The organism is Paraburkholderia fungorum (assembly GCF_046026025.1).
Taxonomy (GTDB): Bacteria; Pseudomonadota; Gammaproteobacteria; order Burkholderiales; family Burkholderiaceae; genus Paraburkholderia; species Paraburkholderia fungorum_E.
The window spans coordinates 173015-230043 of the sequence record NZ_JAQQFL010000008.1 but is presented as its reverse complement, the minus strand read 5'-3'; the positions used below and the strand labels follow the sequence as shown (position 1 = coordinate 230043).

The 57029-nt window shown below is 61.4% G+C and carries 51 protein-coding genes and 2 pseudogenes (1 of these 53 cut by a window edge); 25 read left to right on the top strand and 28 right to left on the bottom strand.

The genetic code is table 11. The features are described from left to right. Nucleotides 1–31: 31 nt before the first annotated feature. A complete protein-coding gene (locus tag PQR67_RS12100; protein ID WP_408458768.1) occupies nucleotides 32–541 on the bottom strand; it encodes a DUF2867 domain-containing protein in 510 nt (169 codons plus the stop codon). A 39-nt stretch (nucleotides 542–580) separates the two neighbouring features. Further along, entirely contained in the window at nucleotides 581–1198 is a 618-nt protein-coding gene (locus tag PQR67_RS12095) for a DJ-1/PfpI family protein (protein WP_408458765.1), read from the bottom strand. Between the two features lie 116 nt (nucleotides 1199–1314). On the opposite strand from PQR67_RS12095, the gene PQR67_RS12090 reads away from it, so the two are divergent. Next, on the top strand, nucleotides 1315–1863 hold the full coding sequence (locus PQR67_RS12090) for a TetR/AcrR family transcriptional regulator (protein ID WP_408458762.1): 549 nt from the start codon (nucleotides 1315–1317) through the stop codon (nucleotides 1861–1863). 151 nt (nucleotides 1864–2014) lie between these two features. Here PQR67_RS12090 and PQR67_RS12085 read toward each other — a convergent pair whose 3' ends face one another. Together PQR67_RS12085 and PQR67_RS12080 are read right to left on the bottom strand one after the other, a co-directional pair. Beyond that, the gene (locus PQR67_RS12085) at nucleotides 2015–2452 is read right to left on the bottom strand and encodes a YciI family protein (RefSeq protein ID WP_408458760.1); all 438 of its coding nucleotides are present in this window, start codon (nucleotides 2450–2452) and stop codon (nucleotides 2015–2017) included. Between the two features lie 264 nt (nucleotides 2453–2716). Then, nucleotides 2717–4141 (bottom strand): phospholipase D-like domain-containing protein, encoded by a 1425-nt coding sequence (locus PQR67_RS12080; RefSeq protein WP_408458757.1) that lies wholly within the window; start codon nucleotides 4139–4141, stop codon nucleotides 2717–2719. A 784-nt stretch (nucleotides 4142–4925) separates the two neighbouring features. Here PQR67_RS12080 and PQR67_RS12075 point away from each other — a divergent pair. Then, nucleotides 4926–5088 (top strand): annotated as a pseudogene (locus PQR67_RS12075) (cysteine synthase B); the annotation flags it as partial. 29 nt (nucleotides 5089–5117) lie between these two features. Here PQR67_RS12075 and PQR67_RS12070 read toward each other — a convergent pair. After that, on the bottom strand, nucleotides 5118–6065 hold the full coding sequence (locus PQR67_RS12070) for a LysR family transcriptional regulator (protein WP_408458754.1): 948 nt from the start codon (nucleotides 6063–6065) through the stop codon (nucleotides 5118–5120). Between the two features lie 169 nt (nucleotides 6066–6234). Between PQR67_RS12070 and PQR67_RS12065 the strand changes: the two genes are divergently transcribed. Further along, on the top strand, nucleotides 6235–7452 hold the full coding sequence (locus tag PQR67_RS12065) for an FAD-dependent monooxygenase (RefSeq protein WP_408458752.1): 1218 nt from the start codon (nucleotides 6235–6237) through the stop codon (nucleotides 7450–7452). A gap of 273 nt (nucleotides 7453–7725) precedes the next feature. Here PQR67_RS12065 and PQR67_RS12060 read toward each other — a convergent pair whose 3' ends face one another. Further along, the gene (locus PQR67_RS12060; RefSeq protein ID WP_408458749.1) at nucleotides 7726–8508 is read right to left on the bottom strand and encodes a hypothetical protein; all 783 of its coding nucleotides are present in this window, start codon (nucleotides 8506–8508) and stop codon (nucleotides 7726–7728) included. A gap of 78 nt (nucleotides 8509–8586) precedes the next feature. Beyond that, entirely contained in the window at nucleotides 8587–8745 is a 159-nt protein-coding gene (locus PQR67_RS12055) for a hypothetical protein (RefSeq protein ID WP_408458746.1), read from the bottom strand. Between PQR67_RS12055 and PQR67_RS12050 the strand changes: the two genes are divergently transcribed. Beyond that, on the top strand, nucleotides 8744–9457 hold the full coding sequence (locus tag PQR67_RS12050) for an ABC transporter substrate-binding protein (RefSeq protein WP_408458743.1): 714 nt from the start codon (nucleotides 8744–8746) through the stop codon (nucleotides 9455–9457). The genes PQR67_RS12055 and PQR67_RS12050 overlap by 2 nt on opposite strands. Before the next feature lie 176 nt (nucleotides 9458–9633). Here PQR67_RS12050 and PQR67_RS12045 read toward each other — a convergent pair whose 3' ends face one another. Beyond that, a complete protein-coding gene (locus PQR67_RS12045; protein WP_408458740.1) occupies nucleotides 9634–10485 on the bottom strand; it encodes an acetoacetate decarboxylase family protein in 852 nt (283 codons plus the stop codon). A gap of 356 nt (nucleotides 10486–10841) precedes the next feature. On the opposite strand from PQR67_RS12045, the gene PQR67_RS12040 reads away from it, so the two are divergent. The 4 genes from PQR67_RS12040 (at nucleotide 10842) to PQR67_RS12025 (ending at nucleotide 13797) form a co-directional block, all read left to right on the top strand. Further along, nucleotides 10842–11927, top strand: coding sequence for a glycosyltransferase family 9 protein (locus PQR67_RS12040; protein ID WP_408458737.1), 1086 nt, complete (start codon nucleotides 10842–10844; stop codon nucleotides 11925–11927). Nucleotides 11928–12166: 239 nt separating this feature from the next. After that, the gene (locus tag PQR67_RS12035; protein WP_408458734.1) at nucleotides 12167–12604 is read left to right on the top strand and encodes a carboxymuconolactone decarboxylase family protein; all 438 of its coding nucleotides are present in this window, start codon (nucleotides 12167–12169) and stop codon (nucleotides 12602–12604) included. Nucleotides 12605–12665: 61 nt separating this feature from the next. Further along, complete coding sequence (locus PQR67_RS12030; RefSeq protein ID WP_408458731.1) at nucleotides 12666–13349, top strand: FMN-dependent NADH-azoreductase; 684 nt, start codon at nucleotides 12666–12668, stop codon at nucleotides 13347–13349. Nucleotides 13350–13365: 16 nt separating this feature from the next. Then, nucleotides 13366–13797: a cupin domain-containing protein gene (locus PQR67_RS12025; protein ID WP_408458729.1), complete on the top strand. Its 432-nt coding sequence runs from the start codon at nucleotides 13366–13368 to the stop codon at nucleotides 13795–13797. A 70-nt stretch (nucleotides 13798–13867) separates the two neighbouring features. Here PQR67_RS12025 and PQR67_RS12020 read toward each other — a convergent pair whose 3' ends face one another. Further along, on the bottom strand, nucleotides 13868–14245 hold the full coding sequence (locus tag PQR67_RS12020) for a hypothetical protein (protein ID WP_408458726.1): 378 nt from the start codon (nucleotides 14243–14245) through the stop codon (nucleotides 13868–13870). Between the two features lie 404 nt (nucleotides 14246–14649). On the opposite strand from PQR67_RS12020, the gene PQR67_RS12015 reads away from it, so the two are divergent. After that, complete coding sequence (locus tag PQR67_RS12015; RefSeq protein ID WP_408458723.1) at nucleotides 14650–15768, top strand: porin; 1119 nt, start codon at nucleotides 14650–14652, stop codon at nucleotides 15766–15768. 165 nt (nucleotides 15769–15933) lie between these two features. On the opposite strand, the gene PQR67_RS12010 is transcribed toward PQR67_RS12015, so the two are convergent. Further along, complete coding sequence (locus PQR67_RS12010; RefSeq protein WP_408458720.1) at nucleotides 15934–18459, bottom strand: penicillin-binding protein 1A; 2526 nt, start codon at nucleotides 18457–18459, stop codon at nucleotides 15934–15936. Nucleotides 18460–18552: 93 nt separating this feature from the next. On the opposite strand from PQR67_RS12010, the gene PQR67_RS12005 reads away from it, so the two are divergent. The 4 genes from PQR67_RS12005 to PQR67_RS11990 all read left to right on the top strand — a co-directional run bounded on the left by PQR67_RS12005 (nucleotide 18553) and on the right by PQR67_RS11990 (nucleotide 21662). Beyond that, a complete protein-coding gene (locus tag PQR67_RS12005; RefSeq protein ID WP_408458717.1) occupies nucleotides 18553–18699 on the top strand; it encodes a hypothetical protein in 147 nt (48 codons plus the stop codon). A gap of 793 nt (nucleotides 18700–19492) precedes the next feature. Next, on the top strand, nucleotides 19493–19771 hold the full coding sequence (locus PQR67_RS12000) for a hypothetical protein (protein WP_408458714.1): 279 nt from the start codon (nucleotides 19493–19495) through the stop codon (nucleotides 19769–19771). Next, entirely contained in the window at nucleotides 19768–20964 is a 1197-nt protein-coding gene (gene fabV / locus PQR67_RS11995; protein ID WP_408458711.1) for an enoyl-ACP reductase FabV, read from the top strand. Before PQR67_RS12000 ends, fabV begins: the two co-directional genes overlap by 4 nt. Before the next feature lie 134 nt (nucleotides 20965–21098). Beyond that, nucleotides 21099–21662, top strand: a complete 564-nt coding sequence (locus tag PQR67_RS11990; RefSeq protein WP_408458708.1) for a hypothetical protein — start codon at nucleotides 21099–21101, stop codon at nucleotides 21660–21662. 12 nt (nucleotides 21663–21674) lie between these two features. Here the strand turns inward: PQR67_RS11990 and PQR67_RS11985 are convergent, their stop codons facing one another. Beyond that, nucleotides 21675–22019: a hypothetical protein gene (locus tag PQR67_RS11985; protein WP_408458705.1), complete on the bottom strand. Its 345-nt coding sequence runs from the start codon at nucleotides 22017–22019 to the stop codon at nucleotides 21675–21677. Between the two features lie 347 nt (nucleotides 22020–22366). Here PQR67_RS11985 and PQR67_RS11980 point away from each other — a divergent pair, with 347 nt between their 5' ends. Beyond that, nucleotides 22367–24178: a methyl-accepting chemotaxis protein gene (locus PQR67_RS11980; protein ID WP_459251981.1), complete on the top strand. Its 1812-nt coding sequence runs from the start codon at nucleotides 22367–22369 to the stop codon at nucleotides 24176–24178. Nucleotides 24179–24295: 117 nt separating this feature from the next. Here PQR67_RS11980 and PQR67_RS11975 read toward each other — a convergent pair whose 3' ends face one another. The 5 genes and pseudogenes from PQR67_RS11975 to PQR67_RS11955 all read right to left on the bottom strand — a co-directional run. After that, complete coding sequence (locus PQR67_RS11975) at nucleotides 24296–24919, bottom strand: glutathione S-transferase family protein (RefSeq protein WP_408458702.1); 624 nt, start codon at nucleotides 24917–24919, stop codon at nucleotides 24296–24298. Between the two features lie 83 nt (nucleotides 24920–25002). Next, nucleotides 25003–26034, bottom strand: a complete 1032-nt coding sequence (locus tag PQR67_RS11970; protein ID WP_408458699.1) for a histone deacetylase family protein — start codon at nucleotides 26032–26034, stop codon at nucleotides 25003–25005. 70 nt (nucleotides 26035–26104) lie between these two features. Continuing rightward, nucleotides 26105–26998 carry an N-carbamoylputrescine amidase gene (aguB, locus tag PQR67_RS11965; RefSeq protein ID WP_408458696.1) on the bottom strand — a complete coding sequence of 298 codons (894 nt, stop codon included), beginning with the start codon at nucleotides 26996–26998 and terminating at the stop codon, nucleotides 26105–26107. Nucleotides 26999–27198: 200 nt separating this feature from the next. Continuing rightward, nucleotides 27199–27525 carry a helix-turn-helix transcriptional regulator gene (locus PQR67_RS11960; protein WP_408458693.1) on the bottom strand — a complete coding sequence of 109 codons (327 nt, stop codon included), beginning with the start codon at nucleotides 27523–27525 and terminating at the stop codon, nucleotides 27199–27201. Between the two features lie 122 nt (nucleotides 27526–27647). Then, nucleotides 27648–28235 (bottom strand): annotated as a pseudogene (locus PQR67_RS11955) (AraC family transcriptional regulator); the annotation flags it as partial. Nucleotides 28236–28421: 186 nt separating this feature from the next. Here PQR67_RS11955 and PQR67_RS11950 point away from each other — a divergent pair. The 3 genes from PQR67_RS11950 (at nucleotide 28422) to PQR67_RS11940 (ending at nucleotide 31950) form a co-directional block, all read left to right on the top strand. Then, the gene (locus tag PQR67_RS11950; protein ID WP_408458690.1) at nucleotides 28422–29771 is read left to right on the top strand and encodes a glutamine synthetase family protein; all 1350 of its coding nucleotides are present in this window, start codon (nucleotides 28422–28424) and stop codon (nucleotides 29769–29771) included. A 51-nt stretch (nucleotides 29772–29822) separates the two neighbouring features. Beyond that, nucleotides 29823–31181 (top strand): aspartate aminotransferase family protein, encoded by a 1359-nt coding sequence (locus PQR67_RS11945; protein WP_408458687.1) that lies wholly within the window; start codon nucleotides 29823–29825, stop codon nucleotides 31179–31181. Nucleotides 31182–31302: 121 nt separating this feature from the next. Then, nucleotides 31303–31950: a GntR family transcriptional regulator gene (locus PQR67_RS11940; RefSeq protein WP_408458684.1), complete on the top strand. Its 648-nt coding sequence runs from the start codon at nucleotides 31303–31305 to the stop codon at nucleotides 31948–31950. A 14-nt stretch (nucleotides 31951–31964) separates the two neighbouring features. Here PQR67_RS11940 and PQR67_RS11935 read toward each other — a convergent pair whose 3' ends face one another. Next, nucleotides 31965–32861 (bottom strand): LysR family transcriptional regulator, encoded by an 897-nt coding sequence (locus PQR67_RS11935; RefSeq protein ID WP_408458681.1) that lies wholly within the window; start codon nucleotides 32859–32861, stop codon nucleotides 31965–31967. Nucleotides 32862–33016: 155 nt separating this feature from the next. Between PQR67_RS11935 and tam the strand changes: the two genes are divergently transcribed. Continuing rightward, nucleotides 33017–33793 carry a trans-aconitate 2-methyltransferase gene (tam, locus tag PQR67_RS11930; protein WP_408458678.1) on the top strand — a complete coding sequence of 259 codons (777 nt, stop codon included), beginning with the start codon at nucleotides 33017–33019 and terminating at the stop codon, nucleotides 33791–33793. A gap of 176 nt (nucleotides 33794–33969) precedes the next feature. Beyond that, the gene (locus PQR67_RS11925) at nucleotides 33970–34335 is read left to right on the top strand and encodes a hypothetical protein (RefSeq protein WP_408458675.1); all 366 of its coding nucleotides are present in this window, start codon (nucleotides 33970–33972) and stop codon (nucleotides 34333–34335) included. Between the two features lie 18 nt (nucleotides 34336–34353). Here PQR67_RS11925 and PQR67_RS11920 read toward each other — a convergent pair whose 3' ends face one another. The 3 genes from PQR67_RS11920 to PQR67_RS11910 form a co-directional block, all read right to left on the bottom strand. After that, entirely contained in the window at nucleotides 34354–35568 is a 1215-nt protein-coding gene (locus PQR67_RS11920) for a porin (RefSeq protein ID WP_408458672.1), read from the bottom strand. Between the two features lie 149 nt (nucleotides 35569–35717). Next, nucleotides 35718–37169, bottom strand: a complete 1452-nt coding sequence (locus tag PQR67_RS11915) for an APC family permease (RefSeq protein WP_408458669.1) — start codon at nucleotides 37167–37169, stop codon at nucleotides 35718–35720. A 291-nt stretch (nucleotides 37170–37460) separates the two neighbouring features. Further along, nucleotides 37461–38459 carry an AraC family transcriptional regulator gene (locus PQR67_RS11910; RefSeq protein WP_408458666.1) on the bottom strand — a complete coding sequence of 333 codons (999 nt, stop codon included), beginning with the start codon at nucleotides 38457–38459 and terminating at the stop codon, nucleotides 37461–37463. A 200-nt stretch (nucleotides 38460–38659) separates the two neighbouring features. On the opposite strand from PQR67_RS11910, the gene PQR67_RS11905 reads away from it, so the two are divergent. From PQR67_RS11905 to PQR67_RS11890, 4 genes are all read left to right on the top strand, one after another. Continuing rightward, nucleotides 38660–40645 carry a primary-amine oxidase gene (locus tag PQR67_RS11905; protein ID WP_408458663.1) on the top strand — a complete coding sequence of 662 codons (1986 nt, stop codon included), beginning with the start codon at nucleotides 38660–38662 and terminating at the stop codon, nucleotides 40643–40645. Beyond that, nucleotides 40587–41864 (top strand): hypothetical protein, encoded by a 1278-nt coding sequence (locus PQR67_RS11900; RefSeq protein WP_408458661.1) that lies wholly within the window; start codon nucleotides 40587–40589, stop codon nucleotides 41862–41864. Before PQR67_RS11905 ends, PQR67_RS11900 begins: the two co-directional genes overlap by 59 nt. Nucleotides 41865–42051: 187 nt before the next feature. Then, on the top strand, nucleotides 42052–43533 hold the full coding sequence (gene styD / locus PQR67_RS11895) for a phenylacetaldehyde dehydrogenase StyD (RefSeq protein WP_408458658.1): 1482 nt from the start codon (nucleotides 42052–42054) through the stop codon (nucleotides 43531–43533). An 867-nt stretch (nucleotides 43534–44400) separates the two neighbouring features. Continuing rightward, nucleotides 44401–45327 (top strand): LysR substrate-binding domain-containing protein, encoded by a 927-nt coding sequence (locus tag PQR67_RS11890; RefSeq protein WP_408458655.1) that lies wholly within the window; start codon nucleotides 44401–44403, stop codon nucleotides 45325–45327. Here the strand turns inward: PQR67_RS11890 and PQR67_RS11885 are convergent. From PQR67_RS11885 to aldA, 4 genes are all read right to left on the bottom strand, one after another. Next, nucleotides 45319–46989, bottom strand: a complete 1671-nt coding sequence (locus PQR67_RS11885; protein WP_408458652.1) for a GMC family oxidoreductase — start codon at nucleotides 46987–46989, stop codon at nucleotides 45319–45321. The two genes, PQR67_RS11890 and PQR67_RS11885, sit on opposite strands and share 9 nt — an antisense overlap. 62 nt (nucleotides 46990–47051) lie before the next feature. Beyond that, nucleotides 47052–48269 (bottom strand): mandelate racemase/muconate lactonizing enzyme family protein, encoded by a 1218-nt coding sequence (locus tag PQR67_RS11880; RefSeq protein ID WP_408458649.1) that lies wholly within the window; start codon nucleotides 48267–48269, stop codon nucleotides 47052–47054. Next, the gene (locus PQR67_RS11875; RefSeq protein WP_408458647.1) at nucleotides 48270–49589 is read right to left on the bottom strand and encodes an MFS transporter; all 1320 of its coding nucleotides are present in this window, start codon (nucleotides 49587–49589) and stop codon (nucleotides 48270–48272) included. A 163-nt stretch (nucleotides 49590–49752) separates the two neighbouring features. Beyond that, entirely contained in the window at nucleotides 49753–51177 is a 1425-nt protein-coding gene (gene aldA, locus PQR67_RS11870; protein ID WP_408458645.1) for an aldehyde dehydrogenase, read from the bottom strand. A 326-nt stretch (nucleotides 51178–51503) separates the two neighbouring features. Here aldA and PQR67_RS11865 point away from each other — a divergent pair, with 326 nt between their 5' ends. After that, nucleotides 51504–52661, top strand: coding sequence for a porin (locus tag PQR67_RS11865; RefSeq protein ID WP_408458642.1), 1158 nt, complete (start codon nucleotides 51504–51506; stop codon nucleotides 52659–52661). Here the strand turns inward: PQR67_RS11865 and PQR67_RS11860 are convergent. The 3 genes from PQR67_RS11860 to PQR67_RS11850 form a co-directional block, all read right to left on the bottom strand. After that, the gene (locus PQR67_RS11860; protein ID WP_408458639.1) at nucleotides 52658–52975 is read right to left on the bottom strand and encodes an ArsR/SmtB family transcription factor; all 318 of its coding nucleotides are present in this window, start codon (nucleotides 52973–52975) and stop codon (nucleotides 52658–52660) included. The two genes, PQR67_RS11865 and PQR67_RS11860, sit on opposite strands and share 4 nt — an antisense overlap. Before the next feature lie 61 nt (nucleotides 52976–53036). Continuing rightward, nucleotides 53037–53534, bottom strand: a complete 498-nt coding sequence (locus PQR67_RS11855; protein WP_408458636.1) for an SRPBCC family protein — start codon at nucleotides 53532–53534, stop codon at nucleotides 53037–53039. Nucleotides 53535–53625: 91 nt separating this feature from the next. Next, a complete protein-coding gene (locus tag PQR67_RS11850) occupies nucleotides 53626–54642 on the bottom strand; it encodes a zinc-dependent alcohol dehydrogenase family protein (protein WP_408458634.1) in 1017 nt (338 codons plus the stop codon). A 135-nt stretch (nucleotides 54643–54777) separates the two neighbouring features. On the opposite strand from PQR67_RS11850, the gene PQR67_RS11845 reads away from it, so the two are divergent. Next, the gene (locus PQR67_RS11845; protein ID WP_408458631.1) at nucleotides 54778–55710 is read left to right on the top strand and encodes a LysR family transcriptional regulator; all 933 of its coding nucleotides are present in this window, start codon (nucleotides 54778–54780) and stop codon (nucleotides 55708–55710) included. Nucleotides 55711–55777: 67 nt separating this feature from the next. Here PQR67_RS11845 and PQR67_RS11840 read toward each other — a convergent pair whose 3' ends face one another. Beyond that, a protein-coding gene (locus PQR67_RS11840; RefSeq protein ID WP_408458629.1) for an MFS transporter crosses the window boundary here: on the bottom strand, nucleotides 55778–57029 show its 3' portion. 116 nt of this gene lie beyond the right edge of the window; only the last 1252 of its 1368 coding nucleotides appear in the window; its start codon lies off the right edge, out of view; it ends in the stop codon at nucleotides 55778–55780.

Here is a 57029-nt window from a genome sequence, read left to right as displayed (position 1 = left end):
ATGAGTCCACCCGTCGTGCCGCTACGCATGCTTAAGTCCTCATTTCTCTGACCGCCCGTTCCAGATTCGCCCGCATGATCACGCGATGAAACGGCGCAATCGTCGCAAGATAGATACGTCCCAGTCTGTTATGGCAATGCACCACCGTCCCCGCGAGCAGCTCGCGCCCATTTGCCGCATCGGCGCGAAGTTGGATGGTGACGCGGAAGTCGAGATGCCGGTCATCCGCGCCCACGACCAACTCCGTCGCACTCTTTGACAGCAGCGGAAAGAAGCCGATAACCGGCCCACGCGCTGCTCCAGCAACACCGACGGCGTGAGACGATTTGACGCTGACTGTCACCATCACTACATCGCGGACACGCAAGAGTGCACGAATCCACCACGCCTGCCGCTCGAACACGATGCGTGCCAGCGCCTCCAGATCATCGCTGGCCTCTGCCGGCAGTCGAATTGCAAAGGCGTCTGAAAGGTCTGCGCCCGCGTAGAGCGGCGCAAGCACGCTGTCGCCAGGCATGGGCACGGCGCGCGCTTTGGTCATGGGTGCCTCACCTCAGTCCTTGTCCAACTCCGCAAAGAATCAACGACCACGATATTGCGTGCCCCCTTGCTCGATGCTGGATACAACCAGCCCTTCGTAGATGCCATACTGCCCCACAGGCAATACCGGCCGTAACGTCTCCTGCATTTTCTGTGTATCGAACAGGCGTTCGACAACCCACCCGACCAGATAGAGTGCGGCAAGACATCCGCCAGCCGTCGCGACATTGCCACTGCTCGTGAACGGCCTGTCGTCCAATTCCACGCCTTCTGCGTGCAGGGCCGCTCGCGCATCAGGATGTGTTGTCGCTCGGCGTTCCGGAAGCAAGCCCAGCCGCGCAAGAATGAACGCGCCCGCACAGATCGAACCGATCAACTGACGGCTTGGATCCAGCTGGAACGCCCCCATGAAGCTTGCGTCCGAGATGGCAGCCGGCACACCCTCTTTACCGCTGGCGAATAACACAACATCGGCATGGTTGGCCTCTTCGAGTCGGCCGTGTGTGTGGATCAGCAGACCATTGGAAGATCGGAGTTCCGATTGCTTGCCCAATATGCGAACTTGCCAATCGTCTCGATTGCGCCCCAGAATATCCCACATCAAGAACAGGTCGATGTCGGTGAATTGCTCAAAGGTGATCAGCGCGAGTTGCTTCATTGGTGGCTCCGCTCACTGCTCCTGATTGCCTGCGATCAGGAACAAACACAATGGAAACCGCAGTCTAGCGACGCCGGCACGACCATACACAGTCTGTACGTTATCGGTATCACCACATGTTGACACGAGATCAATGGATTGCTGCTGGGTTCGATGCCCTCGATCAGGAAGGATATCTGGGTGTTTCCGCCGAGCGCCTGGCTCGGCGATTGAATGTGACGCGCGGCTCGTTCTATCATCATTTCCGTAGCAAAGAGGACTTCGTCCGTACCCTGCTCGTGCAATGGGAGTCGGACTACACCGATCGGATGCTCGCGTATGCGGCAGAGGGGCGCACCCTGGATGACGTGCTGGCACGTTACCTGGTGGTGGCCGCCGACAAACGGCCGCAGAGAGAAATCGAAATTCGGGCATGGGCGCGCCAGGACCCACTGGTTGCCGAATACCAGGAGCGGGTGGATTGCACCCGATTGTCATTCGCCATCTCGGTTTGCAGTGCGAGGATAGACAACCCTGTCGATGCGGAACTCATCGCGCGCTTCGCACACCTGTGTCTGATCGGCGGACAGCAATCAGGCCACAGAAATCAACCCTCCGATTTTTCTCGACTCGCGCGAACCGCGCTTGCGCTGTTGGGGAGTTCGCTGCGCCCGAGTCAGCTTTAACCTTGGCGCGCATCGATGCGTTTGAAAAGACGGCTCCGAGCCGGACCGGCAGCAGTCAACGACTGACATGGAAGGCGTCGCCCGGCCTGCCGGGGTACTTCCATCTCGAGCGCCCGGCTGGATGGCAGCTCGGCGGCTCCGTATGTGGCCTTCACTTGCGCGCCTGCCAAACCGACTCGCTCCAGGTCGGTGCCGCTGCCCGGATGATGTCGAGAACATCTGGCGGGACGTCGCCCGCTCCGGTGAGTTGGCGCACCTCCAGTACATCGTCCGCGCCGAGACCGGATGGCGCGCGCAATGCCCAGGAAATCGCCTCCTCAAGCGATCCGACTTCGATGATGTAAAAGCCACCGACCAGTTCCTTGGACTCGGCAAACGGGCCATCAACGATGTAGCGTTTCCCCTTGCTAACCGCGATTCGCGCGCCGGGCGCTGCTGGGTTCAAGCCTTCGGAAGCCACCAGGACACCGGCCTTGTGCATCTCTTCGTTGAACCTCATGTACGCCGTGAGAAGGGCCTCGTCCAAACCACCGCCGGCATCCGGCTCCTCATTGTCTGCGCTTGCCTGGGCTGTGATGATGAATCGCATCTTCGTTCTCCTGAGTTGAATGGTGCTTCAGGACCACGACGAACGAAGGACTGTCGAATCGACACGTTGCGGCCGATTTCGATGATTCGTATCGCAGCCCACCAGGCCGATGACGAGCGCCTCTGTAAGACTTGAAATCATAGGGATCCCAGCATATCCGAAAGAAGACGTTCACGACGGACAGCTAGTGGCCGACTACTGCGCGACACAGTGCGGACGGCGACCCGAACTGGCCACGTAGTTTAGCGACAGGGCACGCCGCGCTCAGAGGAAGTTCCTGATCAGCGTCGTCACCCACCGCCAGGCGCCGCCGCAGCCGGCGGCCCGGCAACGCGCATCGGGATCCGTCAGAAGGCGGCCATTGACGTCGCTCACCGAACTTGAGTTGCGCAGGAAGTACGCCACGCTGTCTTGCAAGGGATCGAGCCCGTCCTCAGGGATATCTAGCCACAGGCCGTTTTCGGTATTCAAGCGGGCCGACAGCGAATCGAAATTGAAACTGCCGAGATAATATCGATGGCCGTCGATGAGGACCAGCTTGGCGTGCATCATGCGGTTCTCCCGGTCGGAATATTCGCGCACCTCGATCCCGGCATTCACCAAACCGGGCAGATCGTCGGCATAGGCGCGCCCGACTGCCGGGAACTCTTGCGTGATGCTCGCCAGCGAGGCGCTCACCAGGATCACGTGGACACCTTCGCGCCGCTTGCGCTCAAGCGCCTCGCGCAGTTCCGGCACCAGGATCAGGTAGGGGTTGATGATCAGGATCTCGTGCTGCGCCGTATCGAACGCTTGTAGCATGTCCCGCAACGTGCCTGGCGAGCGCTTGTCGGGCCAGTCGTGGACATAGCGCAGGCGCTCGCAGGCGATTGGCATCCAGGCGGGATCAAAATACGCCCCGTGAGCGGGCGGAGCGGCGGGATCATTGGGCGTATCGGAGGCAGTTGGTGTATCGGTAGCGGCCAGCTCCGTCGCCCGGGCTGCAGCGTCGAGCGGAGCCAGCAGCCATTCGCGCCAATAATGGATGCGCGCCGGGTCCAGCGTCGCATAACCCTGTGAGACGCGATAAGGACTTGCGACTTTGAGGAATTTTTCCGGCTCGGGGCGAACCACTTCCGGGCTATTCCAGAACAAGGCGAAATGCTGGTACATGGCGTGCAGGGAGGACGCATCCTGGGCGGCGTCGCCCGACACCATCAGATCGCGCTCGCTGAGCCAGTTGCGGAAGCTCGCATCCCAGATCGAGGTACTGCCGATCACGGCCGTGTCGCCAACCAGGAACAGCTTGTCGTGCATGCGATGCGAAATCTCGACGAGATCTGATCGTGGATGGAAGATTCGGAGTTCGATGCCGGGAGCCACCTCGTGCAGGGCGACGATGAACTCGTCCTCGAACGGGAAGTGCGGCTCGGGGCCGATGCCGTCGATCAGCAGCTTGACCGGCACGCCTCGGCGCGCGGCGTCGACCAGATGACGCAACAGCAGGCCGCCGGTCTGATCGATTTCGAAGATGTAGGCGAGGATGTGGATCTGCTCGGTAGGCGTGGCACGGTCGACCAGCGCAATCCGCGACTGCATCAACTGACCGTCGTCAAGACTGGCGACCAGGTCGACACATTGCGCGTGGCCGTGCTGAGCAAAGGCAAACACGCATGCCAGAATGAGCGCCAGGCTTCTCGTTGTTGTCATGATGTGGTGAACTGGTTCGATGTGTCTCGGGCCCTACGTCCGTGAAGGTCTGGAAGGTTTTGTCGCGTTAGCGCGGTCAAGTGGCTCGCTGTTACTTCGGGAAGGTGAACAGAACGGCGAGCCCGAGATAGTTACCGTGGACAAGAGCGGCGCGAATCTGGCTGCACTTTAAGCACTCAGTGGACAGGACATCAGCGCAGTTGAAAGAATGGCTTTCCAGAACGTCCGATTGTCGCCGATTTATGAGCACTGTTCCAACGACCGCTGATGGGCCGAGTGCCGTCTCATCGAGAAGTCCGAGCGTCCTTCAAGCCCCACCCAATCGTCGGCAATATACTTTAGCTGCACGGACATCGCATATGAATGGGGACGACCTGTTCGCCCTGATAACGGCCCTCGGCTGGGCGGTCGACCAACCCTCATTCGCGCCACGAGCGAATCATCTCGTTCACCTCATTACGAGCGCCATCCTGACAAGTCGACCTGGCAACGATGCCAGGAAGGCAACGCGGTGAATCAAATTGCCGACGGATACTTCCTGCAAGGGAAGCCTTGGGGGTTCGAACCAGATGGCGGAAAGCGGGCTGGAGCCGATACTCGAATGGCACGTTAGTGCACCTGAGCGATTGGCCGCTTCTGGCCGAACTGCGTCGCACGACCGAGGACGACGGTCACCCTCACTTTAAGCACGCCGCGCCATGCGCGCACCGGCGAAGGAAGCGACAAATATTGTGTGTAACGGCAAGTCTAGTAACCTGCAGCACGGCGATTGAGCGCGCAAGCCCGCCGTCTTGCCGTGATCGAGGGGATTTTTTTGCGGGATTTCGGCGGGTGGCGCATGCGCCGTCGCGATGCGTATCGCTCGGGAAGTCGAGAATGCAACGATCGTGTTCGTTGTTTGTGATCGGGGCGATCGGTACCTGTCGACAGGCGTGTTTCCAGCCTGATGGACGTCGACCGGATGTCTCGTTTCAATCTACGATTTTTTTTGTACGGACTTCGCTCTACGTGTTTGCGTCGCCGAGTCTGCGAACAAGTCGATCACGACCCCGCGCAACCAGCGATTGCCTTCGTCCTGCTGGACTCGCGCGTGCCAGAGCAAATGGATCGGCGCTGCGGGCAACGTCGAGGGCAATGCGCGCATGCTCAGTGAGAAAGGCGTTGCCAGTTGCAAGGCAAGTCGCTCTGGCACCGTGGCAATCAGATCGGTGCGTTGCAGGATGTAGCCGACGCTCATGAAGTGCGGAACCGTCAACCGTACCCGGCGCTGCACACCTCGCCGTTTCAGCCAATCGTCCACCTGACCGTGCCCGGTACCTGCGGACACCACCACCAGATGCTCGGCCTCACGCCAGGCGCCAAGCGTGAGCGGCGCATCTTCGAGCGCATGGCCGCGCCTGAACAGGCACACATACCGCTGATCGAACAGACGGCGCTGATAGAAACCGCCCTTGAGCTGCGGCAGCAGGCCGATGGCGAGATCGACCCGGCCCGCGGCCATCTCACTGCTCAGGTTGACGCTCGTGTCACGAACGGTATTAAGCGCGATGCCCGGCGCCTCGCGCGACAGCCGTTCGACCAGCGCGGGCAGAAACACGACCTCGCCGATATCGGTCATGCCGATCGTTATCGTGCGCGTGACACGCAGCGGATCAAAACCGGTCTCTGGATTGAGTGCGTCATGCAGGATCGCTAACGCCTGAGAAACTGGCTCTGCCAGTTGCAACGCGAACGGCGTGGGCACCACTCCGCCAGGTCCCCGCACAAAGAGCGGGTCCCCGAGCCGTCGACGCAGTTTAGCGAGAGCGTTGCTAACGCCGGGCTGACTCATGTTCATCTGCTCGGCCACGGTCGATACTCGCCGCTCCTGCATCAACCGTTGGAAAAGCAGCAACAGATTGAGATCGACTTCGCTCAGCTTCATGACGCGGGCATCCCAGGCTCATTGATTTCAGTGATGATGAAAATTCGCCCCATTTTATTGTGAAATGGACGCCTGGTGCCGAGTATTCAGATACGGCGCACGCATCCGGCTTCAACACAGTATGCGTACCGTGCCGACTCAAACACAGTCCGAATACTGGAGACAACCCATGGAACAACTGGATCTGAAGATCGCGATAATTGGTGCCGGCATCGGCGGCCTCACGCTCGCGCTCGCACTGCGAGAACATGGCATCGATGCGCAACTCTACGAGCAGACCGACGAGCTTCGCGAGGTCGGAGCCGCAGTCGCGCTGTCGGCGAATGCGACGCGGTTTTACGAGCGTATGGGATTACGGGCCGCTTTCGACGCGGTGTGCGCTGAAATACCCGAGCTGATCTATCGGGACGGGCGCAGCGGCGAAGTGATTGGACAGCATCGAGGCGAACCGAGCTATCGCCAGCAGTTCGGCGGCGCCTATTGGGGCGTACACCGCGCGGACCTGCAGACCGTATTGTCGAACGCAGTCGGCCTCGAGCGCATCAATCTCAGCCATCGGCTGACCGATCTCGTGCAGCATCCGGATCGTGTGAGTCTGAGTTTCGCCAACGGTCGTTGCATCGACGCCGATCTGGTAATCGGCGCGGACGGGGCACGTTCAATCACGCGACGCTGGATGCTCGGCTACGACGACGCCCTGTATTCTGGCTGCTCCGGTTTTCGTGGCGTGGTACCGGCTGAAAATATGGATCTGCTGCCCTCCCCTGAGGCCATTCAATTCTGGCTCGGCCCGCAAGGCCATCTGCTTCACTATCCGATCGGCGACAAGGGCGACCAGAACTTTCTGCTTGTCGAGCGTCATCCCTCGCCGTGGTCATCACGCGACTGGGTCATGCCGGCGAGCGAGGGTGAGCAGCTGCGCCTGTTCAGGGACTGGCATCCGGCGGTAGTGCAGATGATCACGGCAGTACCGATCAGCCAGCGCTGGGGCCTGTTCCATCGTCCCCCGCTCGGGCGCTGGAGCAAGGGCCGCGTGACGCTGATCGGCGATGCCGCGCACGCGCTCGTGCCGCACCATGGCCAGGGCGCCAATCAGTCGATCGAAGATGCCGTGGTGCTGGCCGCGCAGTTGGCCAAGGCGGGCCCGGGTCGTTGGCACACGGCGCAGGAAGCCTACGAGCGGTTGCGACGGGGCCGCACGCGCAAGGTGCAATTCGCCTCGATAGCGACGGCTGACGTGTTGCATCTGCCAGACGGCCCCGAAGCGCAGGCGCGCAACGCCCGCCTTCGCGCACGCGACAGCCTGCTGCATCACCTGGACTGGATTCACGATTTCGACGCCCTTGCACAAGAGCCGACCGAACGCCAGGGCGGCACCTGGCTTTGAAGAGCGCTCCTCTCATTGACGTCGGTCACGCCCCACGCCCCTGCATGTAATACGGATCGACCCGGCGTCGCTCCTTGCCGTCAGCTTTCGGTGTCCAACGTACGGCACAGGAGTGAGCCGCGGCTGGCCGGATAGAAAAAGCTTTGAAACAAAGTTTAAATAAACCGGCATCCTCGAACCGACTGGGATTGGCTTTGGGGCGACCGGCACCTGCTGGCCGCCTGCAATCCATAGTCCGGTGATTTATTTCCTGCTGATACCCTTGTCCCCCGTCTATACAGTCCAGGTACAGCAGAAATTCGACCACGTTCCCGTTCCACTTCCGGTATTTCCGTCATAGCGGAGTACCTTAAAAGCCCAGCCGCCTTGAACACGATACCCAAAAACCATTGCCCGGTTTCCGCCTTCATAGTGCTGGCTCGAATTGTCAGTTCCGGCTGTTGTTAATTCATTATCCAATGGTGCTGCTGACGAGGTAAAAGACAATTTTCTTCTGTATTTAGGCTTACCAAATGTATCGTAGCCTAGTTCTTTCCTTTCTGACGTATCACGCAAATCCTGGCTTCCAATGCCACTTGCCCGATGGCCTCCGGCACTCCATGCAACGTGAGCCACGCCATAATCGGTGACAACAAACCGGCATCCAGAAAATTCTGACGTCAGGAAATAATTGAAATCCTTTAATGTCTCGTAACTTACTTTTGTCACACCGTCAACCGACCATGACAGAAAGTAAACGGATTCCGTTTCTATTGGATTGAATTGATGGTCATCCGACAAATAATAATCTGATCCGAGCTTATATGTCGCCATGGTCAACCCGCCTCTCCAACCACCGTCACTCGCTGGCAGCGCTAGCTTTCCGTGCAGCTTTACGCCAAATGTGGTTTGCCCAATATAGCTTGAAATATCCGCCCAAAATGACATTTTCTCCTCCTGACAGAATTCAGTATGGGTTTTCAAAGTCATCATCGGCAGACTAGGAGACAAGCGTTTCCCAAACGTTTCCTCGCAGAACAGCGCAACCACTTTTTGCGGGCGTGACTGCGCCGACATAGCCCCCTTGCATCTTGTGGCCGCCGACCACGCGCGCCCCTCGACCAAGGCCAGGCTAATATCGCTCTGGCGCGCTAATCAAGGGCAACCCAACATGACCAAGCCTTCAATCGCAAAACCCCACAGCGGCGTGTTCAGAACATTGGCAGCCTTACTGACGTCAAGTGCAGTCTTGTCCGGGTCCGTTTCGACGCCCGCCGTCGCACAAACGGGCGACCCGAACACATCGATAGCCATGGCGTTCGCGCCGAGCGGCACGCTGCGGGCATCGATCAATCTCGGCAATCCGGTTCTGGCGAGTCTCGATCCGGTGACAGGCAAACCAGTCGGCGTGTCGGTCGATCTCGCCACCGAATTCGCCAAAAGACTTGGCGTGGCGCTGCAACTGGTCGTGGTCAAGTCGGCTGGGGCTTCGGTTGAAAACGTCAATCAGGACAAGGCAGACATCGGTTTCTTCGCCGTCGATCCGAAGCGCGGACAGGAAATCGCTTTCACCAAACCGTATGTACTGATCGAAGGGTTTTATCTCGTGCGCGACACCTCGCCGATCACCAGCAACGACGATGTCGATCAGCCCGGCGTGACGGTCGCGGTCGGCAAGGGCAGCGCCTACGATCTGTTTCTGACGCGCGAACTGCATCACGCGACAATCGTCCGGATTCCAACCTCACCGGCCGTTGTGCAGAGCTTTCTGGATCAGCATCTCGACGTGGCCGCAGGCGTTAAGCAACAGCTCGAAAAAGACGCCGCTAAAGCGGGCGGATTGCGGATACTGGACCAGCGCTTCATGGTGATTCGTCAGGCAATGGGCGTGCCAAAGGCCCGGGGCGATGAAGCGGCCGCGTATCTGTCGAGGTTCGTTGAGGACATGAAGGCGTCGGGTTTCGTCGCGGCGTCGCTGGCGCGGCATCACATCGCGGGCGCGGCAGTCGCAGGCAACGACGAGTAGCGCGCCACGCGCTTGTTTCCCTGATGTGCCCCAATCTGATGCAAGGGTCTCGCCCCGACCGGCGAGCAAGCGGACGAGCGGTCAACGCGGTCCTTTACTGATGTTCCTCGGACCCCGGCATTGGCGGCAGCCAGCATAACCTGGCCCCTTGCCAACTCATTTCGGCATCCAGACGATCATCCGGCGTAGTTCTTCAGGATGCGCAGATCGGTCACGGAGTACGCCATACCGAGCCGATAACCCCGTCCGACGCGCACGGGCGCAATCAGGTGCATGTCCTCGCCGTCGACCTCGGGAGTCTTCAGTTCCGCCGATCCGGTCCAGACATCCACGATCGCGAGATTGTCCGTGAGCGACATGGTGAGTTCATCGACCGGCGGTTTCTCCTGAAATCCCGCTGCGAGTTGAGGAAAGTAACGGCGCATCGTTGTTGGCCGGTTGAACACGGTCGCCGGGTCAGCAACAGGTTCTTCGAGCTGGATACGGGCGGTCGCCAGCCGCTCTCCGTGCGCGGACACGCTGGCGCCGAAGCGGCTTCCGTTGGCAAGCGGCGCAGCAGCCAGACTGGGCGCGGAGAAACTGCGAGTCTGGTAGACGCTGGCGAGTTTCTTCGGAAACCCTTGCGCCCATCCGCGGGCAATGGCGGCATCGTTATCGACAAAGATGTAGGGGCAGTAATTGACCGGAACACCTTCGAAGATCGCCTCGACCAGAACGAAGGCCTCGCGGTATTGATACCGGGCCGGGTCCGTCAATTCGTCATTGGAACCCGTGAACTGCCAATCCAGAAACCAGAAGAAGGCCCGGCCGCCGGATTTCTCATCCGCCGTGAGGCCTGGCGGAAGGAGCGCCGCGATCGCTTTCTGGTCGGCCCAGTATTCGACGGCGAGACAGTCGCTGGAATAGTGCCACGGTGGCAGCGTCGCCAGGGCGGACTTTCCTTGCGGAGTAACAGGAACCGAAAACGCTTTAGGCATCTCGCTTCTCCTTGACAGAGGCGACGGGACGTCGCTGTACGTGAAATCCATACGTTCCCAGGGAACGCCGTGCATCATCTGAGACGGACCGTTCGAGGACATAACGCGTGGCCAGAATGCGACTCGCGGTAACGCTCGATTCCGGCGTGCCGTGCGCAAGGCCATAGTGCCGCGCCGCGTCTGCCAACGCTTTCGAATTCGCACGACCGCGCATCGGACGCGGTTAGTGATCGTTATGCCGTTGCCGGGATCGTTCGCGAGAAACTGATTCGATACCCGTGGGCTCCACGGGAAATGGGGCGGTGTTTTCGGACGCCCGGACCGACGCCCTCACCTTTCAAAAATCTTTCTGAAAGTGCCCTGCTTTATACTAGAACGAAACTATCAGTATTCGTTCGAGGAAGTTAATGGCACTGGCCAAGCGCAAAGAATTCAAAAAGGGGTTGCCAGTCGGGCAAAGGCTAGGCCGCATTGTGGGGTTCAGACTCCGGAGTGGAAAAAAGACCCCACCCTCCTCTGCTTTGGCGGTGATCAAACGAACCGCCCTGATGTTGCTGAGCGGTCAGCAGCTTCTGATAGCGAATGACGCGCCCCAGGAAGTCCGGAAATTGCTGTGGTATTACGACTGGGCCACGATCGGCGATTCCATCATGGATCTGTCACAAAGATTTCTGATCGACCCGCGCATCTCCATCGATTTATGCATGCCCCACGGTCCGCTAGAACTGTTTGCCGGCGATGACCGGTTCCGCCGCGTAGCCCGTTCGCTGAACGATTGCGACGCCCGATATGACATGGTGATCGTGCAAAGCCTCACCACGAAGGCGATCCTCAAGAAGCTTCAATACCATCCGTTTACCCCGTGGTTTTCGATCATGGGGCACCGCAGGGATGAGCACTTTTCGAGGATTCATCTCGCGTACGAACAGATTGCACGCGTGTTCAAATCGCAGCACGAATCGGGGCCGATTGAACCCACGCTAAGGGCTCCGAATCAATGCATGGGACGGTCCGGTGAATTCACGATTTCGATCGCGGTGGGCGGCGGCGACACGCGCCGCCGGTTTGATGATTGGGCGGCGCTTATCCGGCTGATTTCCTCGAACTGGCCGAAACAGGCCCCGAGTCTGCGGTTTATCCTCCTGGGCGCAGGCAAAAGTGCGTTCGAGGCCGTAACAGCGATTCGTGATGACGTGGATTGCCGCACTATCGACGCGCACGTCGATCTGCCAAATATCACGGCTGCGGCCGAGCTGATAGAGCAAAGCTGTTTTTTTGTTGGAGCGGATGGAGGGCTTATGCATATTGCCGCAGCCCTGGGGAAACCTGGCGTGGCGATGTTCTGTGAAATCAGGCCTGAGTGGCGTCTCCATTCCCAATCAAAAATGCGGACCATTTTCGCTGAGCGGGATATCAACAGCATTCCGGCCGAAACAATCGCGAACGAGGTGACTGATTACTGTCGCAAACTGCTGCCGTTTCGCCTGGAGTGAGTCTGGAAGACGCGCTCAGCCGTAGCTGTCCCAGGGGGCGCGCACAAAGTAGGTCTATCCGCTTCGCCCATCCAGGCGGGCTGCCACGCCTGCAGCGTTTTAACGCGCCGAACCGATTCATTCCCTCCAAAAAGCGGTTACCTGAATTTAGATAAAACCGGCTATTTTATAATGCCAGTTGAACCTCTAATCTTCACTCACCGGCCACTAATCGGGTCCAACCAGCCAGGGAGTGAATCATGGAACAACGCCTCGACTTCTACAAAGCCAGCCCCGCCGCCATCAAGAGCCTGCTCGGCGTCGAAGATCGCATCAATAAATCGGCACTCGAAAAATCGCTGACTGAACTGGTCCGCCTGCGCGCTTCCCAGATCAACGGTTGCGCCTTCTGCGTCGACATGCACACCACCGACGCCCGCAAAGGCGGCGAATCAGAACGGCGCCTGGCCACCGTCGTGGTGTGGCGTGAAACGCCCTTCTTCACCGACCGTGAGCGCGCCGCGCTCGAATGGACCGAAGCGCTCACGCTGGTGTCGCAAGAACACGTACCCGACGCCGTGTGGCAAGCCGTACGCCCGCACTTCAGCGACGAGGAACTGGCCGACCTGACGCTGCTGGTCTGCGCCATCAACGCGTGGAACCGCTTTGCGATCGCGTTTCGCAAGCTGCCATCCTGAGCGCATGGCAGCCGTGCTGCCGCGCCCCCTATTTCCGTATCAACCCTGAAGGAAAGAAGCCATGAAGATCATGCATGTCGACGCGAGCGCCAAACGCGAACGATCTAACTCACGCGCGTTAAGCCGGTATTTTCTGGAGCGCCTGCGCGAGGACGGTATGGATATCGAGGTCGATTATCTCGACGTCACGGTCGATACGCCGCCGCATGTGAACGAAGCATTCGCGATCGCGACCTACACGCCGTCGCACGAGCGCACAGCCGCGATGAAAGCGACGCTGGCCGCATCGGATGCGCTGTGCAAGCGCCTGCTCGAGGCCGATGCGCTGGTCTTTGCCATGCCCATGTACAACTGGTCGATGCCTTCCGCATTCAAGGCATTCATCGACAGCATCACGCGTGGCGGCGTGACCTATGTGCATACGGAAGACGGCCGCATAGAAGGCCAGCTTGTGCGGCAGAAGGTGCTCTTCATCACGAGCCGCGGTGCCGATTTGCGCGCCGGCTCACCCTACGCGTCGATGGACGCCCTGACGCCGGCGCTCAAGGCTGCTTTCGGATTTCTCGGCGTGGCGGATCCGTCCTTCGTCGACGCCCAGCCGTTGCAGTTTGCAGACCCGGCGGCGCGGCTCGAAGCACTCGAACGCGCGCGCGTCGAACTCGCCGCCGTGGCGGCGAACTGGGTCAATCCAGTGGAGTTGGAGCCGGCCTCGACCGTGGAACTGAACAACGACGTCACGGCATAAAGCCAGGAGTAATCGCATGAAAATTCGTACGCTTATCGCGACGGCAGCGCTCGCCGGTTTGTCCATCGCGGCAGTCTCTCAACCCGTCTTCGCCGCCGATCCGGCCGCTGCACGGGAGACAATCACGCCCGCGTTCGCCGAAGCCATCGCCAACGTTCCGGGCAAAACGATGACGGCGCTGGTCGTCGACTATGCGCCCGGCGGCAAGTCGCTACCGCATCGCCATGGGCAAGCCTTTGTGGTCGGCTATGTTCTGTCGGGTGCGATCCGCAGCCGGGTCAATGAAGGCGAGGTACGCGTCTTTCACGCGGGCGAACACTGGATCGAAAAGCCCGGCGCGCATCATGGCGTCAGCGAGAACGCGAGCGATACGGAACCCGCCAGGCTGCTGGCCATTTTCGTGGCGGATACGAACGATAAAAACCTGGTCACGTTCGACAAACAGTGAGCGTGTCATGTGAGAGGCAGGCGTTTTATACCCCTCGCCTGCTTTCACCTTCCTGCAGCAACCCGCATCCCTAGAACTTCGGATGACATTCGAAATTCACTGACGATGCGTGCTCGGTCATCATCTGCACGCCGCTCACCGTTTCGGTTGTGACACTGCTCTGCATGCCACGGCGCTCGCAGAAATCGCGCGCCTCGCTGACCGCCTGTTCGTGCGCGCGGGCCCACGCCATCCGCCCGCCCGTCGCGCTCGCCGCCACCGTGTATGTGCCGGGCTTGTCGGTGGCGACAACGTCGGTCGCCGATGCACATCCGGCCAGACTGGCGCAAGCGGCGATCGCCGCGATGAGCGCGCGCGCCCGGCTGGACAATAAGTTTCGGCGCTGCACCGCTGCTGAGGTCCGTTCCTGAGCGGGCCGCTGATCTGAAATGGGGTCGAACCTGTTCATCTACGGTTTTTAACTATTTTTCCAATCTCGGAATTATGCGCAATCAGGCGCGCGAGATCAGCACCTTCAACCGAAAACACTGTTGCATACGCCTGAACAATGCCCCGCAAGCCTTGTCGGGGCGCGAATCAGGGAGACCACGGCGCAACGGGCGCAGCGCGCGATTCTGGCGGCTTGAGCCGGGTTTCTCCGATCTCCCGCTCCCATGCAACATCCGCATTCTTCTCATAAAAACAATGCACTGGCTTTATCCCGTCAGTTGACTTGAAATTAGCACGGTCATTCCATTTTTTGCCTCGACCGGTCGGGGTCGCCGGGGTCGATGAAGTCAGACCACGTTCGCCCCCGCATAAAGACTGTGCAATCAAGTCCGCAACAGGCGGATATAAAAAGAGGAGACATGCATGCGTTTTATCAATCATGGCGTTTGCGGAGCCACGCTGATTCTTGCTGCCGGTGGCGCCGCTGCCGCCGAGTCGAGCGTGACCTTGTACGGCGTTGTCGATGCGAACATTCAGTATCTGGACAACGGCGGCGTTCATTCGTATGCCGAGAAAAGCGGCGGCTCGACCGGCTCCCTGTTTGGCCTGAAGGGCACGGAAGACCTGGGCGGTGGCCTGAAGGCGCAGTTCAACGTCGAAACGGGCTTTAACGTGAACAATGGCGGCTTGTTCGCCGACACCTCGGCGCTCTTCTACCGCCAGGCATGGGTCGGCCTGAGCCACGACAAATACGGTTCGTTGACCATGGGTCGTCAGTACGACCCAAGCTTCCGGGTCATCTATCCGTCCGATCCGTTTCGCGCGAACGAAGTGCTCTCGCCGTTTTCAGCCGCTGTCCTCGCAGTCGACCGGAACACGCTCTCGACGCAATACGATTCCGGCCGCGCCAGCAATTCGGTCATGTATCAATCGCCGAATCTCAAGGGCCTGAAGTTCTACGGCATGTATGCGTTCGCCGCCACGGTGAGCCAGCCCGTGCCGGCGACGACTGGCAACATGCTGAACGTCGCGGCCACGTACTCCGGCTACGGTTTCTACGCGGGTCTTGCGTATGTGAACCAGCATCCGGGACAGGAAACCATTGCCGGCCTGCCTGCTTCGCTGAGCCTGCTGGGCACCGAGCATTTCATCGGCGCGCTCGCTTACCGGATCGGCATCGTCAATTTCCAGTTCAACTATTCCTATAACCGCGCGCAGGATCCGGCGCGCGGCTCGCTGGCCGCGCATCTGGGCACCGGCCATTCGGTGAGCATTGCGGAGTTGGGCGCGACGATCCAGGCCACGCCAGTCGACGTGATCGAGATTGCGGGTATTCAGCGCAACGTGCGCGGCGCGCATGACAACGCGCCGGGCATCGAGTTGGGTGTCGACCACTCGATATCCCAACGCACGAGCCTGTACATGCGGGCGGGCTACATGAAGAACAACGGCACCGCCACGGTGAGCTGGCCGGGCGTCACCGTGACGGCGCCAGGAACCAGGCAGATTCTGGCGACTGTGGGGATGACGCATCGGTTCTGAAGCGAATCGCCGCGACCGTATCGCGCGGGAGCTTCGCTGTCTGGCGGCGAAGCTCCTGACCGATCCCGCGCGATTCATGATCTGCCGCGTGCCCGTCGGGTGGCGGCAATCAGGGCGACGGTGGCGAGGTGGTGATGAGGTCCTGGCGGTGCGTTCGTGAACCGCTCAGGGCGAGGCGCTCGCGCTGGCCGGTGGGCTCGGGAGTAAGTTTGCAGCGCTGCCGCCTGCATCCGGCGGCGCGATGTCGTCCGGCGTGGGTGTCGGCGCGAGAGCCGGCGAACCGCTGCCATGCGTCTCACCGTCGACCGATCCATTCGCTGCGCCGCTTACCGCCCCGCTCGCCGGCACAGGCGCTTGAAGAAGGGGGGGCTGCGCCGCGAACGGCTTCGGTTCGACATCCGCAGCGGACGCAGGCGCAAACGCCGGTGCAGGTACAGGCGCGCTAACCACAGGGGCGTGGCGCGGCGTATTGCGCGCGACAACCGGCGCTTCAGTCTTCGTGGACGACGCCGCGAACAGATGCTGGAACCACTCGCGCAACCTGCCCGAGCGTTCCGCAAACCAGCCCGGCTGCTGATCGGTCGCGAATCTGACGCGGCTGTCGATCAGCTTCGAGCGCTGCGCGCGCTGGAAAAAATCGCCGACGATCGGCAACGCGCTGTGCGCCCCCTGGCCCCAATAGTCGCTGCGCAAGGTCACCCGGCTGTCGTTGAAGCCGACCCACGCGCCGGCCACGAGTTGCGGCTGGATCAGGATGAACCAGCCGTCGGCGTTGCCCTGCGTGGTGCCCGTCTTGCCCGCGACGTCGCCGCGCACGCCAAAGCGGCTGCGGATGCTCGAGCCCGTGCCCCGGCTCACCACGTCGCGCATCACATCGACGAGCGTGCGGGCGGTGTCGACCGGCAACTCCTGTTTGGGCGGCACCGGTGCGAACTCGGCCAGCACCTCGCCGTTGCGGTCTTCGATACGCGTGACCATCACCGGCTCCACGTAAGCGCCGAGGTTGGCGATCGTGCCATAGGCCGAAACCATCTCCTTGAGTGTCACCGGACTCGTGCCAAGCGCCAGCGACGGCACCGGGTCGAGTTCGCTGTCGCGCACGCCCATGGCGCGCGCCAGTCTCGCGACCTTGTTCGGACCGACCGTTTCCATCAACTGCGCCGTGATCCGGTTGCGGGAATACGCGAGACCGTCGCGCAGGCTGATGGCCCGCTCGCTCGGTTCATCCTCGTCGTTTGGACGCCAGACTTCGCCGCCGGCCAGCGGGATCTCGACGGGTTTGTCGATAAAAGTATCGGAAGGTTTGGCGCCGTCTTCGAAGGCCGCCGCGTAGACGAACGGCTTGAAGGTCGAACCGGGTTGCCGCCGTGCCTGCTGGACGTGGTCGAACGGATCCTGGCTAAAGTCCCGGCTACCGACCCATGCCTTGATCTGGCCGTTGCGCGGGTCCATCGCGAGAAAGTCCGCCTGCACCCGGGTCTTGGATTCGCACACCGACTGCACCAGGTTGCGATCGGACGAAACGCGCTTCAGCGCATCGTCGTCCGTCAGGCCAGCGTCTTTCGCGGCCCGATAGTCGGGCGTTTCGCGCAGGAAAGTCTGCAGCAGATCGCGGCCGGCCGCACAACCTGCGCGCGTGCCCCAGGCCGAATTGGCAATCCCTTGCAACTGGTTGCCCTGCAAGGTCACGGCCTGGGTGGCCATGGTCTGCAGGCGCGAATCGATGGTGGTGCGCACCACGAGCCCGTCGGAGTACATGTTGTAGTCGTTGCGATCGGCCCATGCCGCGAGCCACTTACGCAGTTGCTGTGCGAAGTGCGGCGCGGGTCCGGGCGGCTCGGTCTGCCGCTCGAAATCGATGCGCAGCGGACGGCGCGAGAGCGTCGCGTAGGCCGCGGGCGTGAGCTTGCCGTACTTGACCATTTGCGCCAGCACCGTATTGCGCCGCTGCAGGGCGCGTTCGGGGTTGAGCACCGGGTTGTAGTAGCTGTTGCCTTTGAGCATGCCGGTGAGCGTCGCGCTTTCCAGCACGTTCAGCTCGCCGGCCGATTTGTCGAAATAGGTTCGTGCCGCCATCTCGATGCCGTAGGCGTTGTAGAGGAACGGCACCGTATTGAGGTAGGTCTCGAGGATCTCGTCCTTGGTGTAGAGCGCCTCGATCTTGAGGGCGGTGATTGCTTCCTTGATCTTGCGGGTCAGCGTGGGGGCGCGGCCGATCTCGTCTGGATAGAGATTGCGGGCGAGTTGCTGGGTAATGGTCGAGCCGCCCTGACGGTCGCCGGAAAACGTGTGCAGCGCGGCCGATGCCGTACGGCGCCAATCCAGGCCGAAATGCTGGTAGAAGCGGTGATCTTCCGTGGCGACGAGCGCGTTCACTACGTTGGGCGAGATGTCCTGAAGTTTCACCCACTCACGGTTCGAGGGTTTGAATTCGGCGAGCAGTTTGCCGTCTGCCGAGAGAATCTGCGCCGGCTGCTCGATTTTCGCCTTGCGGATATCGCCGATGCTGGGCGTGAACGGGATCAGCGCCAGCACATACACCACGAAGAGCGCCGGGATCGCGGCGCAGGCCCATGCCAGGCCACGCAACGTGGGGTGGCGGAGGTGCCAGAAGGCCCGGGCGATGGGCTGATTCGCGAGGGTTAGCCCTTTTTCAAGGGTCTGTAGGAGTTTGGGGATGAGGCGCTTCACTCGGGGTTACCGTTTGGGTTCTGCTTGACGAAGGCAGCATCGTAGCAGGGGGTGGCGGGTGGTTTGTTTTTGTCTCTGGTTTTGGGGTGTTGGGTGTTGCTTGCTTTGTTTGCTTTGTTTGCTTTGCTTGCTTTGCTTGCTTTGCTTGCTTTGTTTGCTTTGTTTGCTTTGTTTGCTTTGTTTGCCTGGGCGGCGCTTTGGTTGTGGTTTTGTGGTGTTGGCCTTTCCTTGCTTTGTTAGTAGTCTGTTTTGGCTGTGCTTTTATGGTGTTGGCCTTTCCTTGTTTTCTTAGTGGTCTATTAGCGTTGCCCCTGTGCCCCTGTGCTCCTTGGCCTTTCCTTGAGTTGTTAGTGGTTTATTAGCGTCGCCCCTGTGCGGGGCAGGCACCTACTTTTCTTTGCCTGCCGCAAAGCAAAGTAGGCAAAAGAAAGCGGCTCAAACCGCTAATTCTTAAGCGGGTCCCCCGCACAGCCACGGTAGTGGTGCATCTGGAATCCGTGCCCTCGCACACTCCGCGTCAGTGACACAGCAGTCATTCTTCCGGCGGCGCTGCGCGCGCCGAAGCCCGTTTCACAAACCACCCGCTAAGCTTTCTCTCCCACGGTTTGCCCTGTTCCCTGACTCGTCGTTACATTGTCGCCGTGGGCACAACCGCGGCAGCGAATGCGGCTTGTCGTTGCATCGCTGCCACTAAGCTGCGGTTTCGCTCTCCCGTTTACCCTGTTCCCTGACGAGTCGTTGCATCGCTGCCGTGGGCACAAGTGCGGCCGTGCAGTGAATGCGGCGCATTGCCATTTCAATTGAAGTGGGGGTTCGCCAATTGGCGCGGGAGCGCCTCGCTGAGGCGAAGCCGATAGCCCCCACCGAGCCCAACCGAAGCCCCCAGGTTTCCCTGGCAGACCCGTCCGCGACGCACGTAGTGCGGAGTGGGAGCGAATGAGCGCCTTGTCACTGGCGCCGAATGTGCGAGGACACGGATTCCAGATGCACCACTACCGTGGCTGCGCGGGGGACCCGCTTAAGAGTTAGCGGTGTGAGCCGCTTTCTTTTGCCTACTTTGCTTTGCGGCAGGCAAAGAAAAGTAGGTGCCGCCCCGCACAGGGGCAACGCTAATAAACCACCAAGAAAACAAGGAAAGGCCAACACCATAGGCACACAGTCAAAACAGACCACTACCAAAGCAAAAAAAGACCAAAAAACCATACAGAGAAAAGACCAAAAAACCCAGACCAAGGCCAAACCAACCGCCGAACAGGCAAAACCCCAACCCCCCTCTATAATGTCGCCAATTCCGACAAGAGGTGCTTCATGATCATCAAACCGCGCGTGCGTGGCTTCATCTGTGTATCGACTCATCCGACCGGCTGCGAAGCCAACGTCAAGGAGCAGATCGAATACGTCAAGGCACGTGGCCCCATTGCCAATGGCCCGAAGAAAGTGCTCGTGATCGGCGCCTCCACCGGCTACGGCCTCGCCGCCCGCATCAGCGCCGCATTCGGCTCCGACGCCGCCACGCTCGGCGTCTTCTTCGAGCGCGCCGGCAGCGAAACCAAAGCCGGCACGGCAGGCTGGTACAACACCGCCGCCTTCGAGAAATTCGCCACGGAAAAAGGCCTGTACGCGACCAGCATCAACGGCGACGCCTTCTCCGACGAAGTCAAGCAACGCACCATCGAAGTCATCAAGCGCGATCTCGGTCAGGTCGACCTGGTCGTCTACAGCCTCGCCGCCCCCAAGCGCACGCATCCGAAAACCGGTGAAGTGTTCAGCTCCACCCTGAAGCCGGTCGGCAAAGCCGTCACCCTGCGCGGCATCGACACGGACAAGGAAGTCATCAAGGAAACCGTCCTCGAACCCGCTACGCAAGCCGAAATCGACAACACCGTCGCGGTGATGGGCGGCGAAGACTGGCAGATGTGGATCGACGCCCTGCTCGACGCCGGCGTGCTCGCCGACGGCGCGAAGACAACCGCGTTCACCTACCTCGGCGAAAAGATCACCCACGACATCTACTGGAACGGCTCGATCGGCGCGGCCAAAAAAGATCTCGACCAGAAGGTGCTCGGCATTCGCCAGAAACTCGCGGCCAAGGGCGGCGATGCACGCGTTTCAGTGCTCAAGGCGGTCGTCACGCAAGCCAGCTCCGCGATCCCGATGATGCCGCTGTACCTGTCGCTGCTCTTCAAGGTCATGAAGGAAAAAGGCACGCACGAAGGCTGCATCGAGCAGGTCTACGGCCTCTACAAAGACAGCATGTACGGCGCGACGCCGCACATCGACGAAGAAGGCCGTCTGCGCGCCGACTACAAGGAACTCGATCCCGACGTGCAAGCGCGCGTTCAGGCACTCTGGACCCAGGTGACCGACAACAATATCTACGAACTCACCGACTTCAGCGGCTACAAGACCGACTTCCTGCGTCTGTTCGGATTCGAGATCGCCGGCGTGGACTACGAAGCCGACGTCAATCCGGATGTGCAGATCCCAGGGCTCGTGCAGATCTGAGCCTTTGCGGGGCGCTTACCGCCCCGCCTGCCCGCTGGTTGTCTGTTGAGGTTTGTAGCGTTCGTACCGTTCGTACCGTTTGTAGAGCGATCGGCAGTCCATCCCGGACTGCCTACACGAGGACTTGTCGCGCGATGATCTTCGAGGCGGGCGAAGCGGCGATGTGGCGGCTCGTGCAGCGCTACACAGGCCGGGTGGGATACCGGCGCGGCGTCAAGTCCGAAGGGCTTTCGGCGAACCCGCCGGTCATCGATTGCTCCGGATGGACCGCCCTGCTTCTCACGCAGGCGCTGCGAGCGGAGAACGAGGCGGCCTCCCGCCAGGTGTTCGCCGCTGACGACATGGAAGCGCTGCACGTATGGTCCGATCGGATCATTCACGAGATCGGGCACCGCACAGGATTCATTCTCCAGGGGGCCGAAGTCACGGCCCACGCGCTCCCGCGCTGCGCGACCATTGGGCTGAAGATGGGCGATCCCGCCTGGGCGCTTAACCATCCCCGCTCACGCGGCATCACTCACATCGTTCAGATCGTCCGCCGCCCGGACGACGATGCGCCATTCGTTTCCGAAGCGTTCGGCGGTTCGGCGGCGCCTGGCATCAGCCTTACGCCGCTGACAGAGTGGCTTGCCCGCTCCCAGCCGTCTATTCTCGCAAACGAAGTGTGGGCGGTGGATGCGTTCCGCTTGGCGCCCTAGCCGATCGGTGTGTCAGCAGGGGAACGCCCCCTGAAGCGAGCGCAGAATGGCGAGCCCGATCGGAAAGTCGTCTGAAATACTCGGATGATTGGCGAAAAACTGATCAAGCAGCGGATAGACATTCTGGTTGCCAATAGCCAGGTTCTGCGGCGGACAGAACAGCGGCGGACGCTTCTTCGACACCAGATCCCCGTTCGCCCAGCCCAGCGCGTTGATCGTGCCCGTAATGTAGGCCGCGTAGACCGAGTTGTTGTCGGTATGCGCCCAGAGCTTGTATTGCGCAGCCGTCATCTCGGCGCTTGCGTTGAGCGTAAAACAGGCCGTCAGCACAGCCAGTGCAAATTTCAATACCCGCATGTTCAAACCTTCAATCTGTGTTGCGAAACCGGCCATTGTAGGCGAGTCAGGTCGAGCTACGCAGAAGCATCCCGCACTCTGGATTTCGTAAGTATTTCGCAGGTGTTGTTGTAAGCATTCGTCTGCGAATGAGCCCCATCGCCTCAATATCGCCGTCGTTCGGCCGTGCCGCTTATCCGCCGATGTGGCAGCGCGCGAGCGAGGCCGCCCGCCGCGCCTCAAGTTCTCCATTTTTCCGCCGTAGTCTGTGAAGGTAGTCCTAAAACCGTGGCCCGGCTCGAGTCGTGCCGAGGTGTCGCAAGCAGCGTTCCGATTCGTGCAGCACCCCTCCACCCTTCACGGAAACCATGATTTCGTCACTCCGCACCCGCATTCTGATCATTTCTTCCGCTACCGTCATCGGTGCGCTCGCACTCTCGGGCGCCACCGCCTATGTCACGATGCGTGCCAACACGATGGAGAGCATCGCGCAGAATCTGAACGCCATCGCCGGCGCCAATGCGCTGGCCATCGACAAGTGGGTGGCGGCCAAAGCACAGGCCGTGAAGGTGACCGCTGAAGAGGTCGAACACGGCGATCCGCAAGGCCTGGTCAAGCATATGAGCCGCGCGGACGGCTTCCCGATTACGACGGTCGGCTGGACCGACAAGACCTTTTTCTCGACCAGCGGCACGCCGCCGGACTACGACCCGACCGCACGCCCCTGGTACAAGGCGGCGCTCGCCGCGGGCGGACTGGTGGTCACGAAGCCTTACGGCGATGCATCGACAGGCGTGCCTTTCGTATCGTTCGCCGCGCCGATGATCCGTAACGGCCAGCCGGCCGGCGCGGTGAGCGGCGCCGTGCCGCTCGACGGGGTGCGCGAAGTGGTCGCCACCGTGCATCCCACGCCATCGAGCCTCGCCTTCGTGGTGGCGCGCGACGGTCAGGTTATCGCGCATCCGGACGCCAAATTGATTCTCAAGCAGGCATCCGATATCTCCGCGGCGCTCACGCCGGACGCGCTGACGTCGCTCGCGCAAGCGGGCGCGCCGATGGAAGTCGATCTGGGCGGCGTGGCGAAGCTGCTCGAGGCGCAGCCGGTGCACGGCACCGACTGGTATCTGGTGATCGCACTCGACAAGGCGGAGGCAACAGCAGGTCTCGCCAACGTCCTGCGGGCGCTCGGTGTGGCCATGGTGTTGCTGACGCTGGCGGCAGTGGGCATCGCCGCTTACTTCACCTCGCATTCGTTCCGCAGCCTCTCGCAGGTGCGCGATGCGATGGATACCATTGGCTCGGGCAGCGGCGATCTCACCCATCGTCTGCCGGTGGTCGGCAATGACGAAGTCGCGCAGATTTCCGCCTCGTTCAACGCGTTTGTCGACAAGATTGGCACGGTGCTGCTGGAAGTGCGGGCCGGCGTCGAAAACATGAAGATCGCGACCAGCGAAATCGAAATGGGCAACCGCGATCTGTCGCAGCGCACGGAAACATCCGCCAGCAATTTGCAGAACACTTCCGCTGCCCTCACGCAGTTGACCGCCAGCGTCAGGCAATCGGCCGAATCCGCCGTGGAGGCCACACGGCTCGCGACCTCGGCAAGCCAGGCGGCGGCCCGCGGCGGCGAAGTCGTGACGAGCGCGGTCAGCACGATGGACGACATCGCCAAATCCTCGGCGCGCATTACCGAAATCATCGGCGTGATCGACAGCATCGCGTTTCAGACCAACATCCTCGCGCTCAACGCGGCCGTCGAAGCGGCACGCGCCGGCGAGAATGGCCGCGGATTCGCCGTGGTTGCAGGCGAAGTGCGCACGCTGGCGCAGCGCTGCGCCACGGCCGCTCGCGAGATCAAGGACCTGATTCAGGCCTCGGAAGCCAGCGTCGGCACGGGCGCGCAGCGTGTCCAGGCGGCGGGCGCGGCGATGCAGGAAATCGTCGCGGGCATCGACCGCGTGAATCGTGTGATTGGCGAAATCGACGGCGCGATGAACGAACAGAGCGCCGGCATCAGCCAGATCGACCGCAGCGTCGCCGAGATGGACCAGGCGACACAGCAGAACGCTGCCCTCGTCGAGCAATCGACTGCCGCCTCGGCGACGCTGAACGAGCAGGCGCACGGCCTGTCGCGCATCGTGGGTCTGTTCAGGCTGCGTCACGCCGACGCTCGCGCGTAAAGCGCACCGAAGGCAGCACAGCAACCACGCGACGCCGCTACAAACCGCTATTGCCAACTGCGCCGAGCGAGCCACCTGAGCCGGATCGCCGGTCCGGCGTCAGCAGGGATGCGCGGCTTATGGCGTGCCGTTGCGGCAGTACGCGAGGTAGCCAGGGCGCGTGGCAAGGCGCGCCATGTAAGCCGACAGCGCGGGAAAATCGGCATGATGCAATGGCGTTTCGAGCCAGCGGTTAATCGAGAGCGCGATCGGAACATCCGCAAGCGAGAACGATGGCCCCGCGATGAAGGCGCCGGTTGTCTCCAGTTGCCTGTCGACGATGGCAATATGCCTGGCCCAGTTCGCGCACGACAGATCGATCTGCTGTGGATCCTGATGAGCCGGCGAGTGCCGGACCAGCGCGAGAAACGCGTAGCTCCATGCCCGGTTCAGCTCACTCGCCTGCCAGTCGATCCATTGATCGCACTTCGCCCGCTCGCAAGGATCGGTCGGGTAGAGAAACTCGCCGCCATAGCGGCCGGCCAGATAACGGATGATCGAGTTGGATTCCCACAGCACGAACTCGCCGTCCCGGATCACCGGCACCATGGCGTTGGGATTCAACGCGACGAATTCGGGCACGTTGGGGGACCTGAATCCGGCCCCCCAGTCCTCCCGCTCGAACGGCAGGCTGAGTTCGGCACATGTCCACAGTACTTTGCGCACGTTGATGGATGAGGCTTTGCCTAGTATCTGAAGCATGGGTCGTCGCCGCTGGTTCGGTCGCTATGGATGAATTTCACCGGAAATCCGCTTCGAATCGTAGCGTATCCGCTTAAAGCCCGTTACACCGACTCAAAACCCGTCAGCACATTCACCGCGTTCACCCCGATCGCCGCGACCGCATAACCGCCCTCCATGACGAACAAGGTCGGTTTCCCCAATCGTCCGATCGCCTCGCCGATGCGCAGATAGTCGGCGCTGCGCAGCTTGAACTGCGAAATCGGGTCTTCTTCGAAGGTATCGACACCGAGCGACACCACCAGCGCATCTGGCGCGTAATCGGCGACACGCGCGCACGCCGCGTCGAGCGCCACTGTGTAGTCCGCCCACGCCGTACCCGGTTGCAGCGGAAAATTCGCGTTGTAGCCGAGGCCCGCGCCCGCGCCGGTTTCGTCGGCGTGGCCGAGAAAGAACGGATATTCCGTGCGCGGATCGCCATGCAAGGACGCGAACAATACGTCCGGACGCTGATAGAAAATACTTTGCGTGCCGTTGCCATGGTGATAATCGACGTCGAGAATCGCCACGCGTTTCGCGCCCGCATCGAGGAATGACTGCGCCGCCACCGCCGCGTTGTTGATATAGCAGTAGCCGCCCATATAGTCCGCCGCGGCGTGGTGTCCAGGCGGCCGGCACAACGAAAACGCGCTGCGCGCCCCGCCTCTCACGTGGCGTGCGCCGGTGAGCGCGACGTCCACCGCGTCGCTGACGGCCGCCCAGGTGCCCGCGGTGATCGGCACGCCCGCATCCATTGCGTAGTAGCCGAGCTTGCCGTCGATATCTTCCGGCACGCGATCCTGGCGCATACCGCGCACCGGCCACACGAGCGGCAGCGCATCATGCTTGCGGCCGATCGCGCTCCATTCATTCCATGCGCTGCGCAGAAAAGCAATGAAACTCTTGTCGTGAATACGGTGCACCGGATCGAGCCCGAACGATGCAGGCGCAATCACGTCGCCGAGTTTCGTTTCGCGCACCCGTTCCAGGATGAAATCGGCGCGGCTCGGCATCTCGAAGCACGGCTTCATTTCGCCGTTGATCAATTCGGCATGGCCATGGTGCAGCCGGTGCCGGTCGCTATATACAGTCAACATGCAATGTCTCCTCAGGATGCTTGCTGCTCGAATCCGCTCAGCAGCCTGGTTACGTTCCTGGATACGCTGTTCAAGGTGCGCTCTCCTGGGTCCGGTGTTCGCCATCACTCGTCGCGAGGATGCCGTAGCAGGCCGGACGCCGGTCGCGAAACACGCCCCATGCATGACGCGTTGCGGCGAGCGCATCCAGATCGAAACGATGCAGCAGGATCGCGGGCTCGTCGCGGCCCGCTTTCTGCACCTGTTCGCCGACTTGATCGGCGATGAACGACAAACCGTAGTAGCGCTGCGGGAAGTCGCGGCCCTGCTCGCGGCCGGTACGGTTCGCGGCGATCAGCGGCACGAGGTTCGCGCCCGCGTGGCCCTGCATCACGCGCTGCCAGTGCGCGCTGCTGTCGAGCAAGGGGTCCTGCGGTTCGCTGCCGATCGCGGTCGGATAGAACAGCAGTTCGGCGCCGAGCAGCGCCATCGCGCGGGCCGTCTCCGGGAACCATTGGTCCCAGCAGATACCGACGCCGAGCGTGCCGTAACGCGTCGGCCAGACGCGAAAGCCCGTGTCGCCGGGCGTGAAGTAGTACTTCTCGCTATAGCCCGGGCCGTCGGGGATATGGGTTTTGCGGTAGCGGCCGAGCACGCGGCCATCGGCGTCGATCATCGCCACCGTGTTGAAGAAGACGTTGCCGGCCCGTTCGAAGAAGCTGATTGGCAGGACCACGTTCAACTCGGCCGCGACGCGGCTAAAGCGCGTGATGGCCGGATGGCCCTCGAACGGCAGTGCATGGCGGAAGTGCTTTGAATCCTGTTCGGTGCAGAAGTACGGCAACTCGAACAACTCGGGCAGCAAAATCACCTGGGCACCTTGTGCGGCTGCTTCACGCACGAGGCGCTCAGCCTCGGCGAGATTCGCCTCGCGATCCCATCCGGGTACGGCCAACTGGATTGCCGCCACGTTGACTGCGCGCATCTCGTGTCTCCCTTGTATTCGTCTGGGAAAATTCTGCCCGAGGTGCGCGAGTGAGCGATAACGGAGAAGCGGTCATCGAGGGGATAAATGTGGCCAAAGTGGCCGGGGCCTCAGTCCTTGAGGACGTGACTGCACGGCGCGCGGTTGCACCGGCGATGCTTCGGCTTCGGCTTCGAAGGGACTTTCGACAGAACCGCCGGCTACGCGCAGCGGTAATCGCTCGGGCAATGGCCGGTCCAACGGCGGAACGCATGCCGGAAGCCGGCTGTTTCGCTATAGCCGAGCCGCTCGGCGATATCCGACATCGACAGGCGCGTGCGCACCAGGTAGTCGAGCGCGAGATCGTGGCGCACGCGGTCGAGCAGCGCCTGGAAAGCTGCGCCGCTGCCCGCCAGACGCCGCCTGAGCGTGCGCTCCGACACGCACAGCGCATCGGCGAGCGCGCGCAGCGAACCGTAGCGGCATGGGTCGGAATACAGCAGGCGCAGACTCGCGCCGTGACGTCGTTGCCCGCCGCGGTGGCCCATTCGCGCTCGAATTGCGCGCATTGCTGGCGTGACATCAGATAGCTCACCGGCTCGGCAAGCGGCAACGGTTCGTCGAGCCAGCTGGCCGGAAAAATCAGGGCGTTTTCGGCGGCGTCGAAGGTGGCGTGACGGCCTATGCGCTCTTCGTAGGCATCCGCGTGGGCCGGCGCGCCGAACGTCACCTCGAGCGCGGAAGGCGCGCGGCGCGCCGACAGCACGTCACAGACGATCGCCCACATCGACGCGAGACACATGTCGGTATTGATCACGCTGAGATCCGGCCGGTAGTGATAATCGGCCGCGACGATCGCCGCTTCCTGCGCGTTGCGCCGCAGCGAAACCTTGAAGTAACTCCCGAGCAGTACGGGAAAGTCCTGGGCGCATTGCAGGGCGTCACCGAGCGTGGGACTCACCAGCATCGCGTAACCGAGGATGCCGTAGCTCGAAATATGCATGGCGCGGCCGATGTCGAGACCAATGCGCGTATCGCCGCAGGCGTGCAGCGCGTTGGCAAACACGATCAGTTCCTGAGCGTGCGTGACGAGCCCGGAGGGCTGCCGCAGATCGCCCACGCCAACGCCGCTTCCCGCCAGCAGCACGTCCGCGCCGATCCCCTGCCGTTCCAGCAAGGAGACAGCGGCGGCAATCGTATGCAGGGTCGCGACGCATTGGGCCGGCGACGGGCGTTGCGAAGACGGTGCATCGGTCATGGGCGGCGTTCAGGTTGGCTCGATCAGCCGATGATATTTGATCAAATTTCCCAAAAGGAAATTTCCATGTCATGATTTGATCAAATCCCATGATGCAAAACGTCCAGCTTTTCCGAACAGGCAGCGCGTCGCGCACGGTTTGCCGCCACGCTTCGCGCCGTCTTCATCAACCGACTGGAGTCAACCTTGCAAAGCGACCTACGCGACGATCTACGTGAATTCCTGGAACATCACCACATCCACGAGGTGGAATGCGTGATCCCGGACATGACGGGCGTTGCGCGCGGCAAGATCGTGCCGAAGAACCTGTTTCTCTCGGAAGGCAAGATGCACATGTCGAACGCGCTACTGATGATCACGGTCAACGGCGAATTCGCGGATTTCGAGCGCTTTGTCGGGCCTAGCGATCCCGACATGGTCTGCATTCCCGATCCGAATACCGTCCGGCTCGTTCCGTGGGCCATCGAACAGGTCGCGGTGGTGATCCACGATTGCGTCGGACTCGACGGCGCGCCGATCGGCATTTCGCCGCGCGCGGTGTTGCGGCGAGTGCTGAAGCTCTATGAGGAAAAAGGCTGGCGTCCGGTGGTCGCGCCGGAGATGGAGTTTTACCTGATCGCGCAGAACCAGAATCCCCATGAACCGCTGCGCCCGCCGCTCGGTCGCGCGGGGCGCAGCGAAGCCGGCCGCCAGTCGTTTTCGATCGACGCCGTCAACGAATTCGATCCGTTCTTCCAGGACCTCTCGCGCTTTTGCGAGACCACGCGTCTCGGCGTCGAAACGCTGGTGCACGAAGTCGGCGCCGGGCAAATGGAGATCAATTTTTCTCACGGCGACGCGCTCGATCTCGCCGACCGCGTGTTCCTGTTCAAGCGCGCGGTGCGAGAAACCGCCTTCCGCCACGGCATTTTCGCGACGTTCATGGCCAAGCCCATGGAGCACGAGCCCGGCAGTGCGATGCACATTCATCAGAGCATCGTCGATCGCGAAACCGGCGAGAACATCTTCTCGCTACCCGATGGCACGGCGAGCCCGCTGTTTTTCAACTATATCGGCGGCTTGCAGAAATACATGCCGCAAGCCATGCCGATGTTCGCGCCCTACGTGAACTCCTATCGGCGCCTGTCGCGTTTTACGGCGGCGCCGATCAACGTACGCTGGGGTTACGACAACCGCACCTGCGGCATCCGCGTGCCGAACTCCGGCCCGGACGGCCGGCGGCTCGAAAATCGCGTGCCGGGCGTCGACGTCAATCCGTATCTGGCGATGGCGGCCACCCTCGCCTGCGGTTATCTCGGCATGGTCGAAAAGCAGGAAGCGTCGGCGCCGATGGTCGAAAGCGCCTACGACCTCGAATACGAATTGCCGCGCGGTCTCGAAGATGCGCTCAAGGCGCTCCTGAAGTGCACCGAACTCGCGGACGTGCTCGGCGAGAACTTTGTGCAGGCCTATTGCTCGGTGAAGGAAAAGGAATTCGAGACCTTCTCGCAAGGGATTACCGCGTGGGAACGCGAGCATCTGCAACTGCTCGTCTGAGCGCGCACGGCCAATAGAAACATGCTGATAACGTCATTGGAGAAGCAGGATTTGACTACCCGCCACGGCATCAACTGGGCGCGCGCGCAAGCGCTCGTCGAACGCGAACGCCGCGTCTTTGCAGAAGCGATGCCGAGATCGCGTGAGTTATCCGGGCGCGCCGCGCGCCATCTGTTGTTCGGCGTGCCGCTGCACTGGATGAACGACTGGTCGACGCCCTTCTCGCTTTACGTCGATCAGGCGCGCGGCGCCTCGTTTACCGACGTGGACGGTCATCGCTACGCCGACTTCTGCCTCGGCGACACGGGCGCGATGTTCGGCCACTCGCCCGCCCCCGTAGCGCGAGCCCTGGCCACCCAGGCTGAGCGCGGGTTGACGACCATGCTGCCGGGCGAGGACGCGGCGTGGGTCGGCGAAGAACTCGCACGCCGTTTCGGGCTGCCCTACTGGCAGTTCGCGATGACGGCGAGCGACGCCAACCGCTTCGCACTGCGCTGGGCGCGCGCGGCGACCGGGCGCCGCCAGATCGTGATTTTCAACGGCTGCTATCACGGCACCGTGGACGACGTGTTCGTCGATCTCGTCGACGGCAAGCCGCAACAGCGCGACAGCCTGATCGGCCAGGTGCACGACCTGCTCGACGCCACGCGCGTGATCGAATTCAACGATCTCGCCGCGCTGGAGAACGCGCTGAAAGACGGCGACGTGGCCTGTGTGCTGGCCGAACCCGCAATGACCAACATCGGCATGGTGCTGCCCGACCCGGACTACTGGCGGCAGGCGCACGCGCTCATGCGCCGCTACGGCACGCTGCTCGCCATCGACGAAACTCACACCATCAGTTGCGGGCCGGGCGGTTACACGAAGGCGCACGGCCTCGAACCCGACCTGTTCATTCTCGGCAAACCGGTGGGCGGCGGCTTTCCGTGCGCGGTGTACGGTTTCAGCGCCGAGCTGGCGGCGCGCGCGCAGCACGCCAAGCGCAGCGCACCGCCCGGCCACTCCGGCATCGGCACCACGCTGACCGCCAATATGCTGGCCATGAGCGCGATCCGCGCAACGCTCGCCGAGGTGATGACCGATGCCGCCTACGATCACATGTTCGCGCTCGCGGAGCAGATCGAAGCCGGCCTGAAAAGTGCGATCGCGCGTCATGGTCTAGCGTGGTGCGTGACGCGCGTCGGCGCCCGCACCGAGTTCCAGTTCTCGCCGGCCCCGCCGCGCAACGGCACCGAAGCCGGCCGCCAGCTCGACCCGGAACTGGAACATGTCGTGCACCTGTATCTGCTCAATCGCGGCGTACTGATCACGCCGTTTCACAACATGATCCTGGTATGCCCCGACACATCCGCGGCCGACGTCGACAAACTGGTTTCCACCTTCGACGCGTGCCTCGCCGAACTGACCTGAGCCGTATTGGATCGAATTCGTTCGAAGTCGTTCGGGCGCGGCCGACGCCAAACTGTCGGCCTTTCTGCTGCCTGCCTGTTGCCTTTGCGCTGTCATTTTTTGGGCCCCTGCTTCGAGCTTTATGAAAACTTCGCGTCATCACACGCTGCAGGACCAGACCTACGACACGCTGCGCCAATGGCTGACGATCGGGCGCTTCGTGCCGGGCGAGCGCATCAAGATCCGTCACGTCGCCGCCGAACTTGGCGTGGGCGAGATGCCGGTGCGCTCCGCGTTGCAGCGCCTCGCGGCCGAATCGGCGCTGGTCAATGTGCCCAATTGCGGCGTGACGGTGCCCCGTCTGTCGAGAGAACAATTCGACGATGTGTTGCGCGTGCGCCTGATTCTCGAAGGCCAGGCCGCCGAACTGGGCACACCGAATCTCAGCGCGCACGATGTGGAAACACTGGAACAACTGAACGGTCGGATGGAACAGTCCCTGCGGACGGCCGACGCCAAGGGCTACCTCGACGCCAACGAAGCGTTCCATCTGATTCTGTACCGCGCGGCCGGCTCGCCGCTTCTGCTGGAGTTGATCGAGACGGTGTGGTTGCAGGTCGGGCCGATTTCGAATCTGCTGTTCGGCGATGCGCAGTTTGCCGGCACGTTAAACGATGCGCACGACGAATTGCTGACCGCTGTAAAGACGCGTGACGCAGCCGGCGTGCGGCGCGCGATCGAACACGATCTGAGTCATGCGGCGGGCTGCTTGCGGGCCCAGTGTTTGTAGACCCTGGGTTTGAATCAGGCCTTCAACGTCGCCTGTTCGAGAATCATGTCGTACAGCGCCTGCGCCGCCGGCGACAAATGAGCCGTCTTGCGCGCCACGAGCACCAGCGTGCGCGAGACCACCGGATTCGTGAGTTCGACGGTGCGCACTGTCGGATACGCGCCCTTCTGGATCGCGAGCGCCGGCACGACGGCCGCGCCCACCCCCTGAGCAACCAGGCCGACTGCGGTCGAACTGCGTTGCACTTCATAAAAGGAGCGCAGCGACAGTTCGCTTTTCTCCAGCGCGACGTCGAGCAAGGCGCGATTGCCGCTGACCTCGCCGGCAAAAATCAACGGGTACGGTTGCAGTTGCGTCCAGGCGATACGGCGCCGTTTTGCCAGCGGATGATCCTCATGGCAAATCAGCACGTAGCGGTCTTCCGTCAAGGGCACGCTGGCGAGATCCGGATGATGCTCGCCGGCGATATTGATGCCGAATTCCACCTCCCGGCGCAGCACGGCCGCCTCCACGGCCGACGACGCGTGATCGAGAATCTTGATGCGATTATGTGGATGACGCGCCGCATACGCCTGCAGAATGCGCGGCAGATACTGCACGCCGACGGTCGGCACGCAGGCGATCGAGACGTCGCCGCGACGGGCCACGCCCGTCTCGCGAATCTCCACCAGCGCATCGGCAAGCTCGCCTAACAAACGGCGCGCCTGCGGCAGAAAACTGCGCCCTATTTCCGTCAGCGCCATGGAACGGGTGGTCCGCTCGATCAGCGTGACGCCGAGAAACGCTTCGAGCTTGCGCAGGCGTTGCGTAATGGCCGTTTGCGTGACGTGTAGCGAATCGGCCGCGCCTTGAAAGCTGCCGCGATCCGCAATCGCGACGAACGCCTGGACGCCTAACGTGTCGATTTTCATTAGAAAAATGAAGGAATGGGAACGATAAATTCATTTTACTCCGCCTTCGTCACCGCCCAGAATGAGCGGATTGGATCGGGTCGGCATCGCAGGCGGTGAGCGGATGCCGGCGAATATGGCTTGGTGGCCAGGATGGCGGGATAAAGGAGCGAAACATGACTTCATCGACGGATTGGGCGGCAAAACAGTACGTGTTGTTCGAAAGCGAGCGCACGCGTCCGGTCAGGGATCTGCTGGCGGCGGTCCCGCCAACGGACGTGCGGATTGCCGTGGACATCGGTTGTGGCCCCGGTAACTCCACCGAGGCGTTGGCGGCCCGCCTGCCCGGCGCGGTGGTCAGTGGCATGGACAGTTCTGCCGACATGATCGAGGCGGCCCGCAAACGCCTGCCGCAATTCCAGTTCGACGTGAGCGACATTACGGCGTGGGATGCGCCGGGCCCTTACGACCTGATTCTCGCCAATGCCGTGCTGCAGTGGGTGCCCGATCACGAGCCGCTGTTTGCGTCGCTGGTGAAGAAGCTGGCGCCGGGCGGCAGCCTGGCCGTGCAAATGCCGGACAACCTCGATGAACCTGCGCACCGCCTGTTGCGCGAAATCGCGGCGGACGGCCCCTGGGCCCACAAACTCAAAGGTGTGGAACGCACCATGCGCTATGGCGCCGACTGGTATTACGGGCTGCTCAAGCCGTTGTGCGCGCGGGTCGATGTGTGGCGCACCGTCTACCATCACCCGCTCGCGGGTGGCGCGGACGCGGTGGTCGAATGGTTCAAGGGCAGCGCGCTGCGGCCGTTCCTGGCCGAACTCGACGACAGTGAGAAAAGCGTCTTCCTGGCACGCTACCGGGACGCGATCGCGCAGGCGTATCCGGCGCTCGCTGACGGCACCGTGCTGTTGCCGTTTCCGCGCCTTTTCATCGTCGCGACGCGCTAGCAGAACCAGGCCAGCCGCCCATTGCCGGCTGCGGCCGCGCGGGCGGGCGTGGTGCCGGCGTAGCCAGGGTCAGTCAGGCATTGCCGCTCGTGAATTCTGCGTGATATTGTGTAACGGAAAGCGGGGGACGGCCTGCCGTCCTCACCGGAGCGCAATTTACAGCAGCGAGCGTCGCCATGAGTGATGTACGCCATCATCTGAGTCCGCGGGACCGTTTGGAGCTGTTGTGCTGGCTCACCTGCGGTTGCCTTGGCGCTTATTACCTGAATGAGGACTGGCCTGACGCGGCGTTTCACGTGCAGGCCGCCCATAAGTGGCTCGACCATCGGTCCCGGGAAGCAGACTGGTTAAGCATCGCCAGATTGTCGGCCACCGCGCTGGAGATTGCGCAGCGGCACGCGAAATTTGTCGAGACCGATTGGGCGCGGGACGCCGTCGAGGAAATTCTCGATACGGACGAACTCGACCCTCAGGCGCGGCTCGTCAAACAGGTACTGGCGGATTGCCAGAACGCGCTTGCGGACAAGCGCCTGGCAGACTGAAGGCCGATTAAGCGCTGGTTAGAAATTGTGCCGTATGCCGACGATCACGGAGAGTTGTTTGTCCGTATCCGAGTTGGCGATATTCGGAATCTGCGCGAGGTTTTCCGTCTGCCCCGTCGCAGGATTAATTCCCAGCCCGGCGCCCGAAGATTTCTGCCCGATCGCCACGGCATAGAGCGCCGTCCGCTTCGACAAGCTGTACACCGCGCCCAGATTGATCTGATGCACGCGCGTCGAAGCGCCGCTGGCCGGCTTCGCATCGTTGAAGATATACGCGAGACCAAGCTGCAAATCCGGCGCGAGCATGTAGGTCGTATTCAACTCGGCTATGTCGAACGAAATATCCGCTCCGGCGGGGTTCGCCGCACTCGCGAAATACTGGCTCTGCGACAAACGCGTATGGGTATAGCTGAGCGCCACGTTCGCCTTGCCGAACGCGTACGAGCCCCCTGCTCCAAAAATCCTCACCTTGCTCGCCTGCTGCAGCAGACAATACGAAGCATCGGCATTCGAGCAACTGAAATCGCCGATATACCCGGCAGTCCCGCCTAAGGCCGCCTGCAACGGCTGATTCAACTCGAGATACCCCGCACTCAACGACAAAGGGCCCTGTGCGTAATTCGCCGCCAGCGCCCAGCCCTTGTTCTGCGAAAAATTCCCCGCCACGCCCCCGAGACTGAACAACCCGCCCACCGTCAACCCACCGAAGCTCGGGCTGATGTACTTGATCGAGTTGTTGAAGTTGAACGCCTCGTTGAGATTGTCGACGTCGCCGAAATGCGAACCGTACAGCGTCGCCCAGTTATTGCTCGAGGCATACGCGCCCATGTAGTCGGAGAACGGATCGTATTGACGGCCGACTGTCAGCGCGCCGTACGTCGCGTTGTTCAAACCGACCCACGCGTTGCGGTTGAATAGCGTATTCGCTTGCAACAGGGTGCCGCTGCCGATCAGGAAGCTGTTCTCCAACGTGAAATTCACCGTGGTGCCGCCGCCGATATCCTCCGCGCCCGTCAAGCCCCAACGCGACGGCACCAGGTTGCCCCCTGCCAGTTGATAATTCGCGTGGCCGTTGGTGCTGCCGTTGGCGAGCGTCGTCTGCTGGTTGGTTGTGTAGACGACGCCGGCGTCGACCGTGCCATAGAGCGTCACCGAGGATTGCGCATGTGCGCCCATCGCGAGGCCGCACGTGGCCAGCGCAAGCGCCGAGCGCTTGACGAATCTGTCTGCCATATTTTTGTCGAAAGTTAAGTGGTGAAATCAGCGGGAACAACGGGACGAACGACACCGCTCGTTCCAGCGCCGCGCCGGAACGAACAGCCACAGTCGATCGTTAGAACGTCACCGGGTGGCGCGCGCTGCGTGTCTTGCGCGCCGTTCGATTACTGCCCGAAGCGCGCGTAGATATCCGGCCGCTTCTGACGCAAGATGAGACCGATCACGACGCCGACCAGCGCCACCGTGAATACGATCCAGGGGAAAGACTTGACGATCGGGCTATCGGAGCCGCTGAGCGCATCGAGATTGCGCACCAGAATGACGCCGATATACAGCAGGCCAATGCCACCCAACAGCGGTGCGACAAACGAGTGCCACACGCGCGTGTCCTTACGCGTCTTGCGAAAGAACGCGATCACGGAAAAACTCGTCACCGCTTGCAGCATGACGATACCGATCGTGCCGAGCGCCGAACTCCAACTGAATACGATGTTGAACGCGTCGCTGCCTGCCGCGATGAAGATCCCGAGCAGCACGCACACGGAGAGCGTTTGCAGATAGCTCGCCACATACGGCGAACGGTATTTTTCGTGCACCCGATTGAGCGCCTGCGGCAGGATGCCCTCCAGGCTCAGCGCATGGATATAGCGCACCAGCGTGTTATGGAACGACAGCAGACTCGCGAAAATACTGCTGAGCAGCAGGAAGCTCATCACGGTCGTCACCGCACTGCCCAAATACTTGCCGGATTGAATGAACCAGAAGTCGCCTGGCTGTTTCGTCGCGACGTCGACCACATCCTTCAGTCCGTACGCGCAGACAATCGTCCACGTGACGAAAGCAAAGAACACGAGAATCAGCACCACCGATACATACGTCGCGCGCGGTACCGTCACCTTCGGATCACGGCACTCCTTGCCGTAAATCGCCGTCGCTTCAAAACCGATAAACGACGCGAAGGCGAACATTACCGCGATGCCGAGGTGGCCGCTGAACACATGCTCTGGTGTGAGCGGCGCGAGCGTGAGGCCATTCGGACCACCGCCATGCACGGCGATCGCAATCGCGAGCAGCAACAGGATGCCCAGTTCGAGACACATCAGCACGCCGAGCAGCCGGCTATTCAGATCAATACCGCGAATGCCGGTGAATTGCACGACTGCTACGCAGATCAGCGAATAGCCATACCAGGGCATCGCGGTGTGCAGCAGTGGAGCAAGAATCACCGTGCAGAAAAATCCAAACAGACCGTACAGCGCGATCTGGATGAAGGTGTACGACATCAAGGCAACGAGTGCGCCGGCCATGCCCAACGGCCGTCCGAGCCCGGCGGCGATGTACGCGTAAAACGCGCCGGCGCGCACCACGTGCCGGCTCATCGACGCAAAGCCCACGCTGAAAATCAGCAGCACGACACCGGCGATCACGAACGCGCCTGGAATGCCCGCGCCATTGCCCAGACTGATCGCGGGCGGCACCGCGCCGAGCATGCCGGTCAGCGGCGCGGCCGCGGAAATGACGAGGAATACGATCTGCCACAGGCCCAGCGTATTGCCCTTCAGTTCCACGGGATTCTCCGCGTCGATCAGACGGGTCGGAGAGTAGGGTTCATTCATCGCTGCCTCTACTTTTGTTGGCTAGTCTGGAACTCGCCTAAACCCGGGGAATGCTGGTCCAGACGCTCGGTTGACCGACGTTCGATGATTCGGTGTGAGCGCATGGTAGGTAGCTAAAAAATAAAGCGTCTTCGCGAACTGCGCCAATTTTTCGATAATTTGCGCCAATGCGCCTCGACGCTGTGAGGCTCTGCCGTTCACATAAAATACTTAGGATGCTGAAGTTTATTGTGTGACGATTAAGTCTTTCGAGTTCTTTCAGAATGAAAGAACTTGCCGCGCTGCCGCCACTTATTCTTTTTTCCAGTTGCGCGTGGCGCGCCACAAAACCGTTGCATCGGCATAACCCACGGCACGCGCAATCGCCGCATTGGTGAGCCCGTCACGTTCAAGCAACCCTTCCACGCTACGCTGCCGCTCTTCGCGCACAATTTGCCGCACGGACGTCCCCGCCTCCGTCAGATGCCGCTGTAACGAGCGATGCGAGAGACCGAGATCTTTCGCGATGTCCGCGACGATCAGCTTTTCGTGCGCTAGCCGTCGCGTCACCAGATCGCGCACCTGCTCGACGATGCTGTGGGGCATCGCATCACGCGCGATCAGATCGGTGGCATGGCGCTCCATCATGCGCGCCATCTGCGTGTCGGCGCTCTTGAGCGGCGCATCGAGATCCTTCGGGCGCAGGATCACCCCATTGAAAGGCTGCTGAAAGCGCACCGGTACACGGAAAATACGGGCGTACGGCTTGAGGTCGGCGGGCGCGGCATGTTCGAAATGCACCTCGACCGGATTCCACGCCGCGCCGCGGATGGCCCGGATCATATGGCACATCGTCGACAGGCTGTATTCCGCATCCTGCCGGCGCGGCCAGATTTGCGGATTGGCAATCTGATAGGTCCATACCGGCCATTCGCCATCGCGCAACAACTCGCAGGTCGTGGTGTTTTGCCACGACGCAAGCGCGAGCGAAAACTTGCGCACCGCCGCGTTCAAGGTCGGCGACGAGAGAAACACCAGCCCCGCGGGCCCGAGTTCCGTCACCTGCAATTCGCTGCCGAGACGCAAGCCGAGCAACGGTTCGTCGAGTACTTCTGCCGCGCGCTCGAATGCCGCCACATAACGTGTGAGCGGGAGGATTTCATAGGGGTTCGACAGGAGCTTCCGGCTCATGCCGAACGCTTCGAGCAGCGCATCGCAATTGGCGCCTGATGCATCGAGTGCGCGCACAACCGGCCCCATCACCGCCGCGCGGATCATCGGGAAACTGCCGTTGAGCGTGACTTTTTTCATACTGAGCGTCTCCTCTCAAGTCTTCGCTGGTGTGCTGCCGTGCTAGTGCACCTGGCGCACTTTATCGTTCATTTGGCGCGATAAGCAAGCGCGAAAATAATATTGGGTTCCTACGATTTGCCATCGACTCAGCGTTCACCGCGTTTTGCTCTTCTACGCGGGACCGCGGTCCGGTCCAGCACACTCCTTACGGGAACCTTATGAACACGAATGCCACGAAAGCCGCTCACGCCCCCGTTCATCCGCTTGATCCGCTGAGTCCGGACGAAATGCAGCTTGCCTGCGATCTCGTGAAAGCCGCCGAAAAACTCGACGCGCAGGTGCGCTTCCCGATGGTCGAATTGCGCGAGCCGCCAAAGGCCGAGGTGGTCGCATTCAAGAGCGGCGAGTACTTTTCGCGCGTGGCATTCGTACTGGCAATCGACCGCACGAACGGCACGACCATCGAGTACAACGTAGACCTGAGAGAAAAAAGAATCGCCTCGCGCAACGCGCTACCGTGTGATCGGGCGCCTTACGGCCAGCCGCCGATCATGATCGAAGACTTCATGAACGCCGAGCAGATCGTCAAGAACGACGCCGCGTGGCGTGTTGCGGTATTGAAGCGCGGCCTGACCGAGCACGATCTGGAGCGCGTCCAGGTCGATCCGTTCTCCGCCGGCTGCTTCGACCGCGAGAACGAGAATGGCCGGCGCCTGGTGCGTTGCGTGAGTTACTACCGCGAGAGCGTGACCGATAACGGCTACGCGCATCCGATTGAAGGCGTGGTGGCGGTGGTCGATCTGCTCGAGAAGCGAGTGATCGAACTCGTGGACGACGGCCGCATCATTCCAATTCCGCGCGCGAAGCACAACTACGACACGCCGAGCCTCGGTGAGGCGCGCAGCACACTCAAGCCGTTGTCGATCAGCCAACCCGAGGGTCCGAGCTTCAGGATCGACGGCTGGCATGTGAGCTGGCAGAACTGGAACTTCCGGGTCGGCTTCACGCCGCGCGAGGGGCTGGTGCTGCATCAACTGTCATGGGACGACGGCAAGAACGCGCGGCCGATTATCTACCGGGCGAGCGTGACCGAGATGTGCGTGCCCTACTCCGACCCGAGCACGAACCACTACTGGAAAAGCGCATTCGATGCCGGCGAATACGGCCTGGGAAAACTGGCGAACCAGCTCGAACTCGGTTGCGATTGCCTCGGCACGATCCGCTATTTCGACATCCCGTCTGCTGACGATTTCGGCAATGCGTTCCTGATGAAGAACGCCGTGTGCATGCACGAAGAAGATTACGGCACCTTGTGGAAACACTATGAGTTTCGCACTGGCGTCTTCGAAATGCGCCGTTCGCGTCGCCTCGTGATCTCGTTTTTCGCGACGGTCGGCAACTATGACTACGGTTTCTACTGGTACCTGTATCAGGACGGCACGATCCAGCTCGAATGCAAGTTGACCGGCATCGTCCAGACGTCCGCGGTGGCCGACGGCGACACGTATCCGTGGGGCGGCATGATTACCGAAAACCTTGGCGGCCCGACCCATCAGCACTTCTTCAACGCGCGGATGCACATGATGGTGGACGGTGAGCGCAATACCGTGACCGAACACGAATTCGTGCCGCGCCCGATGGGCGAAACGAATCCGTACGGCAACGTCTTCGACACCACGAAGCGCGTGTTCAGAACCGAGAGCGAAGCCGCGCGCGTCGCGAACGGCAGCACCGGACGTTACTGGAAGGTGACCAACCCGAACGTGAAGAACGCTGTCGGCGCGAATCCCGGCTACAAGCTGATCGTGAACGACTCCCCGTTGATGCTGGCCGACCCGCGCTCCAAGGTTCGCCAACGCGGCGGTTTTGCCACCCGTCACGTGTGGGTCACACCGTTCGATCCGGCCGAGCGCTACGCGAGCGGCGACTATCCGAACCAGCACGCCGGTGGTGACGGCTTGCCCCGCTACATCGAGGCGAACCGCAACATCGAGAATGAGGACATTGTCTTGTGGCACAGCTTCGGTCACACCCATGTATGCAAACCCGAGGACTTCCCTGTGATGCCGGTGGAATACGCCGGCTTCATGCTCAAGCCGAACAACTTCTTCTCCGTCAATCCGACGATGGACTTACCGTCGGAGCGTGACCAAAACAGCGTTGAAGACGGCAAGTCTGCGGATCATGGCTGCTGCAAGCGCTGACCCGACGACGCGCGGCGCACGGCCTGCTGCGCGCGTGGGTGGCGCGATATCTATGCGCCCCGCGATTGCACGCAGCGTGGCACAGCGACTGATTGCACGCGATGCCAGCCTGGCACGCTGGCTGACAACTACGGTGCGAGGCGTTGCCTGTGTGTTGCTGGTGAGCGGCGCCTCCGCGCTGGTGGCGCAGACCGGTCTCAGTACGCGGGCCAGCGGGTTGTGGATGAGCGCGCTGGCGTTGGCGACGATGACGATCGTGCCGTTGTTGGTATCACGTGTAGCCAGACCACGCAGCACGCTTGCAACGACGGTGACACTGATGGCTGCGATGACCGCAATGGGCGCCGTGCCGGCATATGTGGATGGTTTGGAGCATTCCACGGCGATAGCCGGGTTGTTTGTAACGGTGGGTGCCATATTGCTGTTTTACCGATGGCATCTTGTCGGCGCGCTGACTTCGTCACCTGAAGATTTCGCTCGAAATCGGTACACGAATCAAAGCATAGACCGGTCGACCGGGGCCATCCATGCGACAGGAGCGACTGCGTTGCTCGCATTGTTTGCGGGCTTATCGAGCGGCATTCTTGCGCGTTTCCAGTTGTCTGCGATTTGCGGTGTGGGTGCCGCGCAACCGATCTGGCAGATTGCGCTTTCGCTGGGTGTTGTTTGCGCGTTGGCGTTCATTGCCGACTGTTCCGGCAACAACAACCGAATGTTGGTTGTCCTTTACGTGTTACGTGCGACGTCAATTATGGGTCTCGCAGCCTCAGACAGCCCGACAGCGGCCCTGCTCGCGACAAAGATATTTGTGGTTCTCGACTGCCTGACGATCCCGGCGCTGATGAAGCTGCGAGACGGATCGCACGGCGCAATAGGTGCGAGCTGCCCAGGCGGAGCACACCATATCGGAATGATATTGGGCGCAACGTTATCGACGACCCCCTATTTTTTCGGCACCGGATTCACGGTGCTGTATGTGCTAGGCGCAATGGCAAACGTGATATGTGCATACACGTTAGCAACGAAATGGCGCGCAAGAAAACCATTGCACAAGAACTCAAACCATCACAACCGCCGAGCAGACCCTTCCGACAAGCACGAAGTGCGAGTCGGGAGACATGACTGCCTTGTCACTACCGCGGAGTGCGCGGGAACACAGATTCCAGATGCACCACTACCGCGGCTGTGCGGGGGACCCGCTTATGAGCTGGCGGGGTGAGCCGCTTTCTTTGCTTATCTTTCTTTGCGGCGGCAAAGAAAGTAAGTGCCGCCCCGCACAGGGGCAACACTAATAGACCACGAACAAAGCAAGGAAAGGCCAAAAAACCAGAACAACGAAAACCCAACCGCCCAGACAAGCAGCAAGAAAAACCGCAAACCCAACACCACCACCGGAGACACCCAAAATGCCCGACCAAAAAACCAGAACACATCAGCTCCCGACCACGATGTTCATCAATGGCGAAAAAACCACAAGCGCCGCAGGCAAAACCTTCCCCATCTACAACCCAGCAACAGGAGAACATCTAGCCCAACTCCCAGACGCATCAGAAGCCGACATCGACCACGCGGTCAAAACCTCAAAAGCGGCCTTCGAATCCGACACCTGGCGCAGAATGCCGCCAGCCACCCGCGAGCACCTGCTACTAAAGCTAGCCGACCTGGTAGAACAGCACACAGACGAACTAGCCACGCTAGAAACGCTAAACCAGGGAAAACTCATAGCATTCTCAAAGATGCTGGAAGTTTCAGGCAGCGTCCAATGGCTACGCTACATGGCCGGCTGGGCCACCAAAATCGAGGGCACGACATTCGACCTGTCGATCGCCTTCCCACCCGGCACCCGCTACAACGCGTCGACGAAACGCGTCCCGGCCGGTGTCGTCGCCGCAATCGTCCCGTGGAATTTCCCACTGCTGATGGCGGTCTGGAAAATCGCCCCGGCGCTCGCATGCGGCTGCACCGTCGTGCTCAAACCCGCCGAAGAAACCCCTTTAACGGCGATCCGCCTGGCCGAACTGGCCCACGAAGCCGGCTTCCCGCCAGGCGTATTCAACGTCGTCACTGGCCGCGGCGAGACTGCCGGCGCGGCGCTGGTCAAGCATCCGCTGGTGAACAAGGTCACGTTCACAGGATCCACCGAAGTGGGCCGCATCATTGGCCGCCAGTGTGCTGACGATCTGAAGCGGGCATCGCTGGAGCTCGGCGGCAAGAGTCCGGTGATCGTGCTGGACGATTGCGACCCGAAGAAGGCCATTGAAGGCGCGGCGGGCGCGATTTTCTTCAACCACGGGCAGGTCTGTACCGCGGGTTCTCGCCTGTATGTCGCACGATCGATTTACGACGAAGTCGTCCAGGGCATTGCAGCGGTGGCCGACGGCATTGCATTGGGTTCCGGTTTCGATGCCGCAACGCAGATGGGTCCGATGGTTTCTGCCCGGCACCGCGACAAGGTCATGGGCATGATTGCGGAGGGCAAACAGGAAGGCGGCGAGATTCTGTCGCGCGATGCGGCCGTTGACGCGGAGGGTTTCTTTGTTCGGCCGACGGTCATTGCCAATCGTGCGTGCAAACCGCTTTCCGTTGTCAGGGAGGAGGTGTTCGGACCCGTGCTGGTGGCGATGCCTTATGACGATATCGATGAAGTGCTGGCACAGGCCAACGCGTCGGAATATGGTCTTGGCGCGAGTGTGTGGACGAATCAGCTCGATAAGGCGTTACGACTCGTCGATGGGATCGACGCTGGGACGGTTTGGGTCAATACGCACAATATGGTTGATCCGGCGATGCCGTTTGGCGGGTTTAAGGCGTCTGGGATCGGGCGGGAACATGGGAAGGCTATTGTTGATTCTTATACTGAAAGTAAGTCGGTTTGTATTGCTTATTGACCCGGTTTTTTTGCCTGTTCGGCGCTTGGTTGTGGTTTTATGGTTTTGGCCTTTCCTTGATTTGTTAGTGGTCTATTAGCGTTGCCCCTGTGCGGGGCGGCACCTACTTCTCTTTGCCTGCCGCAAAGAGAAGTAGGCAAGAGAAAGCGGCTCAAACCGCTAATTCTTAAGCGGGTCCCCCGCGCAGCCACGGTAGTGGTGCATCTGGAATCCGTGCTCTCGCACATTCAGCGTCAGTGACACAGCAGTCATTCTTCCGGCGGCGCTGCGCGCGCCGACGCGCAGTTCATGAAACCACCCGTTGCGCTTTCGCGCTCGGGCCGTTCGTCCTTCGTCAAAATTGAAGTGGGGAACCGCCAATGAGTGCGGGAGCGCCTCGCCGAGGCGAAGCCGATGGCTCCCACCACACTCAACCGAAACTCCAGGTTTCCCTTGCAGACTCGTCCGCGACGCACGCAGTGCGGAGTGGGAGCGAATGAGCGCCTTGTCACTAGCGCGGAGTGTGCGAGAGCACGGATTCCAGATGCACCACTACCGTGGCTGCGCGGGGGACCCGCTTAGGAGTTAGCGGTTTGAGCCGCTTTCTCTTGCCTACTTCTCTTTGCGGCAGGCAAAGAGAAGTAGGTGCCGCCCCGCACAGGGGCAACGCTAATACACCACTAACAATTCAAGGAAACGCCAAGGAGCACAAGAGCACAGGGGCAACGCTAATAAACCGCTAAGAAAACAAGGAAAGGCCAACACCGCACGCCTACAACCAAGCGCCGCGCAGGCAAAAGCCCTCACCCCCCAACCGCATGTGCAACAAAGTAAAATACCACCACCCGCGCCTCAGGCGCCCCACCGGCCCCGATCTTGAAACGCAAAATGCCCGCGCTAAACGCGCTAAAAGCCTTCGAAGTCGCTGGCCGCACGGGCAGCTTCACCCGCGCAGCGGAGCTGCTGAACGTGACTCAAAGCGCAGTCAGCCGGCAAGTCCGGCAACTGGAAGCCCAACTCGGCGAGACCTTGCTCCAGCGTCACCATCATCACCTGGAACTCTCGGCCGCCGGCCGCATCCTCCTGCAAGCACTGCAACAATCATTCGACCGGATTGAACTCACCGTCCGCAGCCTGCAAGAGAAAACCCACCGCAACCGCCTGCGCATCAACGCGCCACCCACCTTCACGAGCCGTTGGCTGATGCCGCGTCTCGGACGTCTGCGTGACGCACACCCGCATCTGGAACTCAGCCTGTCCACGCGTATCGACGACAATCTCGCCGAATCGGGCGTGCTCGACTGCGCGATCCGTTTCGGCAACGGCGAATGGGAAGGTTTCGACAACCGTCTGCTGATGAACGAACGGCATATCGCCGTCTGCTCGCCCGCATTGCTGGCACGCCAGGCCGGCCGCGCGGGCATCGATCTGAACCAGTTCACGCTGCTGCATGTGCTCGCAAGCGCCGATCAGCGCTATCTGACCTGGCAACACTGGTTAAAAGCCGCCGGCATCGACAACGTCGACACCCGCGGCGGCTATGAATTCGATCTGCTCGATCACGCGATCCGCGCCGCTGTCGACGGCCTCGGCGTGACGATCGCCGATCGTCACATGATCGGCCGTGAACTCGCGGAAGGCCAACTCGTGCAGGTCCTGAACGTGCACGTCGACGGGCATCAGTCGTACTGGCTCGTCACGCGCGCGGAACAGGACGAGCTGCCGCATGTCGCACTCTTCCGCGACTGGCTGCAACAGGAGATCTGGCTGACCGAACGCGCGCTCGATTCGTCGGAGTCGGCGCCGTTAGGCTGAGAAAGCTGATTCGGCCAGCTCTGTCGCATCGGGTTCAAAGGCGGCTTCGACAGCGGCGTCCATGAGGATCATCTCAGCGCCCTTCTCCGCAACCATCATGGTCGGCGCATTGATGTTGCCCGACGTGATGTTCGGGAAGATCGAAGCGTCGACCACGCGCAAGGCGGCAACGCCGTGCACCCGCAAACGCGCATCGACCACCGAGGTATGCGGATCGTCGCCCATCGCGCACGAGCCGCACAGGTGATAGATCGAACCCGATTGCTCACGGAAATACTGCAGAAAGCCCTCACGCGTATTCACTTGCGGGCCCGGCGAAATTTCCTCGACGGTGATCTCTTTCAACGCCGGTGATGCCATCACCTTGCGCACCAGTTCGCAGCCCTGAATCACCTCGTCGATGTCCTTCTCCGTGGTCAATGCGTTGATGCGGATTTTCGCGGCGTCTTCCGCACGGTTCGACGCGATCTCGATCGATCCGCGACTCGTCGGCCGGCAGGGGTTGAATGCCAACAGGAAGCCCGAATAGGGTTCGGGTTCCAGGCTCGCCTTGTTACTCTTTGGAATCCGGTACGACAGCGGATTGAAGTACAACTGCAGATTCGGCTGTGCTTCCTGATCGTTGCCCTTGAAGAACCCGCCCGACTGGTTCACGCTCATCGCGAGCGGTCCCTTGCGCGTCAGCAGATACTGCAGGCCGAGCTTGAGCTTGCCGAGCAACGGCCGCATTTCGTCGTTCAGCGTCTCCACGTTCGCGCGGTAGTAGAAGCTCACGCACAGATGGTCCTGCAGATTCTGTCCCACAGCGGGCAGTTCCTTGACCATCGCGATGCGATGCTTCGCCAGCAATGCGCTGTCGCCTACGCCCGAGAGTTGCAGCAGCTTGGGCGAATCGACCGCGCCCGCCGCCAGGATCACCTCGCGCTTCGCCATGAATTGCCGCGTAGCGCCGTTCTGCGTCACGCTCACACCGATTGCCCGCTGCTTGCCGTCGAATAGCACGCGGTTCGCCAACGTGTCACGCTCGACCGTCAGGTTCTTGCGCGTCAGCACAGGATGGAGGTACTCGAAGCTGCTGGACGAACGCTGCCCGTTGCGCGTGTTCACGTCGTAGATGCCCGCGCCTTCGAATCGCGCGCCGTTGAAGTCGTCGCTGCGCTTATAGCCGGCCTGGTCACAGCCTTTCAGGAACACGTGACAGATTGGATGAACCGCATCCTTCATCGGGGAGATACGGATCGGGCCGTCCGCGCCGTGATACTCGGTGTTGCCGAGCGGATGCGATTCGAGCTTGCGGAAATACGGCAGCACATCGTGAAACGCCCAGCCCGGATTGCCCGCCGCAGCCCAGTCGTCGAAATCGTGCGGCTGGCCCCGTACATAGATCATCGCGTTGATCGAGCCGGAGCCGCCCTGCACCTTGCCTCGCGGGCAATAGATCGGCCGGTTGTCGAGTTCCTTTTCGGGCTCGCTGTAGTACATCCAGTTATAGGTTTCGTTGTAGTACGTCTTGGTGAAACCCACCGGAATCTTGAACCAGAACGAGCTGTCCTTGCCGCCCGCTTCAAGCAGCAGGACGGAATATTGGCCCGACGCCGAAAGGCGATTGGCGAGAATGCAGCCCGCCGAACCCGCACCGACGATGATGTAATCGTAGTTCATGCTCTATATCGCCAGACGGCGCCCAATCCATTGAATGCGTAAAACCGATGAAGCCGGGAGCTTCAGCCCTTGGCCGCCGCGAGATCTTTCACGTCGGCAGGACGAGCCGCCATCTGCAGATGCAAACGCTCGCCGGTATACGGCGTGTGCTGGCGCACCACGTCCATGTTCAACTCCACGCCGAGTCCCGGTTCCTGCGAAGGGATGATGTAGCCGTCTTCCCATTGAATCGGCTTCTTCAGCACCGCCGCATGGAAACCGTCCCACGTGCCGATGCTTTCCTGAATCAGGAAGTTCGGCGTGCAGGCTGCGAGCTGAATGCTGGCCGCCGCGCCGATCGGCCCGTTGTACAGATGCGGTGCGATCTGCGCGTAATACACCTCGGCGATCGCCGCGACTTTCTTCGCTTCGAGCAGGCCACCCACACGCGCCACGTTCAGTTGCAGGATCGACGCCGCGCCCGCTTCGAGCAGCTTGAAGAATTCATACTTGGTGGTCAGGCGCTCGCCCGCGGCAATCGGAATACTCGTGTGCCGCGCGACTTGCGCCATCGCGCCTTCCTGTCCCGGCGGCACCGGTTCTTCGAACCACAGCGGATCGTATTTCTCGAGCCGTTTAGCGAGCCGGATGGCCGACGACGGCACCATCTGCCCATGCGTGCCGAACAGCAGATCGGCCTTGCTGCCGACGGCTTCACGCACGCGGCGGCAGAATGTTTCGCAACGGTCGAGCACTTCCATCGACAGCTGATGACCCGAGTAAGCCGTGTACGGCCCCGCCGGATCGAACTTCACCGCGGTAAAACCACGCTTCACGTTTTCAACGGCGCACTCGGCCGCAAGATCGGGATCGTCGTAGTCGTACTCGCCCTTGCTGTTCTTCGGGTACAAGTACGTGTATGAACGCAGGCGCGGGTTCACCATACCGCCAAGCAGTTCGTACACCGGCTTGTTCGCCGCCTTGCCGATAATGTCCCAGCACGCCATTTCCAACCCGCTCACCACGCCCATCATCGTCAGATCGGGACGTTGCGTGAAGCCGCTCGAATACGCTTCGCGCCAGAGCCGTTCGATATGGTGGGGATCCTTATCGAGCAGGTAGCGGCCGAATACATCGTCGATGATGTGCGTCATCGCCTTCGGATGGAACGTCGCCGAATAGATTTCGCCGACGCCCTCAATACCGCAGTCGGTCTTGAGCTTCACGAAAATCCAGTACATGCCGCCTACGTGCGGCGGCGGTACGGCGACGATATGCGTTTCGAGCGAGACGACTTTCATTTACGCAACCCCTTTCCTGTTGAGCATGTTTCTCAGCGCGAGGCCGGCAAAGCCGCCGAGCGCCGCCATTGCGGCCACGTAGCCGAAGTAAAGCTGGTAACCGAAGACACCCGGGAAGTTCTGCGTCAGATAACCGTTGATCAACGGCAGGAACACGTCGGGCGAATAACCGAGTACGGAGATCAGGCCGATGGCGAGGCCCATCGTTTCGACCGGGATGTTGCAGCGGTCGAGCAGCGACCAGTAAAGACCCCGGATCGCGTAAGTCAGAATGCCGATGAACAGCACGAGAAACACCAGCAACACATGGCTCGAAATACGCGGCGCCGCCATCAGGCCCAGCAGTGACAGTGCGGCCAGGAACAGCGCGATCACCAGCACCGAGACCTTCGAGTAACGGTCGCCGAGAAAACCTCCGCCAATGCCACCGATCGGGCGCATCCACAGCTTGAGTGTCGTGATCGTGCCGGCCATCACTACGGTCAAACCGATCTCGCCTTCATGCAGATACGCGGAGAAGCTGTAGGTGGCCCAGAACACCTGATAGCCGCAGAACACGATGGCCGCGACCAGCCACAATTCGGGAATCGACGCGAGCGTTTTCAGATCGACCAGCACATTGTTGCGTTTGCGTGTGGCGCGGTTAGCGGCAGCGTCTTTTGTGCCTTGAGCGTCTTTGACGAGTGCGAGCACCACACCGAGCGCGATGCATAGAAAAGCGTACATGTAGACGACCATCCTGAAGCCGGCCGTCACCGGTTCGCCCTTGGTCTGAGTCAGCCAGGCGAACAGCGTGATCGCGATGGTCGCGAGCATGGCTTCGATCAAGCCGCGTCCGCCGTCGAGCAAACCGAAAAAGCGGCCCTGCTCGTGCGTACCGGCGATCATCGTCACGCGCTTGATGACAGCGGCCCAGAAGGTCAATCCGGTCGACAGCCCCCAGCCGCCGAAGATCAGCATCAGCATCTGGAACGACGGCGCGGTCGAATACCACAAGCCGAGCACGCCGGTTGCGATCAGCGAAAAACAGATCAACAGGCGCGGCGCGATCCGGTCGGCGAGCCAGCCGCTCGGTAGGTAGCTCAGCAGAAAGATCGTGCCGAGCGACGAATACAGATAGCCGAGCTGACTGTCGGTGATGTGAAACACTTCGAGCATGGTCGGCTGATAGACCTGCCGAAGATACAGAATCGGGTAAATCGCGCCGGCCGCCACCACCAGCAACATGAGCTGGATATAGCGTTGAGCATTATTGCTTTTCAGTGCGGCTGCTTCACTCGATGCGAGCGAAGCAGCGGTTTGAACGGGTTGCGATGACACGTGAGCGCTCCTGAGAGACACAGCGCCGGGCCGGGTCTCCAAATATTTTTATAGGTGCAGCGGTTTGCTGCGTTTCTGTGGGTTTCAAGGCGGTGCGTGCCACCTACTCTGAATCGCGCGGCACGCGCCGTTTTTGCTTCAATCGCTGCTTCAAATATCTGCTTCAGTACTTCATGACCACGAGGCGGGTCTGCGTGAATTCGAGCATGCCGTGCTTCCCGTCGTCGCCGCCGAGACCCGAACGTTTCCAGCCCGCGTGGAAACCTTGGTACGGATCGGCCGGCGTGCGGTTCACGTACAACTCGCCTGCCTCGATGCCGTTGGCGATCTTCATCGCGCTGCGATAGGTCTCGGTGTAAAGCACCGATGACAAACCGAACTGATGGTCGTTGGCCATCTCCAGTGCTTCGTCGAGCGTGCGGTATTTGACAACCGGCATGATCGGACCGAAGGTTTCTTCCTGGATGATTTCCATGTCCTGGCGGCAGTTCGACAGCAAGGTGGCCGGATAGAAATAGCCCACGCCTTGCGGCAGCTTGCCGCCGGTTTCCAGCGTGGCGCCCGCCGCAACCGCGCGCTCGACCATGCCGTGAATCGACTGGCGCGACGCCTCGTTGACGAGCGGCCCCATCAGCGAAGGCTGTTCGCTGCGATCGCCGCATTCCACCGCGCTCATGTGCTTCTTGAGCAGCGCGACGAAACGGTCATGCACGCTTTCCTGCACGTAGACGCGTTCAATCGCCGTGCAAAGCTGCCCGCAGTGCGTGGTTTTGGACGCGACCAGATCGCGCGCGGCCTTCTCGAGATCGGCATCTGCCTCGATGATCGCGGGCGTCTTGCCGCCCAGTTCGAGCGACGGCTTGGCGATGTTCGCCTTGCAGTATTCGAGTACCTTGCGTCCCGCGCCGACACTGCCCGTCAGCGTGATCATGCCGACCTTGGGATGCGTGCAGAGCGCCTCGGCGGTTGCGTGATTCATCGCGAGAATGTTCACGACGCCGGCCGGCAGGCCGGCCTTCTCCACCGCCCTCGCGATCTCGAACGCGGAGGTCGGCGTGTTGTTGCTCGGGCGCACCACCACGGTGTTGCCGGCGATCAGCGCGGGCGCCACCTTGCGCATGAACGTATAGACCGGGTAATTGAACGGGATCAGGCACGCGACCACGCCGATCGGTTCGCGATGCAGCACAAGGTTTTCGTCGGGCGTGTCGCTCGGAATCACCTCGCCTTCGATGCGGCGCGCCCACTCGGCGTGATAGCGGGTGATCTGGCCGGCGTAAATCGCCTCATTGGTGGCGTCGGCGACGCTCTTGCCCGACTCCAGCGCGAGCGCCGCGCCGATGGCCGGCGCGCATTCCGTGAGCGCGTCGGCGAGCTTGTGCAGATAGACCGCGCGCTCGGCCGAAGGCAGCTTGCGCCAGCCCTTTTGCGCGGCGGCTGCCGCGTCGACCGCGGCGACGGCCTCGGCCCGGGTGGCGCCCGTGACGTGTGCAATCACAGCGCCGGTGGCGGGGTTGATGACGGCGATGAGCTCGTCGCTTGCCGCGTCGATAAAGCAGCCGTTAGCAAAATTTCGATCGAGTCGCATGTCGTCTCCTGAAAACCTGGTGCGTTGGCGCATTGCCTTCGGCTATCGCCTTCATGCCAAAGGTGCATGAACGGAATTTTTCTCTGCGACACGATGCGCCACAAGCGAATAATTTGCGGGACAAACATTCGAAAAAATCACGTTTATCCAGGGATGTGCCTCATACGCGATTCCCGTCTCGAATAGCAGAATCCGGGCTTTGCCAAAAAGCAGTGGCCTTTAAAACCAGTCGGATCGCGGTTCGAACTCCCTTCGAGCCGCCTTTTGAACCCCGTTTTGAACCATCGCGGCCGCTCATTACCAACGTCTGGAGTTCATCAGTCACAATGAAAAAGAATCTCATCGCCACCACCGCTTTCACCGCGCTCGCCTCGCTGGCGGCCCCGTCCGCCTTCGCACAGAGCAGCGTGACCCTGTACGGCGTGCTCGACGAAGGCATCGACTACACCAACAACGCCGGGCGCGGCGCGGTCTGGGAAATGGCGAGCGGCTACGCGCAAGGCAGCCGCTGGGGGCTGAAGGGGTCGGAAGATCTGGGCGGCGGCATGAAGGCGGTGTTCCAGTTGGAAAACGGCTTCGACGTGAGCTCCGGACGGCTCGGCCAGGGCGGCCGCATGTTCGGCCGCCAGGCTTATGTGGGCTTGAGCGATAGCCGCCTCGGTACAGTCACGCTCGGACGCCAGTACGACTCGGTGGTCGACTACCTCGCGCAGACCACAGCCAACGGCAACTGGGCCGGCTACCTGTTTGCTCATCCGTACGACAACGACAATACGGACAACTCGTTCCGCCTCGGCAACAGCGTGAAGTACGCGAGCCCGGAGATCGCGGGCTTTCAGTTCGGCGGCGTGTACAGCTTCAGCAACGACACGAACTTCGCGAACAACCGCGCCTACAGCTTTGGCGGCCAGTATGCGAACGGCGGGCTGCTGATTGCCGCTGCGTACCTGCAGGCAAACAATCCGGGCGCGGGTTCCACCGGCGCGATCACGGCGAACGACGCGAGCTTTATCGCCGGGCGCATGCGGGTGTTCGGCGCCGGCATCAACTACACGGTCGGTGCGGCGACCGCGGGTTTTGCCTACACCAACTCAAACTATCAGGATCCGACGGGCAACGGCTATATCGGCATTCCGCTGGCGGCATCCGGCGTCCGGTTGAATACGCTGAAGTACCAGAATTTCGAAGTGAACGGCAAATACCAGTTCACGCCGGCCTTCTTTATCGGCGCGCAGTATGTGTACACGATGGAGAACTACGATGCGTCGACCGGCAGCGTGAAGCCGAAAATTCACTCGGTCGGTTTGATGGCGGATTACAACCTGACGAACCGCACCGACGTTTACGTGCAGGGCGAATACCAGAAGGTCGCGGGCAGCTCGACGAACTCGATTCTCGACAACGCGTTTATTCCGGGCGTGCAGGCGCCTTCGTCGACGGGCAATCAGCTCGCCGTGCGGGTCGCGTTGCGCCACAAGTTCTAAGGGTTGGCAAGCAGCGCCTTCAATCGCAACAACGCCTGGTCCCACTGCTGCGAAATCGCTTCGAGCGCGCGCCGCGCTTCGTCCAGGTGGGCTGGCTCGAACGCCCATAAGCGTTCACGGCCTGCCTTGACGTCGCGTACCAGGCCCGCGTTGGCCAGCACCTGTAAATGCTGCGTGACCGACTGCCGTGTCATTTCCGTTCCGGCGGTCAACTGTGCAATCGACATCGCACTGCCCGCGCACAACACGGCGATCAGACGCAGACGTGTTTCGTCGCCGAGCGCCGCAAAAATCTGCGCGGAGCTTCGCAGCATGGCGGCTTTTACACGTGCATGACCGGCAGCGGGTTTGGCACTGGGCGGCTTGTTGGACAGCTTAAGCCTTGGCGACATATTTTTCGATGTTGATCATCTGCTCTTCCCAGCCGCCGCTATTCATGCGGAACGCTTCCGCGCGGCGCGCGGCGGGAATCCGGTCAAAACCCGATTCGCTCACACGCAACAACGTGCCCGAATCGACCTCGTTCAACTCGAATACGACCAGCGTGGTGGGCTCCGGCGAGTAATCGACCGTTACGTCCACCGCGGCCGGATGCCAGCGAAACGACAGATGATGTTCCGCTTCGACCCTCTCCACCAGCACGTCCATCACAAGGTGCTCATAACCCGGATAGGTGATGTTGCCTTGAATGGACTGACCGGCCACAAACCGCTTGCCGGTAAAATCCACGCAAAACCATTTGCCGAATTCCTCGGCGTTCGACACCGCGCGCCACACGCGTGAGCGCGGCGCCTTCAGCAGAATCTGTTTTTCGATGCGATCGGTCGATGCGTCTTTCGCTGAGTTTTTCGTTGCGTCTGAAGAGATGTTCATATGCAGCCTCCTGACTGCATATTAGGCACGCCACACACAACATGCAAGTATTTGCCTGCTTATTTTCCGGCCCACGGCAAACGCTCCCGCCTCAGGCACCGACCTCGACCACCACTTTGCCGAACGCACCGCGTTCGAGATGCGCCAGCGCCGCCGGCAACTCGTCGAATGCGTAGACCGTATCGACAACGGGCTTGAGATCGAGCATATCGACCGCGCGCACCAGATCGTCGAGTGCGCGCCGATGTCCAACGCCGATGCCCTGGATCGTCGGCCGGCCGATGAACGACGGAATACTCGGCAGTGACATGTTGTAGCCGTCGAGCGTGCCGATCAGCGAAATGCGGCCGCCCTGACGCAGCGCACGCAACGAGGCGCCGAGGTTATCGCCGCCCGCCAGTTCGAATACGTGATCGACGCCACCTCCGCCCGTCATCTCGCGCGCAACACGATCCCAATCGGGCGTCCCGGTGCGGTCGATACCATGCGTCGCACCGAGTTCGCGCACGCGCCGCAGCTTGGCGGCGCTACTCGACGTCACGATGACCTGTGCGCCGTGGGCCCGGGCGAGTTGTACACCGAACAGCGCCACGCCGCCGGTGCCTTGCATCAGCACCGTTTGCCCGGCGTGCACAGCGCCCTTCTCGACCAGCGCGAACCACGCGGTGAGCCCGGCACATGGCAGCGTGCTGGCTTCGATCGCGCTCAGCGTGCGCGGCGCGCGCACCGCCCAGGCTTCATTCAACACGATGTACTGCGCCAGCACGCCGGGCAAGGAGCCACCGAGCACGCGTGCCTCAGGCGGCCATTCGCCGTCGATCCACCCCGCCCAGAACGTACCGAGCACGTCGTCGCCTTCGCTGAACCGCGTCACGCCTGCGCCCGTGGCCACCACGACGCCGGCCAGATCAGAACCCGGCGTAGCCGGCAGCGTCAGCGTCGTGCCCGATTGGCCGCCGTTAATGAAGCCCAGATCGCGGTAATTCAACGCAACCGCCGCCACGCGCACGACGATCTCCCCCGCGCCGGGCGTAGGCACAGCCGTTTCTTCCAGTTTCAGATGCTGCACGCCCGCTTCCCGAAAAACCCATTTGCCCATCGTTTGCATGTCGGCTCCCGCCTGTTCGTTACTGATGGCAAAAAGTCTACGGTTTCGAAACACGCTACAGTGGCGGAGAATATTCGCTATCTTGTAGCGTTTTATTCGCCAATTGTTGTGGTGAGCCAGCAGGGAGAATCTTCGATGAGAGACCGTCTGAGCGGCATCGCCGCCTTTGTGAATGCGGCGGAGGCCGGCAGCTTTGCGCTCGCCGCCGAGCGCATGCACCTGTCACGCTCGGCGGTCGGCAAGACCATCGCACGTCTGGAGGACCAGCTCGGCACACGGCTCTTTCACCGCACCACGCGCAGCCAGAGCCTGACCGAAGACGGCCATGCGTTCTACGAGCGCTGCGTGCGCGCGCTGGCCGAACTCGAAGCCGGCGAAGCCACCCTGCACGCAGGGCGCCGCGATCCACAGGGGCGCTTGCATGTGAGCGTGCCCGTGTTGTTCGGGCGGCGCTGTGTTGCACCGATTCTGCTGGAGTTGACGCAGCGATATCCGCAACTGGAGTTGCAGATCAGTTTCACCGACCGGGTTACCGATCTGGTCGAAGAAGGAATCGATCTGGTCGTGCGAAGCGGACACCTGCGCGGCGCGCCGGCGGGATTGGTGGCGCGCCGGCTTGGCGAGCAGATCATGACGCTATGCGCGGCGCCCGCCTACCTGGCGAAACACGGCACGCCACGCACGGTCGCCGACCTCGCCGCCCATGAGGGCATCTTCTATGTGACCGGGCGGCAAGAAGCAGCGTGGCCGCTGCCGGATGAAAACGGCGCATGGCAGAGCGTGGTGGCCCGGCATCGGCTACGTCTGGACGACCTCGAGACCATTCTCGCGGCCACCGTCGCCGGTGCGGGTATCGCACGTGTGCCGTGCTGGCTGATCGCCGACGCGCTCAATAGCGGCGCGCTGGTCAAGGTGCTGCCCGAGTTGCCTGGACCGCGCATCGAGCTTCATCTGGCCTGGCAACAGACGCGGCATCTGCCGTCGAGGATGCGGGTCGCAATCGATGAACTTGCGGCACGAGTGCCCGCCATTCTCGCCGCGGGCACGATGGAAATAACCGGCGCATAGCGCGGGAGCGCGCGCATCACCACGACACCCTGCGTGGCGACGCGCACGCCCTGGTGCATGAGTTGCATTACTCCGTTGCGTGCGCGTGAATCACACTGGTGTGCATGGACCACGCCATCCACGGACGGCGCAGCGCAACGATCGCAACGAACGCGCAAGCCGCCAGCGCGCCGAAGGTCGCGAAGCCCATCTGATAGCTGCCCGTGCTTTCCTTCGCAATGCCCATCACCACCGGCAGATAGAAGCCACCAATGCCTCCCGCAGCGCCGACGATACCCGACATCAACCCGGTGCGGCCCGCCCAGCGATGCGGCACCAGTTGGAAGGTCGCGCCGTTACCCAGACCGAAGGCCACGTACAGGCACAGCAGCAGCGCAATGCCGCCCACAATCGAAGGCATTGCCGCGGCGAAAACAAAATCGCACAGCGAAATGATCGCGAGCAGGATGGTCAAGGCGCGCACGCCGGACACCTTATCGGCAATCAAACCGCCCAACGGCCGCACGATCGCGCCGGTTGCGGCAAGCAATGCCATGAACAGCCCCGCGTCGATCTTCGACAACTGATACAGGTTGGTCAGCAGCAGCGAAACATACGACGACATGCCGACAAACCCGCCGAACGTGATGCTGTACACCAGCATGATCACCCACGTATCGCGCTCGGCCAGCACCGCGCGATATTTACTGGGCAGCACGGCAATCGCCAGCAACGCGCCGATCACCGGCAACAGCAGCACACCGGTCTTGCCCGAACCGAACATGCCCGCTTCGACCAGCAGCACCAGCACGATCAACCCGACGAGCGTGACCGAGAAGCTGCCGAACGCGCGTAGCACGCTGCCCGATTTGATGCCGGAATCGTTCGCCCAGAAGTACAGCGTGATCGCAGCGATGGCGAGCAGCGGCAGCGCACCGGCAGTCGCCATTTGCCATCCGTAATGGGCGGCCAGTTGCGGAAACAGGAAGCCGTCGAGCACCGCGCCGATGTTGCCCGCGGCGGCAAGGCCCAGCACCAGGCCCTGTACTTTCGGCGGATAGTTGCTGCCCGCCATTGGCAACGCCACCGCGAAACTCGCACCGCCCACGCCGAGGAACACGCCGAGCACCAGCAGCAAGGTGTACGACGGCACGAACGGCAACAACGGCAACACGATGGTCGGCACCGCCGACAGCAACACGCCCATCAGCGCAATGCGTTTGCCATGCGCCGATTGATAGAGGTTACCGAGCGTCACGCGCAGGATTGCCGCCGACAGCACCGGTACGGCGACCAGCAAACCTTGCTGCGCAGGCGTCATTGCAACGCTCTTGCTGATG

What these genes read in the sequence shown, in the direction of transcription:
- PQR67_RS12100 (WP_408458768.1), bottom strand. Translation starts at nt 541, where the DNA reads ATGACCAAAGCGCGCGCCGTGCCCATGCCTGGCGACAGCGTGCTTGCG.
- PQR67_RS12095 (WP_408458765.1), bottom strand. Translation starts at nt 1,198, where the DNA reads ATGAAGCAACTCGCGCTGATCACCTTTGAGCAATTCACCGACATCGAC.
- PQR67_RS12090 (WP_408458762.1), top strand. Translation starts at nt 1,315, where the DNA reads ATGTTGACACGAGATCAATGGATTGCTGCTGGGTTCGATGCCCTCGAT.
- PQR67_RS12085 (WP_408458760.1), bottom strand. Translation starts at nt 2,452, where the DNA reads ATGCGATTCATCATCACAGCCCAGGCAAGCGCAGACAATGAGGAGCCG.
- PQR67_RS12080 (WP_408458757.1), bottom strand. Translation starts at nt 4,141, where the DNA reads ATGACAACAACGAGAAGCCTGGCGCTCATTCTGGCATGCGTGTTTGCC.
- PQR67_RS12070 (WP_408458754.1), bottom strand. Translation starts at nt 6,065, where the DNA reads ATGAAGCTGAGCGAAGTCGATCTCAATCTGTTGCTGCTTTTCCAACGG.
- PQR67_RS12065 (WP_408458752.1), top strand. Translation starts at nt 6,235, where the DNA reads ATGGAACAACTGGATCTGAAGATCGCGATAATTGGTGCCGGCATCGGC.
- PQR67_RS12060 (WP_408458749.1), bottom strand. Translation starts at nt 8,508, where the DNA reads ATGTCGGCGCAGTCACGCCCGCAAAAAGTGGTTGCGCTGTTCTGCGAG.
- PQR67_RS12050 (WP_408458743.1), top strand. Translation starts at nt 8,744, where the DNA reads ATGGCGTTCGCGCCGAGCGGCACGCTGCGGGCATCGATCAATCTCGGC.
- PQR67_RS12055 (WP_408458746.1), bottom strand. Translation starts at nt 8,745, where the DNA reads ATGGCTATCGATGTGTTCGGGTCGCCCGTTTGTGCGACGGCGGGCGTC.
- PQR67_RS12045 (WP_408458740.1), bottom strand. Translation starts at nt 10,485, where the DNA reads ATGGATTTCACGTACAGCGACGTCCCGTCGCCTCTGTCAAGGAGAAGC.
- PQR67_RS12040 (WP_408458737.1), top strand. Translation starts at nt 10,842, where the DNA reads ATGGCACTGGCCAAGCGCAAAGAATTCAAAAAGGGGTTGCCAGTCGGG.
- PQR67_RS12035 (WP_408458734.1), top strand. Translation starts at nt 12,167, where the DNA reads ATGGAACAACGCCTCGACTTCTACAAAGCCAGCCCCGCCGCCATCAAG.
- PQR67_RS12030 (WP_408458731.1), top strand. Translation starts at nt 12,666, where the DNA reads ATGAAGATCATGCATGTCGACGCGAGCGCCAAACGCGAACGATCTAAC.
- PQR67_RS12025 (WP_408458729.1), top strand. Translation starts at nt 13,366, where the DNA reads ATGAAAATTCGTACGCTTATCGCGACGGCAGCGCTCGCCGGTTTGTCC.
- PQR67_RS12020 (WP_408458726.1), bottom strand. Translation starts at nt 14,245, where the DNA reads ATGAACAGGTTCGACCCCATTTCAGATCAGCGGCCCGCTCAGGAACGG.
- PQR67_RS12015 (WP_408458723.1), top strand. Translation starts at nt 14,650, where the DNA reads ATGCGTTTTATCAATCATGGCGTTTGCGGAGCCACGCTGATTCTTGCT.
- fabV (WP_408458711.1), top strand. Translation starts at nt 19,768, where the DNA reads ATGATCATCAAACCGCGCGTGCGTGGCTTCATCTGTGTATCGACTCAT.
- PQR67_RS11990 (WP_408458708.1), top strand. Translation starts at nt 21,099, where the DNA reads ATGATCTTCGAGGCGGGCGAAGCGGCGATGTGGCGGCTCGTGCAGCGC.
- PQR67_RS11985 (WP_408458705.1), bottom strand. Translation starts at nt 22,019, where the DNA reads ATGCGGGTATTGAAATTTGCACTGGCTGTGCTGACGGCCTGTTTTACG.
- PQR67_RS11980 (WP_459251981.1), top strand. Translation starts at nt 22,367, where the DNA reads ATGATTTCGTCACTCCGCACCCGCATTCTGATCATTTCTTCCGCTACC.
- PQR67_RS11975 (WP_408458702.1), bottom strand. Translation starts at nt 24,919, where the DNA reads ATGCTTCAGATACTAGGCAAAGCCTCATCCATCAACGTGCGCAAAGTA.
- PQR67_RS11970 (WP_408458699.1), bottom strand. Translation starts at nt 26,034, where the DNA reads ATGTTGACTGTATATAGCGACCGGCACCGGCTGCACCATGGCCATGCC.
- aguB (WP_408458696.1), bottom strand. Translation starts at nt 26,998, where the DNA reads ATGCGCGCAGTCAACGTGGCGGCAATCCAGTTGGCCGTACCCGGATGG.
- PQR67_RS11960 (WP_408458693.1), bottom strand. Translation starts at nt 27,525, where the DNA reads ATGGGCCACCGCGGCGGGCAACGACGTCACGGCGCGAGTCTGCGCCTG.
- PQR67_RS11940 (WP_408458684.1), top strand. Translation starts at nt 31,303, where the DNA reads ATGAAAACTTCGCGTCATCACACGCTGCAGGACCAGACCTACGACACG.
- PQR67_RS11935 (WP_408458681.1), bottom strand. Translation starts at nt 32,861, where the DNA reads ATGAAAATCGACACGTTAGGCGTCCAGGCGTTCGTCGCGATTGCGGAT.
- tam (WP_408458678.1), top strand. Translation starts at nt 33,017, where the DNA reads ATGACTTCATCGACGGATTGGGCGGCAAAACAGTACGTGTTGTTCGAA.
- PQR67_RS11925 (WP_408458675.1), top strand. Translation starts at nt 33,970, where the DNA reads ATGAGTGATGTACGCCATCATCTGAGTCCGCGGGACCGTTTGGAGCTG.
- PQR67_RS11920 (WP_408458672.1), bottom strand. Translation starts at nt 35,568, where the DNA reads ATGGCAGACAGATTCGTCAAGCGCTCGGCGCTTGCGCTGGCCACGTGC.
- PQR67_RS11915 (WP_408458669.1), bottom strand. Translation starts at nt 37,169, where the DNA reads ATGAATGAACCCTACTCTCCGACCCGTCTGATCGACGCGGAGAATCCC.
- PQR67_RS11910 (WP_408458666.1), bottom strand. Translation starts at nt 38,459, where the DNA reads ATGAAAAAAGTCACGCTCAACGGCAGTTTCCCGATGATCCGCGCGGCG.
- PQR67_RS11905 (WP_408458663.1), top strand. Translation starts at nt 38,660, where the DNA reads ATGAACACGAATGCCACGAAAGCCGCTCACGCCCCCGTTCATCCGCTT.
- styD (WP_408458658.1), top strand. Translation starts at nt 42,052, where the DNA reads ATGCCCGACCAAAAAACCAGAACACATCAGCTCCCGACCACGATGTTC.
- PQR67_RS11890 (WP_408458655.1), top strand. Translation starts at nt 44,401, where the DNA reads ATGCCCGCGCTAAACGCGCTAAAAGCCTTCGAAGTCGCTGGCCGCACG.
- PQR67_RS11885 (WP_408458652.1), bottom strand. Translation starts at nt 46,989, where the DNA reads ATGAACTACGATTACATCATCGTCGGTGCGGGTTCGGCGGGCTGCATT.
- PQR67_RS11880 (WP_408458649.1), bottom strand. Translation starts at nt 48,269, where the DNA reads ATGAAAGTCGTCTCGCTCGAAACGCATATCGTCGCCGTACCGCCGCCG.
- aldA (WP_408458645.1), bottom strand. Translation starts at nt 51,177, where the DNA reads ATGCGACTCGATCGAAATTTTGCTAACGGCTGCTTTATCGACGCGGCA.
- PQR67_RS11865 (WP_408458642.1), top strand. Translation starts at nt 51,504, where the DNA reads ATGAAAAAGAATCTCATCGCCACCACCGCTTTCACCGCGCTCGCCTCG.
- PQR67_RS11860 (WP_408458639.1), bottom strand. Translation starts at nt 52,975, where the DNA reads ATGCTGCGAAGCTCCGCGCAGATTTTTGCGGCGCTCGGCGACGAAACA.
- PQR67_RS11855 (WP_408458636.1), bottom strand. Translation starts at nt 53,534, where the DNA reads ATGAACATCTCTTCAGACGCAACGAAAAACTCAGCGAAAGACGCATCG.
- PQR67_RS11850 (WP_408458634.1), bottom strand. Translation starts at nt 54,642, where the DNA reads ATGCAAACGATGGGCAAATGGGTTTTTCGGGAAGCGGGCGTGCAGCAT.
- PQR67_RS11845 (WP_408458631.1), top strand. Translation starts at nt 54,778, where the DNA reads ATGAGAGACCGTCTGAGCGGCATCGCCGCCTTTGTGAATGCGGCGGAG.